The sequence below is a fragment of the Ruegeria sp. D7 genome, from assembly GCF_056534355.1.
In genome coordinates, this window is record NZ_JBQFPG010000010.1 from 113,049 (window position 1) to 160,809 (window position 47,761).

Annotated in this window: 54 protein-coding genes, 1 tRNA gene and 1 riboswitch (1 of these 56 running past the window's edge); of the genes, 20 read left to right on the forward strand and 35 right to left on the reverse strand. The window is 53.9% G+C overall.

The genetic code is table 11. The features are described 5' to 3' along the window. The 7 genes from napF to ACRZ9U_RS14835 all read right to left on the reverse strand — a co-directional run. Window positions 1–178, reverse strand: partial view of a ferredoxin-type protein NapF gene (gene napF / locus ACRZ9U_RS14805; protein ID WP_170408124.1) — the 5' end (the start) only. The gene continues 332 nt to the left of window position 1, outside the view; only the first 178 of its 510 coding nucleotides appear in the window; it begins with the start codon at window positions 176–178; its stop codon lies off the left edge, out of view. 140 nt (window positions 179–318) lie between these two features. Continuing rightward, window positions 319–2,247 carry a 1-deoxy-D-xylulose-5-phosphate synthase gene (gene dxs / locus ACRZ9U_RS14810; protein WP_170408126.1) on the reverse strand — a complete coding sequence of 643 codons (1,929 nt, stop codon included), beginning with the start codon at window positions 2,245–2,247 and terminating at the stop codon, window positions 319–321. 14 nt (window positions 2,248–2,261) lie between these two features. Next, complete coding sequence (locus ACRZ9U_RS14815; protein ID WP_170408128.1) at window positions 2,262–3,128, reverse strand: polyprenyl synthetase family protein; 867 nt, start codon at window positions 3,126–3,128, stop codon at window positions 2,262–2,264. Beyond that, the gene (locus tag ACRZ9U_RS14820) at window positions 3,129–3,371 is read right to left on the reverse strand and encodes an exodeoxyribonuclease VII small subunit (RefSeq protein WP_010443127.1); all 243 of its coding nucleotides are present in this window, start codon (window positions 3,369–3,371) and stop codon (window positions 3,129–3,131) included. Then, entirely contained in the window at window positions 3,368–4,294 is a 927-nt protein-coding gene (locus ACRZ9U_RS14825; RefSeq protein WP_170408130.1) for a histone deacetylase family protein, read from the reverse strand. Before ACRZ9U_RS14825 ends, ACRZ9U_RS14820 begins: the two co-directional genes overlap by 4 nt. Before the next feature lie 69 nt (window positions 4,295–4,363). Beyond that, window positions 4,364–5,065: a response regulator gene (locus ACRZ9U_RS14830; RefSeq protein ID WP_170398206.1), complete on the reverse strand. Its 702-nt coding sequence runs from the start codon at window positions 5,063–5,065 to the stop codon at window positions 4,364–4,366. After that, a complete protein-coding gene (locus tag ACRZ9U_RS14835) occupies window positions 5,062–5,574 on the reverse strand; it encodes a MarR family winged helix-turn-helix transcriptional regulator (RefSeq protein ID WP_170398209.1) in 513 nt (170 codons plus the stop codon). Before ACRZ9U_RS14835 ends, ACRZ9U_RS14830 begins: the two co-directional genes overlap by 4 nt. 158 nt (window positions 5,575–5,732) lie before the next feature. Between ACRZ9U_RS14835 and ACRZ9U_RS14840 the strand changes: the two genes are divergently transcribed. The 4 genes from ACRZ9U_RS14840 (at window position 5,733) to ACRZ9U_RS14855 (ending at window position 8,621) form a co-directional block, all read left to right on the forward strand. Further along, window positions 5,733–6,599, forward strand: coding sequence for a branched-chain amino acid aminotransferase (locus ACRZ9U_RS14840; RefSeq protein WP_170398212.1), 867 nt, complete (start codon window positions 5,733–5,735; stop codon window positions 6,597–6,599). A 116-nt stretch (window positions 6,600–6,715) separates the two neighbouring features. Further along, window positions 6,716–7,666: an AraC family transcriptional regulator gene (locus tag ACRZ9U_RS14845; RefSeq protein ID WP_170408132.1), complete on the forward strand. Its 951-nt coding sequence runs from the start codon at window positions 6,716–6,718 to the stop codon at window positions 7,664–7,666. A 111-nt stretch (window positions 7,667–7,777) separates the two neighbouring features. After that, entirely contained in the window at window positions 7,778–8,143 is a 366-nt protein-coding gene (locus tag ACRZ9U_RS14850; protein ID WP_170408134.1) for an SPW repeat domain-containing protein, read from the forward strand. A 268-nt stretch (window positions 8,144–8,411) separates the two neighbouring features. After that, entirely contained in the window at window positions 8,412–8,621 is a 210-nt protein-coding gene (locus ACRZ9U_RS14855; protein ID WP_170408136.1) for a hypothetical protein, read from the forward strand. On the opposite strand, the gene cobO is transcribed toward ACRZ9U_RS14855, so the two are convergent. From cobO to ACRZ9U_RS14880, 5 genes are all read right to left on the reverse strand, one after another. Next, on the reverse strand, window positions 8,618–9,217 hold the full coding sequence (gene cobO, locus ACRZ9U_RS14860) for a cob(I)yrinic acid a,c-diamide adenosyltransferase (protein ID WP_170398223.1): 600 nt from the start codon (window positions 9,215–9,217) through the stop codon (window positions 8,618–8,620). The two genes, ACRZ9U_RS14855 and cobO, sit on opposite strands and share 4 nt — an antisense overlap. A gap of 58 nt (window positions 9,218–9,275) precedes the next feature. Continuing rightward, on the reverse strand, window positions 9,276–10,211 hold the full coding sequence (locus ACRZ9U_RS14865; protein WP_170398226.1) for a DMT family transporter: 936 nt from the start codon (window positions 10,209–10,211) through the stop codon (window positions 9,276–9,278). A gap of 54 nt (window positions 10,212–10,265) precedes the next feature. After that, complete coding sequence (locus ACRZ9U_RS14870) at window positions 10,266–10,928, reverse strand: HD domain-containing protein (RefSeq protein ID WP_170408138.1); 663 nt, start codon at window positions 10,926–10,928, stop codon at window positions 10,266–10,268. Further along, window positions 10,912–12,012, reverse strand: coding sequence for a chorismate synthase (gene aroC, locus ACRZ9U_RS14875; protein WP_170408140.1), 1,101 nt, complete (start codon window positions 12,010–12,012; stop codon window positions 10,912–10,914). Before aroC ends, ACRZ9U_RS14870 begins: the two co-directional genes overlap by 17 nt. A 111-nt stretch (window positions 12,013–12,123) precedes the next feature. Next, on the reverse strand, window positions 12,124–12,564 hold the full coding sequence (locus ACRZ9U_RS14880; protein WP_170408142.1) for a 6,7-dimethyl-8-ribityllumazine synthase: 441 nt from the start codon (window positions 12,562–12,564) through the stop codon (window positions 12,124–12,126). Between the two features lie 72 nt (window positions 12,565–12,636). Next, window positions 12,637–12,783: riboswitch (FMN riboswitch) on the reverse strand. A 55-nt stretch (window positions 12,784–12,838) separates the two neighbouring features. Between ACRZ9U_RS14880 and ACRZ9U_RS14885 the strand changes: the two genes are divergently transcribed. Beyond that, the gene (locus tag ACRZ9U_RS14885; protein WP_480902188.1) at window positions 12,839–13,453 is read left to right on the forward strand and encodes an FMN-binding negative transcriptional regulator; all 615 of its coding nucleotides are present in this window, start codon (window positions 12,839–12,841) and stop codon (window positions 13,451–13,453) included. A 22-nt stretch (window positions 13,454–13,475) separates the two neighbouring features. On the opposite strand, the gene ACRZ9U_RS14890 is transcribed toward ACRZ9U_RS14885, so the two are convergent. Next, on the reverse strand, window positions 13,476–13,922 hold the full coding sequence (locus ACRZ9U_RS14890) for a cytochrome c family protein (protein WP_170408146.1): 447 nt from the start codon (window positions 13,920–13,922) through the stop codon (window positions 13,476–13,478). A 485-nt stretch (window positions 13,923–14,407) separates the two neighbouring features. Between ACRZ9U_RS14890 and petA the strand changes: the two genes are divergently transcribed. The 3 genes from petA to ACRZ9U_RS14905 are packed head-to-tail and all read left to right on the forward strand — an operon-like array spanning window position 14,408 to window position 17,141. Beyond that, window positions 14,408–14,992, forward strand: coding sequence for a ubiquinol-cytochrome c reductase iron-sulfur subunit (gene petA / locus ACRZ9U_RS14895; protein WP_170398293.1), 585 nt, complete (start codon window positions 14,408–14,410; stop codon window positions 14,990–14,992). Window positions 14,993–15,006: 14 nt separating this feature from the next. After that, entirely contained in the window at window positions 15,007–16,338 is a 1,332-nt protein-coding gene (gene petB / locus ACRZ9U_RS14900; RefSeq protein ID WP_170408148.1) for a cytochrome b, read from the forward strand. Window positions 16,339–16,355: 17 nt separating this feature from the next. Next, window positions 16,356–17,141: a cytochrome c1 gene (locus tag ACRZ9U_RS14905; protein ID WP_170398299.1), complete on the forward strand. Its 786-nt coding sequence runs from the start codon at window positions 16,356–16,358 to the stop codon at window positions 17,139–17,141. A gap of 143 nt (window positions 17,142–17,284) precedes the next feature. Here ACRZ9U_RS14905 and mtaB read toward each other — a convergent pair whose 3' ends face one another. Together mtaB and dapF are read right to left on the reverse strand one after the other, a co-directional pair. Continuing rightward, window positions 17,285–18,541: a tRNA (N(6)-L-threonylcarbamoyladenosine(37)-C(2))-methylthiotransferase MtaB gene (mtaB, locus tag ACRZ9U_RS14910; protein ID WP_170398302.1), complete on the reverse strand. Its 1,257-nt coding sequence runs from the start codon at window positions 18,539–18,541 to the stop codon at window positions 17,285–17,287. Next, window positions 18,538–19,380: a diaminopimelate epimerase gene (gene dapF / locus ACRZ9U_RS14915; RefSeq protein WP_170408150.1), complete on the reverse strand. Its 843-nt coding sequence runs from the start codon at window positions 19,378–19,380 to the stop codon at window positions 18,538–18,540. Before dapF ends, mtaB begins: the two co-directional genes overlap by 4 nt. 209 nt (window positions 19,381–19,589) lie before the next feature. On the opposite strand from dapF, the gene ACRZ9U_RS14920 reads away from it, so the two are divergent. Both ACRZ9U_RS14920 and ACRZ9U_RS14925 read left to right on the forward strand, forming a co-directional pair. Beyond that, window positions 19,590–19,665 (forward strand) — tRNA-Lys (locus ACRZ9U_RS14920). Between the two features lie 332 nt (window positions 19,666–19,997). Continuing rightward, a complete protein-coding gene (locus ACRZ9U_RS14925; protein ID WP_480902194.1) occupies window positions 19,998–20,636 on the forward strand; it encodes an NYN domain-containing protein in 639 nt (212 codons plus the stop codon). Between the two features lie 48 nt (window positions 20,637–20,684). On the opposite strand, the gene ACRZ9U_RS14930 is transcribed toward ACRZ9U_RS14925, so the two are convergent. The 3 genes from ACRZ9U_RS14930 to ACRZ9U_RS14940 are packed head-to-tail and all read right to left on the reverse strand — an operon-like array spanning window position 20,685 to window position 21,946. Next, entirely contained in the window at window positions 20,685–21,197 is a 513-nt protein-coding gene (locus ACRZ9U_RS14930; protein WP_480902197.1) for a hypothetical protein, read from the reverse strand. A gap of 57 nt (window positions 21,198–21,254) precedes the next feature. Beyond that, window positions 21,255–21,686, reverse strand: a complete 432-nt coding sequence (locus tag ACRZ9U_RS14935) for a hypothetical protein (RefSeq protein ID WP_480902200.1) — start codon at window positions 21,684–21,686, stop codon at window positions 21,255–21,257. After that, window positions 21,683–21,946 (reverse strand): hypothetical protein, encoded by a 264-nt coding sequence (locus ACRZ9U_RS14940; protein WP_480902202.1) that lies wholly within the window; start codon window positions 21,944–21,946, stop codon window positions 21,683–21,685. The genes ACRZ9U_RS14935 and ACRZ9U_RS14940 overlap by 4 nt, the downstream gene beginning before the upstream one ends. 524 nt (window positions 21,947–22,470) lie before the next feature. Here ACRZ9U_RS14940 and ACRZ9U_RS14945 point away from each other — a divergent pair. Then, window positions 22,471–23,292 (forward strand): hypothetical protein, encoded by an 822-nt coding sequence (locus tag ACRZ9U_RS14945; RefSeq protein WP_480902205.1) that lies wholly within the window; start codon window positions 22,471–22,473, stop codon window positions 23,290–23,292. A 144-nt stretch (window positions 23,293–23,436) separates the two neighbouring features. Here the strand turns inward: ACRZ9U_RS14945 and ACRZ9U_RS14950 are convergent, their stop codons facing one another. After that, a complete protein-coding gene (locus ACRZ9U_RS14950) occupies window positions 23,437–24,459 on the reverse strand; it encodes a Hint domain-containing protein (RefSeq protein WP_480902207.1) in 1,023 nt (340 codons plus the stop codon). 379 nt (window positions 24,460–24,838) lie between these two features. Here ACRZ9U_RS14950 and ACRZ9U_RS14955 point away from each other — a divergent pair, with 379 nt between their 5' ends. Both ACRZ9U_RS14955 and ACRZ9U_RS14960 read left to right on the forward strand, forming a co-directional pair. Further along, window positions 24,839–26,641, forward strand: coding sequence for a hypothetical protein (locus ACRZ9U_RS14955; protein WP_480902210.1), 1,803 nt, complete (start codon window positions 24,839–24,841; stop codon window positions 26,639–26,641). Window positions 26,642–27,418: 777 nt separating this feature from the next. Beyond that, a complete protein-coding gene (locus ACRZ9U_RS14960) occupies window positions 27,419–27,637 on the forward strand; it encodes a hypothetical protein (protein ID WP_480902213.1) in 219 nt (72 codons plus the stop codon). Here ACRZ9U_RS14960 and ACRZ9U_RS14965 read toward each other — a convergent pair. From ACRZ9U_RS14965 to ACRZ9U_RS14980, 4 genes are all read right to left on the reverse strand, one after another. Next, window positions 27,619–29,562: a hypothetical protein gene (locus tag ACRZ9U_RS14965; protein ID WP_480902215.1), complete on the reverse strand. Its 1,944-nt coding sequence runs from the start codon at window positions 29,560–29,562 to the stop codon at window positions 27,619–27,621. The genes ACRZ9U_RS14960 and ACRZ9U_RS14965 overlap by 19 nt on opposite strands. Further along, a complete protein-coding gene (locus ACRZ9U_RS14970) occupies window positions 29,562–30,824 on the reverse strand; it encodes a hypothetical protein (RefSeq protein ID WP_480902218.1) in 1,263 nt (420 codons plus the stop codon). The genes ACRZ9U_RS14965 and ACRZ9U_RS14970 overlap by 1 nt, the downstream gene beginning before the upstream one ends. A gap of 65 nt (window positions 30,825–30,889) precedes the next feature. After that, window positions 30,890–31,123 (reverse strand): hypothetical protein, encoded by a 234-nt coding sequence (locus tag ACRZ9U_RS14975; RefSeq protein ID WP_480902221.1) that lies wholly within the window; start codon window positions 31,121–31,123, stop codon window positions 30,890–30,892. After that, on the reverse strand, window positions 31,120–31,383 hold the full coding sequence (locus tag ACRZ9U_RS14980) for an HGGxSTG domain-containing protein (protein WP_480902224.1): 264 nt from the start codon (window positions 31,381–31,383) through the stop codon (window positions 31,120–31,122). The genes ACRZ9U_RS14975 and ACRZ9U_RS14980 overlap by 4 nt, the downstream gene beginning before the upstream one ends. Before the next feature lie 261 nt (window positions 31,384–31,644). On the opposite strand from ACRZ9U_RS14980, the gene ACRZ9U_RS14985 reads away from it, so the two are divergent. From ACRZ9U_RS14985 to ACRZ9U_RS15000, 4 genes are all read left to right on the forward strand, one after another. After that, the gene (locus ACRZ9U_RS14985; protein ID WP_480902227.1) at window positions 31,645–32,172 is read left to right on the forward strand and encodes a hypothetical protein; all 528 of its coding nucleotides are present in this window, start codon (window positions 31,645–31,647) and stop codon (window positions 32,170–32,172) included. Between the two features lie 672 nt (window positions 32,173–32,844). Then, the gene (radC, locus tag ACRZ9U_RS14990) at window positions 32,845–33,786 is read left to right on the forward strand and encodes a RadC family protein (RefSeq protein ID WP_480902230.1); all 942 of its coding nucleotides are present in this window, start codon (window positions 32,845–32,847) and stop codon (window positions 33,784–33,786) included. 182 nt (window positions 33,787–33,968) lie between these two features. Then, window positions 33,969–34,379 carry a thermonuclease family protein gene (locus ACRZ9U_RS14995; protein ID WP_223117741.1) on the forward strand — a complete coding sequence of 137 codons (411 nt, stop codon included), beginning with the start codon at window positions 33,969–33,971 and terminating at the stop codon, window positions 34,377–34,379. Window positions 34,380–34,399: 20 nt separating this feature from the next. Then, window positions 34,400–34,630 (forward strand): hypothetical protein, encoded by a 231-nt coding sequence (locus ACRZ9U_RS15000; RefSeq protein ID WP_170398051.1) that lies wholly within the window; start codon window positions 34,400–34,402, stop codon window positions 34,628–34,630. A 12-nt stretch (window positions 34,631–34,642) separates the two neighbouring features. Here the strand turns inward: ACRZ9U_RS15000 and ACRZ9U_RS15005 are convergent, their stop codons facing one another. Then, on the reverse strand, window positions 34,643–34,981 hold the full coding sequence (locus ACRZ9U_RS15005) for a hypothetical protein (RefSeq protein WP_170398054.1): 339 nt from the start codon (window positions 34,979–34,981) through the stop codon (window positions 34,643–34,645). Further along, complete coding sequence (locus ACRZ9U_RS15010; RefSeq protein ID WP_480902233.1) at window positions 34,981–35,673, reverse strand: SOS response-associated peptidase; 693 nt, start codon at window positions 35,671–35,673, stop codon at window positions 34,981–34,983. Before ACRZ9U_RS15010 ends, ACRZ9U_RS15005 begins: the two co-directional genes overlap by 1 nt. A 158-nt stretch (window positions 35,674–35,831) precedes the next feature. On the opposite strand from ACRZ9U_RS15010, the gene ACRZ9U_RS15015 reads away from it, so the two are divergent. From ACRZ9U_RS15015 to ACRZ9U_RS15025, 3 genes are all read left to right on the forward strand, one after another. After that, entirely contained in the window at window positions 35,832–36,098 is a 267-nt protein-coding gene (locus tag ACRZ9U_RS15015; RefSeq protein WP_170398061.1) for a hypothetical protein, read from the forward strand. A gap of 123 nt (window positions 36,099–36,221) precedes the next feature. After that, window positions 36,222–37,148, forward strand: coding sequence for a DMT family transporter (locus ACRZ9U_RS15020; protein WP_480902236.1), 927 nt, complete (start codon window positions 36,222–36,224; stop codon window positions 37,146–37,148). 581 nt (window positions 37,149–37,729) lie between these two features. After that, complete coding sequence (locus ACRZ9U_RS15025) at window positions 37,730–38,155, forward strand: CAP domain-containing protein (protein WP_480790590.1); 426 nt, start codon at window positions 37,730–37,732, stop codon at window positions 38,153–38,155. Window positions 38,156–38,286: 131 nt separating this feature from the next. Here ACRZ9U_RS15025 and ACRZ9U_RS15030 read toward each other — a convergent pair whose 3' ends face one another. The 10 genes from ACRZ9U_RS15030 to ACRZ9U_RS15075 all read right to left on the reverse strand — a co-directional run bounded on the left by ACRZ9U_RS15030 (window position 38,287) and on the right by ACRZ9U_RS15075 (window position 47,443). Next, a complete protein-coding gene (locus tag ACRZ9U_RS15030; protein WP_480902238.1) occupies window positions 38,287–38,628 on the reverse strand; it encodes a hypothetical protein in 342 nt (113 codons plus the stop codon). Window positions 38,629–38,641: 13 nt separating this feature from the next. Beyond that, entirely contained in the window at window positions 38,642–38,956 is a 315-nt protein-coding gene (locus ACRZ9U_RS15035; protein ID WP_480902241.1) for a hypothetical protein, read from the reverse strand. Continuing rightward, window positions 38,953–39,399: a DUF5681 domain-containing protein gene (locus ACRZ9U_RS15040; protein ID WP_480902244.1), complete on the reverse strand. Its 447-nt coding sequence runs from the start codon at window positions 39,397–39,399 to the stop codon at window positions 38,953–38,955. The genes ACRZ9U_RS15035 and ACRZ9U_RS15040 overlap by 4 nt, the downstream gene beginning before the upstream one ends. A gap of 10 nt (window positions 39,400–39,409) precedes the next feature. After that, window positions 39,410–40,243 carry a hypothetical protein gene (locus ACRZ9U_RS15045; RefSeq protein WP_480902247.1) on the reverse strand — a complete coding sequence of 278 codons (834 nt, stop codon included), beginning with the start codon at window positions 40,241–40,243 and terminating at the stop codon, window positions 39,410–39,412. Beyond that, complete coding sequence (locus ACRZ9U_RS15050; RefSeq protein ID WP_480902250.1) at window positions 40,244–40,450, reverse strand: transcriptional coactivator p15/PC4 family protein; 207 nt, start codon at window positions 40,448–40,450, stop codon at window positions 40,244–40,246. A gap of 100 nt (window positions 40,451–40,550) precedes the next feature. Beyond that, entirely contained in the window at window positions 40,551–40,925 is a 375-nt protein-coding gene (locus tag ACRZ9U_RS15055) for a hypothetical protein (RefSeq protein ID WP_480902253.1), read from the reverse strand. A gap of 109 nt (window positions 40,926–41,034) precedes the next feature. Beyond that, a complete protein-coding gene (locus ACRZ9U_RS15060; protein ID WP_480902256.1) occupies window positions 41,035–41,235 on the reverse strand; it encodes a helix-turn-helix transcriptional regulator in 201 nt (66 codons plus the stop codon). 73 nt (window positions 41,236–41,308) lie between these two features. Then, on the reverse strand, window positions 41,309–41,992 hold the full coding sequence (locus ACRZ9U_RS15065; RefSeq protein ID WP_480902259.1) for a hypothetical protein: 684 nt from the start codon (window positions 41,990–41,992) through the stop codon (window positions 41,309–41,311). Then, window positions 41,989–43,257, reverse strand: a complete 1,269-nt coding sequence (locus ACRZ9U_RS15070) for a tyrosine-type recombinase/integrase (protein WP_480902262.1) — start codon at window positions 43,255–43,257, stop codon at window positions 41,989–41,991. The genes ACRZ9U_RS15065 and ACRZ9U_RS15070 overlap by 4 nt, the downstream gene beginning before the upstream one ends. 2,686 nt (window positions 43,258–45,943) lie before the next feature. Beyond that, window positions 45,944–47,443: a ShlB/FhaC/HecB family hemolysin secretion/activation protein gene (locus ACRZ9U_RS15075; protein WP_480902265.1), complete on the reverse strand. Its 1,500-nt coding sequence runs from the start codon at window positions 47,441–47,443 to the stop codon at window positions 45,944–45,946. Between the last annotated feature and the right edge of the window lie 318 nt (window positions 47,444–47,761).

Genomic DNA, 47,761 nt, shown 5'->3' on the forward strand with positions numbered 1-47,761 from the left:
CAGGCCAGCCTTGCGCGTCGAAACGGATGATATCTTCAGGGCAGGCCTCGCGGCATTCGTCGCATTGAGTGCAAAGCTCAAGAAACTCGGTCACCGCACCCGGTGGGTGGATGGCTGATGTATCCTCGCGCAGCACTTTCCCTTTCAGGAATGCGCGTCGGCTGGCTAGCTTGTTCATTCGCTCGCGACCTTTGAGTGATCGACAGGGGTTGGCCTGCCTGACTCGGGTGTTAGCGTAGCACAGCGTGTAAGGAATTGACCTAGATCATTTTTGAACTGCTTATTTTTTCAGCATCCAGGGGCGGCAACACCCGAATATCAGGCGCGTTTCTCACCGATTGTAGCAACGCCAAGAACCGAAAGCACCTTTGCCTCGATCTGTTCTGCGTTCATTCCTGCGACGGCGTACATATCCGCCGGGCTCGCCTGATCGATGAAGATATCCGGCAGCACCATCGAGCGATACTTCAACCCTTCGTCAAACACGCCCTCATCCGCAAGCAATTGCGCAACATGGCTGCCAAAGCCGCCGATGGCCCCTTCCTCGATGGTGATCAGTGCCTCGTGATTGGCAGCCAGATCAAGGATCAGGTCCCGATCCAGCGGTTTGGCAAAGCGTGCATCGGCGATGGTGGGCTTGATCCCGCGCGCCGACAGCGCCTCTGCTGCTTTCTGCACTTCGGCCAGCCGCGTACCGAAAGACAGCAGCGCCACCCGGGCACCTTTCTGGATCAATCGGCCCTTGCCGATCTCCAATATTTCTCCGCGCTCGGGCAGATCAACGCCCGCTCCTTCGCCGCGAGGATACCGGAAAGCGATCGGGCCATCGTCATGTGCCACCGCAGTGGCGACCATGTGCATCAATTCGGCCTCATCTGCAGCCGCCATGACAACCATACCCGGAAGGTTGGCCATGTAAGCAATATCAAACGACCCCGCATGGGTCGCACCGTCTGCCCCAACCAGACCCGCTCGGTCGATGGCAAATCGCACCGGCAGGCGTTGGATCGCCACATCATGCACAACCTGATCATAGCCACGCTGCAGGAAGGTTGAATACATCGCACAGAAAGGCTTCATTCCCCCGGCGGCCAACGCAGCCGAGAAGGTCACGCCATGCTGTTCGGCAATCGCTACGTCGAAACAGCGCGACGGATAGCGCTCGGCAAACAGGTTCAGCCCGGTCCCGTCCGGCATCGCGGCTGTAACCGCGACGATCTTGTCATCCCGCGCTGCTTCATCGACCAGTGTCGTGCCAAAGACCGAGGTATAGGAAGGCGCGTTCGAAGGCGCCTTTTTCTGCTCGCCCGTCACCACATCGAACTTGGCGGTCGCGTGACCCTTGTCGCGGGCCTGTTCGGCGGGGGCATACCCCTTGCCTTTCTTGGTCAGCACATGGATCAGGATCGGTCCGCTTGCCTTCGCCTTGACCGCACGCAGAACCGGCAGCAACTGGTCCAGATCATGCCCGTCGATGGGGCCGAGATAGGAAAAGCCGAGCTCTTCAAATAGCGTCCCGCCCATGGCCATGCCCTTCAGCATATCCTTGGCGCGCTTTGCCCCTTCGCGGAAGGGTTCCGGCAGCAACGACACCGCACCTTTGGCAGCAGCTTTCAGATCGTGAAACGGTTCTTCGGCATAGATGCGCGATAGATAGTTCGATAGGGCACCCACCGGCGGTGCAATGCTCATCTCATTGTCATTGAGAATTACGATCAAGCGTTTCTTCAGGTGGCCTGCGTTGTTCATCGCCTCAAAGGCCATGCCGGCGGACATAGAGCCATCGCCGATCACAGCGATCGCATCGCCCAGCCCTTCAGGCGTAACGCCGCCCAGATCACGCGCGACAGCAAAGCCTAGCGCGGCACTGATCGAAGTACTGGAATGTGCAGCGCCGAATGGATCATAGGCGCTTTCACTGCGCTTGGTGAATCCGCTTAGGCCGTCTTTTGTGCGCAGGGTGCGAATTCGGTCCCGGCGTTCTGTCAGAATCTTGTGCGGATAACACTGGTGACCTACGTCCCAGATGATCTTGTCTCGTGGCGTGTCGAATACCGCGTGCAGCGCCGTGGTCAGCTCGACGACACCCAGACCCGCGCCCAGATGCCCTCCGGTCACCGAAACTGCTGAAATCGTCTCGGCCCGCAACTCATGTGCGACCTGATGCAACTGCGCATCTGAAAACTGCTTCAGATCCGCTGGGCGGCTCACAAGGTCCAACAAGGGCGTATTCGGGCGGTCAGACATTTGGCGTTCCTGGCTTAGCTGTCCCGGGCAATAACGAAGCGGGCAGCCTGCTTCAAGGTTTCTGCAGCGGGGCCATGTTCGTCCAGCGCAGCACAAGCCTGATCCACAAGCTCAATTGCACGGGATCTGGCGGCGTCCAGACCAAGTAGCGAGACAAAGGTCGCTTTGCCCGCCTCGGCGTCTTTCTGCAGCCGCTTTCCGGCCTTTTCGGCATCTCCTTCGACATCCAAAATGTCATCCGCGATCTGAAAGGCAAGCCCAAGCGCCTGGGCATATTGGCGCAAGGGGGTGGGATCGGCCTGCGCCAATCGCGCACCCGCGCAGGCGGACCATTCGATCAACGCACCGGTCTTGCCCGCTTGCAGATGTGTAATCTCATCCAGTGTCAGCGGCTCCGCCGCCGTCTCAGCGGCGATATCCAGCGCCTGACCCAGAACCATACCCTGTGCGCCGCTCGCTTTTGCCAGCGTTAGAGCCAGTTCAGCGCGTATTTCAGCGTTTCCAACCTCTGGTCGAGCGCAAAGCTCAAACGCAAGTGTCTGCAGCGCATCCCCGGCCAGAACGGCGGTGCCCTCATCCCATTTCACGTGCACCGTCGAGCGTCCACGCCTCAGGTCGTCATCATCCATGCAAGGCAGGTCGTCATGGACCAGAGAGTATGCATGCAGCGCTTCAATACCTGTCGCTGGCCAGATTGCCCGAGCTGTATCGACGCCAAGCAACCGCGCGCTTTCCAATACCAGAAACCCTCGCAGACGCTTGCCGCCCTCGGTGGCATAGGCCATGGCCCGTGTCACATCCAGATCATCCAGCGCGCTCAGAACCAGATCGAAATGGCTCTGAATCAGCGCGGCATCCTGTGCCAGCTTTTCACGAAACATTTACTGACCTTCGACAGGCGTCGTCCCGGTTGGCTGGCCATCTGCGTCCAGAGTGATCGCGGCCACTTTTTCCTCAGCACGCTTCAACTCATCCTCGCAGCGCTTCTTCAATGCGGCGCCACGTTCGTACAGCGCAATCGATTGATCCAGCGCCACATCACCACGTTCCAACTGGCCAACCACGGCCTCAAGCTCTTTCATCGCTTGTTCGAACGTCATCTGTTCAACTGGGGTATCGGTCATCGTGCTGCCTTTATCAGTTCTTCCACATGGGCGCGTGTCGCCTCGGCCAGTGCGTTCAGATCATACCCGCCTTCCAGAGTCGAGACGATACGGCCATCACACACCTCATCAGCAATCTTGCACAGCTCCGCCGTGATCCAGGCGAAATCGCCGGTGGACCAGTTGAGATTGGCCAACGGATCATCCTGATGCGCGTCGAACCCGGCAGAGATAATGATCAGTTCTGGTTTGAATTCCCGCAGTCGTGGAAAAGCTTGCGTTTCATAAACGGCCCGCATCTCCGCTCCGCCTGTGCCTGGGGCTAAAGGAATATTCAAAACCGTCTCATAGGCCCCGGTCTCATCCGGGCGGCCCGAGCCGGGCCACAAGGGCATCTGCTGGCTGGTGATCACCAAGGCGCGTTTCTCGTCCCACAGCAGGTCTTGCGTGCCATTGCCGTGATGCACGTCGAAGTCGACAACCGCTACCCGGCTCAGCCCATGATGATCAAGTGCGTGCTTTGCAGCCAACGCGGCATTGCCAAACAGACAGAATCCCATGGCCGTTTCGGTCTCGGCATGATGTCCCGGTGGACGAATGGCGCAAAACGCGTTCGGTGCTTCACCGCCCAGAACCAAATCAACGGCCCGCACCGCCGCACCCGCCGCACGATAGGCCGCATCGACCGAGCCTGGCGACATGAACGTGTCTCCGTCAATCTGTTTGAACCCATCCAAGGGTCTATGGCCAAGAATATCGCTAATGTGACTCTGCGGGTGCACCCTCAACAGATCGTCATCAGCTGCTAAAGGAGCCGTCACGCGCTGCAGATCAAGATCTTCCAGTGCATGTAGGATATGCTCCAGCCGGGCTACGCGTTCCGGGTGACCCTGCGGAGTTACGTGATCAAGACAGTCTGCATGGGTCAACAAAGCGGTTTTCATCAGGATTCCATCTTCATCTGGCCAGTAATTTCTGTGCCAGAGGTAAATAAACGCCGCACAGCGGTTAAATCAATCCGGCGCCAGCATGTAGCCTGCACCGCGCACGGTCTGAAGATAGCGCGGCTGCTTCGGATCTTGCTCAAGCTTCCGGCGCAATCGTGTGATCTGTACATCCACTGCGCGCTCCTGCGCCTGACCCTTGTCACGACCCAAATCCTCGACAAGTTTGGCGCGGCTGATCGGCTCACCCGGCTGGGCCGAGAATATCTTCATCAGCTGGCTCTCTGTCGCGGTCAGGCGGACGGGATCTTCGCCCTGCCACATCTCACCGCGTTCGATATCATAGCGAATTGGACCAAGATGCAGAATCTTCGCCGCCGTATCCTGCGCAGGCGTTTCCGGCATCCGACGCAGAATGGCATTGATTCTCAGCAGCAACTCTTTGGGTTCGAATGGTTTCGCCAGATAGTCATCGGCGCCTGCCTCCAGCCCGGCAATCCGATGCTCGGTTTCGCCCTTGGCCGTCAACAGCAGGATCGGGGTGGAATGGGTGTCGCGCAGAGATCGGGTCAGGCTCACACCGTCCTCACCGGGCATCATCACATCCAGCACGATCAGATCGAAATCCAGTCCCGACAAAACCCGCCGCGCATGGGCTGCATCCCGCGCTGAGGTCACCAGAAACCCGCTGCGCATCAGGAATTTCTTGAGCAAATCGCGAATGCGCTCGTCATCGTCGACGATCAGAAGATGGGCGTCCATTTCGCTCATGAAGTCGTATCCCGCAGTTTCGTATATGCACGACGCATATCAGCATCCATCATCGCTTCAAGCACTTTGCGAAACCCGGCCACCGCTTCGGGGCCCGCATCTTTGTAGGCCGCACGCATCCGGGCGCGCTGGGCGTCAGATAGTTTGGCCTCGAGTGCCTTTCCTTTATCCGTCAGAAATAGGTGGCGTTCGCGTTTGTCCACTGTTCCGACCCGGCTTTCGACCAACCCATCTTCAATCAGGCTGCGCAAGACGCGATTCAGCGATTGCTTCGTGACACCCAATATGGCCAGTAAATTGTTGACGGTTGTACCCGGCGCACGGTTGATGAAGTGGATGGCCCGATGATGAGCACGGCCATAGGCCAATTCAGTCAGGATACGGTCCGGATCAGCGGTAAAGCCGCGATAGGCAAAAAACATGGCCTCGATGCCCTGCCTCAGTTGTTCATCTGTCAGAAACAACAGGCTTTCTCCGCCAAAGACCGGGGCGGGACGGATGTCGGTCATGTTGGGCCTCATTCGCAATATAACCTGACTTTATGTCAGCCTTATTGACATTCCAAGAGCGCACAGGTATCGAATCGCAGTTTTTGCGCAACATTGTGTCCGATACGGACCTAAACGGCGCAACATTCGGAAATATCGACCGGTTCAGGAGGTTTCGCATGGCTGGATATGACGATCGCGACGGTGTCATCTGGATGGATGGCGAATTGGTGCCCTGGCGTGAGGCCAATGTGCACATCCTGTCCCACGCGATGCATTATGCGTCTTCGGTGTTCGAGGGTGAGCGCGCTTACAACGGCAAGATCTTCAAAAGCCGCGAACATTCCGAACGCCTGATCGCGTCGGCAGAGGCGCTGGATATGCCGATGCCATACTCGGTCGATGAGATCGAGGCCGCCAAGGAAGAAGCGCTCAAAGCCAGTGGTCTTCAAGATGCGTATGTACGTGCGCTGGTCTGGCGCGGTTCGGGCGAGGATATGGGTGTGGCGTCCGCCAAGAACCCGGTTCGGATGGCCATCGCTGTTTGGCCTTGGGGTGCCTATTACGGTGACGCTAAGATGCAAGGCGCCAAGTTGGACATCGCCGAGTGGAAACGACCAAGCCCGGAAACCATTCCAGTCCATGCCAAGGCAGCAGGTCTTTACATGATCTGCACCATTTCCAAACACAAAGCTGAGGCCAAAGGCTGCTCGGACGCTTTGTTCATGGATTATAATGGCAACGTCGCCGAGGCGACGGGGGCAAATGTCTTCTTCGTTAAGGATGGCGAAGTGCACACCCCGCTGGCCGATTGCTTCCTCAACGGCATCACTCGTCAGACGGTGATCCAGATGCTGAAAGACAAGGGCATCACTGTTCATGAACGTCGGATCCGTCCCGAGGAGATGGCCGATTTCGAGCAATGCTGGCTGACTGGCACTGCAGCCGAGGTTACACCTGTCGGGCAGATCGGCGATTATACCTTCGAGGTTGGCGATCTGACCCGCGAAATCGCCGAAGATTATGAGAAATTGGTCCGCGCGTAAGTTAACACCGTATTGAACCCCCGCTCAGGCGGGGGTTTTGATTGCAGATCATGCAAATATGCATGCAGATTGTTCGAAGGTATGGACGCTGCCGGGCCAAGCCGTATCGTTGGCTCATGTTAGATCTTCTCAGCGATATCCTTACACGCCTTTCTCTGCGTGGCACATTTTATTTCCGCACATCCTTTACTCCGCCGTTTGGGATACAGGTGCCGGGCTTCGAGAACGTGGCCCGGTTTCACTTTGTGCAACGCGGTGAATTGAAGGTGCACCTGCCAACAACCGGCGAGACCTTGCGGTTGCGGCAGGGTGATCTGATTCTCATTCCCCACGGTGCGCCGCATGCGCTGCTGTGTAATGAAGTCAAACCCTATGATGCCTTGCCCCTTGAGCGGGTGTTAGAGCTGTCAGGCTACAAAGGCGATGGTGTCCTGGTCTATGGCGGTGAGGAAGACGAGCGCGATACGCAACTGATTTGCGGACATTTCTCATTCACCGGGCCAGCCGGGCGAAACGGAACCGGTCATATGCTGATCGACCGGTTGCCACCTTTTATACTGATCGAGAATTACGGTGAAGAAGCGGGTGCCTGGATCGAGGCGACATTGCGTATGATCGGATCTGAAGTGTCCGGTGCTCGTATCGGCGGTGACCTGATCGCGCTGAAACTGTCCGAAGTGCTGTTTGCGCAAGCGATCCGGGCATACCTTGAACATCAAAGTCCTCATGATGCCGCACTTGCCGGATTTGCCGATCCGCGCATCTCGCGGGCGCTGACAGCATTTCACCAGTCTCCGGCGCAGGAGTGGAGCGTTGCGATGCTCGCGCGAGAAGCAGCAATGTCACGCACTGCATTTGCGCAGCTTTTCTCACAAAAGATGGGGACTACCCCGATGCAGTACCTGACGGACTGGCGGATGCAGATCGCGTGCCATGGGTTGACCGAAAATCGCTGGAACGTTGCGGATGCTGCAGCAGAAGTGGGATACGCGTCCGAGGCTGCGTTTTCACGCGTGTTCAAGAAGCAGGTCGGACTGTCGCCCGCCGCGTACCGTGCGATGCACTAATCGTACTGATCAATTGAACGATCTGCAATAAATGCAAAACGAACTGGGATGTTGCGTTCAATCGCGCGCCCCTAATCTTTGATCATCACTGATTGAAGAAAGGAAGTTCACATGTCCCTGCGTTTTGTCACCCGCTCTGTCCATGCCTATCTTGACTACCCGGTTGCGATTGCGCTGATGGTTTTGCCTTTTGTACTGGGGTTGGGCCAGTCCAACCCGCTGGCACTCTGGCTGTCCGTTGTGACCGGCATTGCCGCATTCGTACTGACCGTTCTGACAGACCATCACCTTGGGATTTGGCGGGTTCTGCCATACAAGTTTCACTTGGCTGTTGATCTGCTTGTCGGCGTCACGTTCCTTTTGGCACCCAGCCTGTTTGGGTTTTCTGGGCTTGATGCGTTGTTCTACTGGGTGAACGGGGCCGCAGTCGTTGTGGTGATCTCGCTCAGCGCGCCCGAACAGAGCGCTATTGCTTGAAGTGAGTCAGAACCGTAGCGATCAGCTGGGCCATGCGGGCATCCGGATGGCCCTTTTTTGTTTTAGACACTAATAAGGCCAAATTTGCCCAATAGGTCGCCCCTTTTGCATCAGATTTTCAGGCTTGAATTTTCCGACAAAAACCATCAGATATAACGCAACGCCAGATGACACCATCAAGCAACTGGTTCCGGGGCGATCTGTGGGCTCAGCAAAAGCAGATGTGAAAGCCCGCCATCGCCCCGGGAACGACCAAAGGAGCCCGCGATTGCGTGATCGATTTGAAGAACTGATGGCCGACCCCTGCTGTGCATCGTGTGATTGCGACGCGCTAACCTCAGAAGTCGCGGCCTATCTCGATCACAAGACCTGCAACGCCGAGCGCTGCCGGGCGCTCGAAGAACGCTCAGCCGCAAAGATGTACGCAGTCAGGCGCGATTCGATGCGCGCGCTGAATGAGGGTGGTGCGCGGGCCTAGAAATCCACACCACGTTGGGCTTTGATGCCGGCTTGGAACGGGTGTTTTTCTTCGGTCATCTCGGTTACCAGATCCGCATAGTCCCTTAGGGCTTGCGGGGCATCCCGGCCAGTCAGGAACACGCTGGTTTTGTCTGATCGGGTCTGAAGCCCCTCAATAACAGTGTCTACTGAAAGGTATTCGTAGCGCAGGGCGATATTGATCTCGTCGAGGACAACCAGATCGTAGTCGCCGCTTTTCATCAGATCACAGGCCTTGTTGAAGGCCGAAGTCGCAGCCGCGATGTCGCGCTCGCGGTCCTGCGTATCCCAGGTAAACCCTTCGCCCATCGTGTGCCAGGTGACCAGATCGCGTTCCTCAAAGAACCTGCGCTCACCCGTTTTCCATTTGCCCTTGATGAACTGAACCACAGCCACTTTCTGGCCCCAGCCCAATGCCCGGATCACCACGCCAAACGCAGCCGAGGATTTTCCCTTGCCCTTACCTGTATTGATCAGCACCAGTCCCCGGCCGGGATCGACCGCTTCCGAGACTTTCTTGCGGTGCTTGGCTTGCACCTCTTGCATCTTTTCTTTGTGGTTCTGTGCGTCGCTCATCGGGAAACCTCATAGGTGTATCGCGACCCAAACTAGGGAAAGATTGCGAAAGGTAAAGTCAGGCTTTGGGATCCGTTGCTGATCGCGCTTTGGTCCGATCAAGGCCAAGTTGTCGTTCACGCAGGATCACCACGACGTTGCCTGCAATCACCAACGCCGCGCCGCCCAGCATCACCAGGGTTGGCAACTCATCGAACCAGAAATAACCAATGACAATGGCGAACAGCATTGTGGTGTAGTCATAAGGTGCCAGCATTGACGCTTGTCCAAACTTGTAGGACGAGGTCACCAGAATCTGCGCCACTCCGCCGATCAGGCCGATTGTCACCAGCAATGCGGCTTGCTCCCATGTCGGGATAACCCAGCCCCAAAACACTGTGAGACCCGAAAGCAAGGTCGCTGTGAGAGAGAAATAGAACACGATTGCGGCGGGATGATCCACCTGTACCAGTTGTCGAATATGTATCTGCACAAAGGCACGGGCAACGGTTGCAGCCAGCACGCAAAGCGCACCTATTGTTGCGGCGGTTTCGGCAGTGCCTGAACCCAGCCGGGGCCAGATCATGATCAGAACGCCGACGAGGCCAAGCGCGACGGCCCCGATACGAATCATTCGTATCCGCTCGCCCAACATGATTGCAGCCAGAATCAGCGTGAAGATCGGGGTTGCATATCCGATGGCGGTTACCTCGGGCAGCGGCAACAGGCTAAGACCAGTAAAGGTCAGTCCCATGGCCGAGGTTCCCAGAACCCCGCGCCAGAAATGGCCCATCGGCTTCTTGACGACAAAGCCGTGCACCAGCTCTCCTCGCCAGACCAGCCAGGCGATGATAACCGGAATCGCGAAAAGCGAGCGGAAAAACACCATCTCTCCCGGCGGGAAATCATCTGACAAAGCCTTGACCAATGCAGACATCGTCGTGAACAGCACGAGCGCACTAAGCTTAAGCGCCACGGCCAATGCCGGACGATGCGATGTTAAGGATTTCGCCATGGTCGCGAACCTGCGCCTTTGAGGCGGAAAGATCAACTGGCCAAAGTTGACGTATCAGAGATTGGACCAGTCTAGTGGAAGCTGAGCTCCGATTTCCTCTGACAGGTCCTTTAGAAACCTCATCATCCGCGCGGCTCGGTCCTGCGCGATGGCCCTGCCTTTTTCGGTCAGCATTTCATTGGGTAAGCGCAGCAGTTTTATTTGCCAGTGATCGATTGAAAAAATCAGGTCATTCGGCAAACGGTTTTCGGCAAACGGATCTGACGGGTCATAAAGGGTGCGTCCCAGGGCGCCCGATACTGAAAAGTTGCGGGCGATACCGATAGCACCCAACGCATCCAGACGATCGGCATCCCGTAATATTCGCGCTTCGAGTGTTTCGGGCGGGATGTTAGCCGAAAAGCTATGGGCGGCAATCGCGTGCTGTACGGCCCCAATTTCAGTGGTGGAATAGCCGAATTCTTCAAGAATAGGCTCTGATTCAGTGGCGGATCGCATCGAGGCCAGATGCCGATCCGGGTCATCTTTTGACAGGTTGATCAGATCATGCAGATAACACGCCGCCAGCAAGACACGCGGGTTGGCTTCATCATCCGCAATCGCCTGCGCATTAACCCAAACCCGATCCAGGTGCGCCAGATCATGCGCCGGATCCGTCTGCATCCGTTGCCTGACGACCGCGCGCAGCGAAGCGCGCAGATCAGCCAATCTGTCCACGGTTCTCGCCGATTTGACCACGGTGCAGGAGCAGGTGATCAAGGATCACGCAAGCCATCATTGCCTCACCTACCGGAACGGCACGGATGCCGACGCAGGGGTCGTGGCGGCCTTTGGTAATGATCTCGGTCTCTTCGCCGGATTTGGTGATGGTCTTGCGGGCGGTCAGAATGGACGAGGTCGGCTTGACCGCAAAGCGCACCACAACATCCTGGCCGGTCGAAATGCCGCCCAGAATACCGCCTGCGTGGTTCGAGCTGTATTGAGGGCCGTCCTGTCCCATGAATATCTCGTCGGCGTTGGCCTCGCCAGTCAGTTCGGCGGCGTCCATGCCTTCACCGATTTCAACCCCTTTAACGGCGTTTATCGACATCATGGCTGCAGCCAGATCAGTGTCTAACTTGGCATAAACCGGCGCGCCGAGCCCCGCCGGAACGCCGCGCGCGACCACTTCGACCACTGCGCCGACCGAGTTGCCGGATTTGCGCAGGTCGTCCAGATAAGCGGCCCAATCTTCGGCTGCTTTGGCGTCGGGCGTCCAGAATGGATTCTGTTCGATCTGCGACCAGTCGAAATTGGCACGGTCGATCTTGTGCGGACCGATCTGGGTCATATAACCGGTGATTTGAACATTCGGAGCGATCTGTTTGATAGCCTCACGCGCGAGTCCTCCGGCCGCCACACGTGATGCCGTTTCCCTCGCCGAACTGCGCCCGCCGCCGCGATAGTCACGGATCCCGTACTTCTGCCAATATGTGATGTCGGCGTGTCCCGGACGAAACTTGTCCATGATGTCGCCGTAGTCTTTCGAGCGCTGATCGGTGTTCTCGATCATCAACTGCACCGGTGTGCCCGTGGTCTGGCCTTCGAACACACCGGACAGGATTTTAACCTGATCGGGTTCGCGCCGCTGTGTGGTGAATTTGTTCTGACCTGGTTTGCGCTTGTCCAGCCAATGCTGAATCATGCCCTCATCGATTGTGACACCCGGAGGGCAGCCATCGATGGTCGCCCCCAAGGCGGGCCCGTGGCTTTCACCCCAGGTGGTAACGCGGAAGAGGTGGCCAAAACTGTTCATCGACATGGGGCATGCTCCTTTGAGCGACGTGATTAGCGGGGAGTGCCTTGGTCCTCAAGCGGATTTGCATTTGCAGAGAAGCAAGCGCCGCCCTGTGGGCGGCGCGATTGGAATAAATCAGGCGGCTTGAGCCACCATGGCGCGGGTTGCGTTGATCTTGAGCGCTGCATGAGCTGCCTCGCGCCCTTTTTCGATGAAATGCGCGCGATAGATGGCGTTGTGGTGATCCGTTTCCTGATACTGATGCGGTGTCAGCGAGACCGACAGGACCGGAACACCTGAATCGAGCCCGGCCCGCATCAAGCCATCGACAACCGCTTGTGCGACGAAGTCATGCCGGTAGATGCCGCCATCCACTACAAAGGCAGCGCAGGCTACGGCGGCGTAGCGCCCCGTTTGCGCCAGGTCACGGGCCAGCAGGGGCATCTCGAAAGCGCCCGGAACGTCGAAGACATCAACCTGATCGGCTGAAATCAGTTCGAGAAACCCATCCAGCGCGCGATCCACGATATCTGAATGCCAGTTGGCTTTGACAAAAGCATAGCGGGTGTGTGTCATCATGATCTCCTTTCGTAACAGACACGTCACCCAAGGCGATCACGAGCAGGCACACCGCATTACCGGCGTGCTGCACGTTCTCTTTCATCCGGACTGTAACCGTCGGCTCTGGCTTCTCACCAGATCTGCTGACACCCCGGAGACCGGGGCCGCTCGCGGGCTTACGGGTCATGCCCGCATACCGCCGGTGGGGAATTTCGCCCCGCCCTGAGAACGAGTGGGACCTTGCCAAGGAGATATCGCTTCTGCAAGAGAAATTGGCAGGAGGACGAATATGCATCCCAATCCCACCTTTCGCGCCGAGACGCGCGAGCGTCACATCGAGTTTGCGCGTGACCGCGCCTTTGGTGTTCTGGCGGTGTCGACATCGGATGCACCGTTGTTAGGCCACGTTCCCTTTCTTCTGAACGAGGATGCTTCATTGGCTGACCTGCATCTGGTCCGGTCAAATCCGATTGTTAGGGTGCTGAAAAAGCCGCAACCTGCGAAGATCGCTGTGTTAGGGCCGGATGGGTATATCTCGCCTGACTGGTACGAAGTCGATGATCAGGTGCCGACCTGGAACTATGTAGCGGTGCATCTGACTGGAGTGCTTGAGATGCGGCCAGCGGACGACCTGCGAAATCTGCTCGACCGGCAGGCGGCAGACTTTGAAAATCGCCTGCTGCCAAAGCCGCCATGGTTGGCGTCTAAGATGACACCAGACGCGCTGGATAGAATGATGCGCATGATCGTTCCCTGCCGACTCATGATCTCGGATATCGACGGCACTTGGAAGCTGAATCAGAACAAACCCGATGAGGCGCGACATCGCGCGGCTGATCACGTGCACTCAGCAGGACTTGGCAGCGAGGTGGCGCGCTTGGCCTCGTTGATGCGCAAGGCCTGAGGCACGCGTTCTCGCCTTCCATTCATTGAGCGCTGAATGTGGCGAGATAAGCAGCGATGTCATCTGCGCCTTTTTTCAGCTTGACGCTCATGTTCGGGCGGGCGGTGTCATCATCCAGATATTCCTTGATGAACCCAATCGGATCCCGAGAATAGGCGGCGATGTTTTCTTCAGTCCACACAAGCCCTTCTTGCCCGGCGCGGATCATGTCGTCGGTGAACATCCCGATGGGCAAACGTTTACTTCCATAAAGATAATCGTTCTCAGTTCCGGCGGTGCGGCCAACTACGCCAAAGAGATTCGGCCCGGTGATGCCGCCTTTGACCAGAACCTCGCCATTTTTGATGATCGCATGGCACGAAGAGCATCTGTTATAGAGCTGTTCGCCTTTCGCCGGATCGCCGGCTGCGATCGCCTGTACTGAAGTCAGAAACGAAACAAAAACTACGGTTGCTGCTATCTTGAGCATTGAACATCTCCGGCTGGGAATATTGCGCCTATGGCCTTTCACGCATTCCCGTTTAGAGTGCAATCGAATTCTGGTAGATAATCACGTGTTTGAAATATCTATTTTATATTAATAATTTAAGAGGAATCGTATCGCGCTAAAATAGAAGGAATACAGTGTTCCTAAGGTAGAGATGCACGTGAAATCGGCGGCGTTCGCATAGGGTGAGGAGATTTCAATTTGGGGATCTACCAGCGCGGGTCGATGCCGAATCACGTCCCGCCTGCCTGGCGCCAATTCGCCGCTCTGAGGGTTAAAATCTGCATTTGAGATTGAAATTTTGCCCTTTCACCGTGACATGAATGCTTAGATGCGGCGTATTGCGCGTTTAAGAGCGCTGGACGAACTCTATTCTCCCCGATAGATACCCCGTTTAAGACGCCGCACTTGTGCGGTGCGCGAGCTTTATGCCCGTTCGCGGGCGCCAGATAATCGGAGATAACCTCGTGTCCCAAGCTGAAGACCACGAAGGCACCCGCAGAGATTTCCTCTACTACGTCGCTGGCGGCGCAGGTGTCGTTGCCACCGGGGCTGCCGTTTGGCCCCTGGTAAATCAAATGAACCCATCGGCAGACGTCCAGGCGCTGTCCTCGATCCGTGTGGATGTAAGCGGGGTAGAGCCGGGTACGCAGCTGACCGCAAAGTGGTTGGGTAAGCCTGTTTTCATCCGTCACCGCACAGGTGCCGAGATTCAGGAAGCTCAGGAGCAGGACGCTGAAGGTGTCGACGCGCTGCCTGACCCGCTGGCTCGCAACTTCAATTTGAACGCCGACGCACCAGCGACCGACGCCAATCGCGTCATGCCTTCGCCCGAAGGCGAAGGAGAAGGGGCGTGGATCGTTCAGATGGGTGTTTGTACACACCTGGGTTGTGTGCCGCTTGGCGATGCTGGCGACTTTGGCGGTTGGTTCTGCCCCTGCCACGGCTCGCACTACGATCTTGCCGGTCGTATCCGCAAAGGCCCCGCGCCTGAAAACCTGCCCATTCCGCCCGTTGAATGGGTAGACGCCACCACCATCAAGCTCGGCTAAGGGAGACCTAACTTATGTCCGGAATTCCCCACGATCATTACGAGCCGAAGACAAATGGCGAGAAGTGGCTGAACAGCCGTCTGCCCATCGTCGGCCTGCTTTATGACACCCTGATGATCCCAACCCCCAAGAACCTGAACTGGTGGTGGATCTGGGGCATCGTCCTGGCATTCTGCCTGGCGTTGCAGATCGTCACCGGTATCGTTCTGGTGATGCACTACACCCCGCATGTTGATCTGGCCTTTGCTAGCATCGAACACATCATGCGCAACGTGAACGGCGGCTATATGCTGCGCTATCTGCACATGAACGGCGCATCGCTGTTCTTTGTAGCAGTCTACATCCACATCTTCCGCGGCCTGTTCTACGGCTCGTACAAAGCCCCGCGTGAGATTACGTGGATCATCGGGATGCTCATTTACCTGATGATGATGGGCACTGCGTTCATGGGCTACGTTCTGCCCTGGGGTCAGATGTCCTTCTGGGGTGCGACCGTGATCACCGGCCTGTTTGGCGCGATCCCGTTTGTGGGCGAGGCGATCCAGACCTGGCTGCTGGGCGGACCTGCGGTGGATAATGCCACGCTGAACCGCTTCTTCTCGCTGCACTATCTGCTGCCGTTTGTGATAGCGGCACTGGTGATCGTGCATATCTGGGCCTTCCACACCACTGGCAACAACAACCCCACAGGTGTTGAAGTGCGCCGTGGCTCGAAAGCCGAGGCCGAGAAAGACACGCTGCCGTTCTGGCCCTATTTCGTGATCAAGGACCTGTTCGCGCTGGCGGTCATTCTGGTCGTGTTCTGGGCCATCGTGGGCTACATGCCGAACTACTTGGGTCACCCGGATAACTACATCGAAGCCAACCCGCTGGTTACTCCTGCGCACATCGTCCCTGAATGGTACTTCCTGCCATTCTATGCGATCCTGCGTGCGTTCACTGGCGAAGTCTGGGTCGTTCAGTTCGCCAGCTTCATCACCGGCGGCATCATCGACGCCAAGTTCTTTGGTGTGATTGCGATGTTTGGTGCGATCCTGGCCATGGCCCTAGCCCCTTGGCTGGACACCTCGACCGTGCGTTCGGGCAAGTATCGTCCGATGTTCAAATGGTGGTTCTACCTTTTGATCATCGACTTCTTTGCTTTGATGTGGCTGGGTGCGATGCCCGCGGAAGAGCCCTATGCGACCTTCTCGCTGATCGCTTCGGCTTACTGGTTCGCCTATTTCTTCGTGATCCTACCGATTCTGGGTGTCATCGAAAAACCCGAGGCGCAGCCGGAAACCATCGAAGAAGACTTCAACGCGCATTATGGCAAGGCAAACGCCGACGCCACGCCGGCCGAGTAAGAAGAGGGACCGGAAACATGTTCAAGAAACTTGCAATCGGTGCCGCGTTCGCTTTGGCCCTTGCGCCCGCCTCGACTTTTGCGGCAGGTGGCGGTGAGCAGCACATCGAAGATTTCGACTTCTCGTTCGAGGGACCGTTTGGAACCTGGGATCAGAACCAGCTTCAGCGCGGCCTACAGATCTATACCGAGGTCTGCGCAGCCTGCCATGGTCTGCAATATGTACCTCTTCGGACCCTTGAAGATTTGGGGTATTCGGAAGAGCAAGTCATCACCTACGCGGCCGACAACTTCGAGGTGTTCGATCCCGAGCTGGATGATTTCCGCCCGGCAATCCCGACCGACCACTTCCCGGCCAACAACGGTGTCGGCGCGCCTGACCTGAGCCTGATGGCGAAGGCCCGTGCCGGTTTCCATGGTCCTTACGGTCTGGGCATCAACCAGCTGGTCAAAGGCATGGGGGGCGCGGAATATATTGCCTCGCTTCTGGATGGTTATACCGGTGAAGAAAAGGAAGAAGCCGGTACTGTTCTCTATGAGAACAAGGCCTTCCCCGGTGGTTGGATTTCCATGGCTCCGCCGCTGGCAGAAGATCAGGTTGAATTTGCCGACGGACATCCTGCAACCGTTGAGGCAATGTCCGAAGACATAGCAGCCTTCTTGATGTGGAGCGCCGAGCCGAAAATGATGGAGCGCAAAAATGCCGGTTTCGTCGGTGTTCTGTTCCTGACAGTTCTGTCTGTTCTGCTGTACCTTGTGAACAAGCGCCTGTGGGCACCGATAAAGGGCAAACGTCTGGACTAAGGTCGACGTATAGCTAAAAACTAAACCCCCGCGCCATCACGGTGACGGGGGTTTTTTTGTTGCGATGGTGTGGAAGGGGCCAGCCCCTTCTTGGCCTGCGGCCAATTCATCCCCGAGGTATTTTTGGCCAGATGAAGAACGGATCACACTTGTAATTGAGCTTTGCTGTGCCCCCGTATCGTCGCGATTACGATCTCGCCTTCGGGTTGGGCGTTGCCGAAGGTTACTTCGGTAAATTGTTCGGTGCGGCCCATTGTGGGATTTTCCATCAGGATATTGTGGGTTTTGCCGATCTGTGCCGTCAGATGCTTGATGACCTGTGCATCGCCGGCTGCACGCAGGCGCGCGGCGCGTTCTTTGATGACATTGCCGTTGATCTGTTGCGGTATGCGGGCTGCCGGAGTGCCTTTGCGTTTGGAATAGGGGAATACATGCAGCCAGGTCAGGTTGCACTCGGTGACGAGCTTGAGGGAATTCTCGAAATGAGTCTCGGACTCGGTCGGGAAGCCAGCGATGATGTCCGCGCCAAAAGTCATGTCGGGTCGTAGTTTGATGGCGTCTTCAGTGAAACGAATCGCATCTTCGCGCAGGTGGCGGCGTTTCATGCGCTTCAGGATCAGATCGTCGCCATGCTGCAAGGACAGATGTAAATGGGGCATCAGGCGCGGCTCGGTCGCGATGGCATGCATCAGGTTCTCGTCGACTTCGATCGAGTCGATTGAGCTGATGCGCAGACGAGACAGATCGGGCACCAGTTTAAGGATACGCATCACGAGATCGCCTAGTTTCGGCTGAGCGGGCAGATCCGCACCCCATGAGGTCAGATCGACCCCGGTCAGAACCACTTCGTTGTAACCCTTATCGACCAATCGTTTGATCTGATCCACCACAACGCCCGCAGGGACGCTGCGAGAATTGCCCCGGCCGTAAGGGATAATACAGAAGGTGCAGCGATGATCGCAGCCATTCTGAACCTGTACATAGGCGCGTGAGCGGGTTCCGAAGCCATCAATCAGATGCCCGGCGGTTTCCGTGACAGACATGATGTCGTCAACCTGAACCGCCTCGGTCTGACCGATGAAATCGGCGGCCATGCCTTTCCAGGTATCCGGTTGCATCTTTTCGGTGTTGCCGATGACCGCGTCTACTTCGTCCATAGCAGCAAAGGTCTGCGGCTCGGTTTGCGCCGCGCACCCGGTGACGATCAGACGTGCCGAGGGGTTTTCGCGGCGCAGCTTGCGAATCTCCTGCCGCGCCTTGCGGACGGCCTCGGCGGTCACCGCGCAGGTGTTGACGATCACAGCATCCGTTAGGCCAGCCTGCTGCGACAGTTCTTTCATCGCTTCGGTCTCATAGGCGTTCAGGCGGCAGCCCAGAGTGCTGAACTTAGGCGGGTTCATTCCAGTGACCTCAGGTATTCAGGCGTCAGCGTGCCCGAAAACACATGGGCTGTGGGCCCCGTCATCCAGACCCCATCCTCGCGCCAGTCGACCCAGATCGTGCCGCCGTCCAGATCCACTTGCACCTTACGCCCAGTGAGGCCTCGACGTGAGGCAGCAACAGCCGTGGCGCAAGATGATGACCCCGAGGCCAGAGTGATCCCCACTCCTCGCTCCCATACCCGCATGCGGATGCGGTCGGGGGCGACTATTTGTGCGACCTGAACATTGGTGCGTTCGGGATAGAGTGGATGGTATTCGTAACGCGCGCCGAACTCTTCCATCGGAATGGCCTCGGCGTTGTCGACAAAGAAAGTGCAGTGCGGGTTGCCCATGCCAGTCGCTGTTGGACCACCTTCTATCGGCAGTTCCAGCGTGTCCATCTCTTCCGCCAGGGGAATCTCGTTCCAAAGAAGTTGGGGGTGCCCCATATTCACCGACGTCAGCCCATCGCCAGCGTCGCGGGCCTGCAGTGTGCCGCGTTCAGTTGTGAGCGTGAGTTCGGATTTGCCTGTTTCGTTCATCAAAAACCGGGCGATACAGCGCGTGGCGTTGCCACATGCAGCCGAAGTCGACCCGTCGGCATTGTAGAACACCAGATGCGCATCCGCTTCGCCGCGTTCGATAACCGCCAACTGATCGAACCCCACGCCGAACTGCCGGTGCCCGATTCCCCTGGCAAGGGCCGGGGTGACCGGCACGGCATGCGCGCGCGCATCGACAACGACAAAGTCGTTGCCCAACCCGTGCATCTTCATGAAAGCCAAACCGGTGTCGAGTATCTGTTGCATGGCGGGCATATAACGCCGGTCCAGACATGAATCCACCCTGTCGCGTAGATTCCTGAAAAAAGGGGTTGACCCCCCAGTTCCACCTGCCTAATTAGGCCGCCTATCGGGGCGCCGAACTCATACGAATGACGGCGAACTGAAGTACGAAATAAGGTCTTGAACCCGGTCGGGTATTTACCTTAAAGAGTGCTGCGGATCGAAGAGATCCTTAAAAGAGTGGGCCGTTAGCTCAGTTGGTAGAGCAACTGACTTTTAATCAGTGGGTCGCAGGTTCGAATCCTGCACGGCTCACCACTTTTTATAAATATATATCAAGATTTTATGCAATTCCTCATGTCACTTAGTTGGGTGGCGGAGGCGTATACTTGTTGTTCTGGGGGACATATAGGGGACAATAACTGCGAATTTCGTCTTTCGTGTGCTTCCGTTGAATAGGGGGCCGGCCGCATTGTTAGTCGATCCCTAATGGTTGCCAACGCAGTATAAAAAACAGAAACTGCGACACTAGTTTCCTTGACAGCGAGTCTCTCCTGACTCATATAGGGATTATTGCATCCCGGCAGATTTATCTGTCGCAAGCCGTGGGCGTGAAAATGCTCACGGCATTCGCATTTCTGGAGGTCTAGTTGACGAAGGTCATTGCCTATATTGACGGGTTCAATGTTTACCATGCAATCGAGGATGCAAATCGTGCAGTACGAGGTGCGCGCTCACACTTAAAGTGGCTAAATCTCTGGTCATTGATGGAAGAGTTCATCGATCCATCGGTTCACAAAGTGGACGCAGTTAAGTTCTTTACCGCATACCCGACATGGAATCCTCAGAAGCATAAAAGGCACAAGAACTATGCCGATGCTTTGGAATACGTCGGGGTTACCATAATTGAGGGGCAATTTAAGCCTAAGACAAGTTTCTGTAAAAACTGCAAAACGGAATACAAAGGACGCGAAGAGAAAGAATCTGATGTTAACATCGCGATGCATCTGATTAATGACGCGCACCTGAACTTGTTTGATCAAGCTTTCTTGGTAACAAATGATTCTGACTTACTTGGGCCAGTGAGGCTTTTGCGGAATACTTTCGACAATAAAAAGATCAAAGTAATCGCGCCGCCATTCAGACCACATAGCAAAGAGTTGTGGGCTGCGGCTGACAAAAGAGGCAAGATTCAAGAAGAGCACATGCTCCGAAATCTCTTGCCTGAGACCGCGACAGACGAGCATGGTAACGAGATTTTTCGACGCCCAGTTGAGTACGATCCGTGACGATCCTGCGGTACGTTTGTTTTTCGTATTGTATCAGGAGTTGCTGTCTCACAGAGATGCCATGCCCAGTTCTGAGCTCGCGACCACCAAAGGCGGCTCTTTCGGAAACGACCGGATATCGAACCACTTGAAGCACGTCCCGTCCGCGTTGCGCTTGTCACCCATATGCAGGAATGAACCTGCCGTTCGGTGCCGTATCAGCGCTGCCCTGAATGCCCGCAAGTCAATTAGCCACCAATTTAGGATTGTCCGCCCGTCTGGCCCTGCATGACCGTAGAACATCCAATCTCCGTGGCCGTTCACAATCTTGGATAGTTCGGTTTCAGCCCCGGTCGGCAACTTGGCCCTGATGGTGAACTGATGCGGGTATCTGGCGGCGTAACCGTATCGCCTCACCCTAGCAGCGATCCGCATGTCCTTGGCGTCCAGCATCAACAGGTCGGTGGCTTGGAAGTGGTCCAATGGATCTGGCGCGGCCTGTAGGATATGGCTGCCGATAATGCTCTTTATCTCAGGCAGGAACTGATCCGACCAATGTCGGTTGACGCTGTAATAACTCATTTCAATTCTCACAAAGAAAACGGGCGCAGAGAATACCGCGCCCGATGGAGATGCCGGTCACGCGGCTTCCTCTTTGACCTCCTTCAGGGCCCTTTTTGCAGCCTTGATTGTCTGTTCCATCGGAGCCAGACCCCTGATGTAGGCCTTCATACTAATCTCGATTGCTCGAATTTCTTGGTCGTTGAGCTTCTTCAGATTCTCTGCGAACTTATGCTCATTCTTTAAAGACTTGCGGAACTCTGCAGCCATGCCTTTCGGATCGCCGCACGCCAGCCAGTCGATAGAAATGCCTTCTTCTTTGCACCACTGCAGAAAGACATCATCCACGAGAATATCGCCATCCTCATCGAAACTCAGTCCAGGGTCCGGCAGGTCGAACCATCGGCAGAAGGCGGTTACGCGCTGCTGGCAGGTAATCAAGTCAGAAAAGTCTGTGACAAAGATGTCTGGGTTTGCGTCCAACTCTGTAATTTTGGTCTCAGCGTTCATTGCACTTGTCCTTTCTCAGTGGGTTCAAAGCCCGGTTGCATGTCGAGGATGTCGGAGGCGAGTTGCCCAATCACTTCGAGCAATTCGCCGTACCCCCTCACTGTCAGGTCGATGTTCATCGCGCTGTCGGAGGCCGCGACGCCAGTACGAGCCAGTGCCAGTATCTTGAGAGCCTTGTCGTAGGTGTCGGGCGAAGAAGTAACGTCAAAGATAGGCCCAGACACACTTTCCCCGTTCGCGCGAACGCGTTGTTCAGTCATTGCTGTTTCCTCAAGTTGCCGTTTGGTATCTTACATGGTACTAAAAGTATATGGGCGGTATTGCTTCCATTGCAATACCAAAAGTACCACGAGGGAACAAAAAGTATCATGCACTATGCAGACATCACGCCTCGGCACACTAAGGCTGCGCGTATGCTATTGGGTTGGTCGCAAGGAGATTTAGCTGACAAAGCGGGGCTTGGTGGCTCTACTGTGAAGAGGCTTGAGGCCAAACCCGAGGCGATGGTTAAGGCTGACCTTTCAACCAAGGCTGCACTATTCAATGCTCTAAGTAGCGCGGGAATAGAGTTCTCAAACGGAGGCGAGCCCGGTGCCAGATTGCGCTCCAAGCCACAGCCCCTTGCCACTATTCAGCCTGGCACAGCCAATGACTGAAACGCATTCTGGCGATGACGCAATACATGAGTAATACGAGCAGTTTCTAGGTTTCATGGCACACGCTCCGAGCAGTTAAGCGTAACTGAGATTATTGAATATCTTTGCAAGAAAGACGAAAGGCCAAAATGACTTTGGAAACCATGCTTCCGGTCTATGACCAGCAAATCGAAATTGAGCTTATTAAGATAGATGAGGATTTAACTAAGAGATTGACCGGGGCAACTTCAGAGCTTTCAAGTCGCGGTATGGTGGCTAGTGGCGCTGCTCTAGTTCAGATGGGAAATTGCACCGCTGAATCACTTGAGGCGCGCGCATTGATGGCAATTAAGCTATCGCACCAATGCGCAGAAGCTGCCCGCGTTGAATTGAGCGCTGTCAATGTAGAGGTTTTAACTACTCGCATTAAGGAATGGTTGTTGATGCAAACGCATCTAATAGGTGAGAAGTTGGATGAAACACCATCCCTAAAGAGAACGGAGCAGCAAAAGCATATAGCACATGACATCCTACAAGAGCGCTTGGACTTGATGCACAAAAAGGTTGATGCTGATTTTGCGTTTTTGATGATGCAGGCAACAGCGACAAGCAATGCTGTTGACAGCAACTCAACTCTTGCGCCTGTTATCAGCATTACAGGCCCGGTTGGGGTTATTCAGACAGGCAATCAAAACATCGCCAACGTCTCTCAACGTCTAGACGAGGGAATGGTCGAGGCGCTTAGGGAGGCGCTGGCTTCAATCTCCAAACAATTGGTGCATGACAGCGAACATCCGGATTTTAAGGAAGCCGTCGAAGCGGCAGTTTCGGAGTTGAGCAAGCCCAAACCAAACAAGACAATCCTATCGGGTCTGATGACTAGTATTAAACAGACGATTGAGTTTACCCCTAAACTACAAAAGTTCGCAGACACTCTAGCCCCGTACATGCCTATGCTTGGGCTATATTAGGAAAAATCAGTTTGATGCTTTTGCGGATAGGCCGACATAAGTGGAAGGAGATGATGCAATGACTGAAGCGGACAGAGTATTTGGCGGCTTCAAGAGCGGCGACCGAATCCATGGCTCAAGCGGGGATAGCCTGATTGCTGGTATTCATAGATCAAACTGGTGACCCCTGTTCTCAGGTCTGACAGATTTGGCCATCTCACTGGGCGAATAGAGACCTTCGCGCAGTAAGACTGCCTCATAGGGTTTCAGTGTGGGCAGGACGGTTTCGGCAAATCGTTCTCTTCTCTGACGCAGCTCGGGAAATAGTTCGAAAACCTCGCGCAGCGTTGCGCGATCCATCGCGTCTAGAGAAGTATCGCCGGGGAAAAAGGACTCGGACCATACGCCTTCAACACAAATTAGCTCATGTTGGTCAAAGAGAACGTGGATATAATGAACTTCTTGCTCGGGTGGGAGTTGGAAAACCATTTCACCATCCAGTAAGCCTTTGGCTGGCGCTAGCATCAAGCTTTCACCGAAACACAGCTGCATGTCTGGCGAGGTAACAGCAATTCGGTGTTGTGGCGAAACCGTCAGATCCCGTATCGGGCATCTTCTTGAGAAACTACCTGCACGAAAGCGAATCGGACAGAGATGCGGACTTTGCTGTAAGTCGCCAACGGTGAGGCGTCGTTTGCCGATCCAGCGAACAGGCTTTGCCGTTCCATCGAAAACTGTCACTAGGTCGCCGGGTTGCAAGGTCTCAATGGGTTTTGAGCCCAGCGGTGTCAAAACCTTCGACCCCAGTGTGAAGCATACAAAGGATGGCAAAGTGTCGTAATCTGAAGGAGGTGCAGTAACGATGCTGTTGTTTGTGTTTTCTATCGTGTCTCCGACATCCACATCGCCAGATGTAACAATGATGTACTGGGGGTTGGAAAACTGAACCAGTGTGAATGTTACAGGCTGCCCGCCTATGTCACCGCTATAGGTTTCAAACGTTTGAAAGTTGGTAGAGTCACCTAAGAAATTAGGTACCCCCGAGACGTCGAGCTGCTGGCTTCCATCTGCATCAGGATCTTCAAGCGCATCATCATCAATAATCTCTACCTGATAAGAGTTAAGCACGGTGACGTCTGTGAAGCTTAACGGATCATTGTCAATTTCAAGAATCGTAATGAAAGCCAAAGCGCTATCCCTCGATATACAACCCAATCAATAGCTCAATTTGAAGAATGCAACCTTATGGAGAAAAGATAAAGCTCTGTTACGGTATTGAGGCTGCTTTGGAACGTGCCGTAGGTAAAAGCCAACTAAAAACTCAGATTTGGACTTGACTTCTACTATAACCGCTAAACCTGCTAAACGGCGACGATTGCATGGGGCCTTGAAACAGGGCTTCCACAACTCTGGGGCACTTCCGCTACTCACCGCTAGGACGCGGGCATTCGTTCAAATCAGTTCAGAAAACCCAGCAAAAATACTACGCAAGTTGGGCAAATTGGACTAAATCGGTTTATTTATGGTATGTTGGCGACGATTGCCTGTTTGATTTGATTGGTTTCCAATGGCTACCTTTAGACCCAAAATCCGTTTCCTTCTCTGTCTTTCGTTGTTTTTCATAGCTGCCTCTCCCGAACCGCTTTTCGCCTTTAAGTTTAAGCCTCCAAAAGTCTCTCTCCCCAATTTGGGAGACATCCTTCCAGACCTCTCAATTCCAGACCCAGGTGACATCTTTCGAGAAGGTGAAAGACTATTCAATAAGGGCAGGGAGGAACTGAGAAACGCTATCAGAGACAGCGCCAATGAAGCGGCGAAGTTAGTAAAGAAGACATTTGAGGAGGTGGAAAACGCGAAGGATGACCTGGAAATACTTGTTCGCGAGGGGCGCTGTGGAGGAGATATTTGTGACGCTGTCGATGCCATTGTTAGGTTTACTGAAGCTACCGTGGTGACAACCGGTCATTCCGTTGAAAACGCTGCAAAACGTTTCGAAGAGGGTAAGCCAATAGACGCGCTCTGGCACTTTAGCACTGAGCCGCTCGACAATTGGCAAAAGAACGCTGCAGAAGCCACTGCTCGCAGCTCTGTAATTAGAGCTGTCGGTCAAGTAGCAGCAGGTGCCTATGGAGGGCCTCAGGGTGCCGCCGCCTATGCAGCTTGGCTGACTTATAACGCCACCGATGGTGATCTAGAACTTGCTCTACGCGCGGGTGCAATTGCCGGGGCAACTGCGTGGGCTACCTCGGCAGTTTCCAGCCAAGTAGAAGGCGTGGACATCATCGAAACAATGACAATAGATGAAATAGCCCAAAAAGCGGTCATGCTTGGAGCGATATCAGGCACCGCCGTCGCACTCTCTGGTGGGAGCCAATCTGACATCGAACAAGCGGTTACGGCTGGTGTAGTGATGTCGGTCATTAGGGATGGATACAAAGAGCTGACGCTTGAAGACCTCGACGAAGATACTCTAAAGGCGAGTAATGGTGAACCTTATTGCAAAAATGTCTCACCGAGCTCACTTGATCCCTGCGCACCTGAACCAGAAGCCTATCTACCAAACGATGACGGGGGGGAAGTTCAATTTGATAACAATGGCAGGCCTATTCGCGGAACCTATAAGTTAGACAATGATGGTAATCCAGTTCTTGATATGACCAAGATGGAATCTCGCCGCCCGCATGTCGGAAAGTTTGGAGACAGCCTTGGTGAGGACTGGACGACTTTTCGGGAAACGACAGGCCCGATGCAGTTCCTGTCAAAGATACCTGGTTTCAATGCTATGGCATTCGGTCATGATATTTTTGATATGGAAACTAACAATATAGAAAACGTTGTGCTTCAGAACATTGTCCGCATTGGGACTATAGCACCTTCAATTGTACTTACTTACGAAGGAGCAGGGTACAAAGTGCATGAATTAATACGGCAGGAAGTTGCGGAACGGAGGCAAAGACCAAATTTGGAAAGGATGGAGGGTGGCGAAGAAGTGATTGACATCGAGGTTGAGCCTATTCAACCGAATGACAATGCGATTGTTGAAAAGGGCCTAAATGCGTCGACAGGACGCCCTGCCGGTTCAGCAGCGGAAATACGAAATCTAATATGTAGAGACGGCGATGAATTCAGCAACACTCTCATGGAAATTCAACTCGACGTTGACCGAAATACAATTAATGCCGGGCGGATCTGCTCAATAGACCAAATAGTAGGCCGTGAATGGGTTAATATATGGCATGCGCATTATCAAAGGCATTATTGCATCGAACGATTTAACGAGCTTGCAGCTCGGTATGTAAAGCAGGGTCAAACTTGTTATTTTAGTCTGGGATTGCGAAATGGAGATGATTTGGACGCTTTGAAAAACTAGTGAAACCACAAAGTTCATCGACTTTTTGTCAGGCTTACGTGCGTGGATTTCTTTGTGTTTCATCCCTTCGACTGCTAAAGTGACATTTCCTTGCAATACTTGGCGTCGACACGTTCCTAAAGACGGTTCAAGTTGCGTTAAGAGAGCAGCTTCATAGAAACTTTAAAGCGCTTTTCGGCCTCTATTGCCACCTCTCGAATGGAGCGACGAGGCTGGTTTGAATTCGCCTTTTCAGAAACTTCCGAAGCGCCTTTGTTCGCCACGAAACGGCCCGTTTTTTGCATCACGGGCTGGTTTCGTCATAAGTGCGCGCTGTTTGTATGCTGGCATAACAATATCCTCGGGAAAAGGATTATGAAGCAGGGCCGGTGGATCAATTGAATGAATCAGCTTGCTCTAAGCTCCCGCCGTCCCCGTGCGGCCCGCTTTCTACACCCCTCACAGCAATACTGCGCATCCGTTCTGCGATATTCGGGAAGCTCATCACCGCACCACCGGCAGACCCATGAGCCTTGCTTGACCCGGCTCAGCATGGCGGCGGCCCGTTTCATTCGGTTCCCTGTATTCCCGGTCCAGAAATAGCGTTCAAACATAGCACTGAATGCGCCGTCGCATTCTTCTATCCAAACCGCTCCGGGCTCTGGTCCTGGCATTGTTTCAGCCTCCTGTTATTTGGGCACCCATAGACGGGTTAAGCAGTTGAATTCACTGCTTGCATTAATACTAACTGCCCCTCTGGGCTTTACAGGCCGTTTGCCGGTGTCCATGTTATGGGGCATGACTGTTGCTGAACTGTCTATTTTCCAACTCTATTGCGTGGTTGTGGCGTCTGCCTCGATATTTGCGGCCTTTTGTTGGGCGCTGCGCGGCGTAGTGATGAATACAGATACTCAGCTTTCTTGGCTTGGATACGCCTTTGTTGGTCTCGGCGCGCTCGGGGGAATAATAGGCCCCGCGCTGTACGGTGCCTGGATACTTTATTCAGCACTCAATTGAGGGCCTGTGGCATTCAATACCAATGCTCTCGCCAGTATCCCTTTGAATGGTTCTGACGCTACTTCAACAGCAGCCCGGATTTGAGCAGATAAAGCTCCGTTAGTTAGTAGCTCTGCAATGACCGGAGCAACACGTGCCTCACGGCCAGCAGTGGCTTTCCTGAGAGCAGCGCCGCCGCCATGTCGCGCCGCCAGAAGCCCCGCCGCACCCATGCCAGCACCTTGCAGGTCGCCCGTTGTTGCATACCCTGCACCACCACCAACACCTGACAGAATGCCGTGTTCGATGAGTTGACGGGCAGTGGTGGAGTTCCCTGTGAGCGCTCTGTGCGTCCCTGCAAAAGTGCGCTCGTTCGCAATCTGGTTACGGACAATCTCAGCACCATCCGGCCCCAGAGCGGCTTGCATGGCGTCCTGCTGGCGGCGTGGACCGAACAGGGTATCAACAGCGCCCGGTGTATCTCTGCGGTTCTGCAGGGCGTCAATCTTGCCGCTGGCATAGCCCTGCGCAACTTCGTCAGGGTGCGCAACTGCTGCATTCTCTGCACGGCGGGCATAATCTGCTGAGACACGGGGCTTTGCACCTTCTGCACCGATGTTTACGGCGTTCTCTCGGGTTCGGGCGCTGGTTGCCAATTCCCGAGCACCGCCATACTCCGGCATCATCTCATCAATGCGCTGACGAATCTTCTTTGACAGTTTGCCCGCAATCGCCTGTTCATTGGTTTGACGCTGACCCAGGGCGGGCCGCGCCATGTCGTCTAACGCTTTCTTGGCTTCGTCCAGCACCGCAAGTGTGGAGGGCTCAGTCTTAACGCCTTCTGCAGCCATACGGTCTCGTGCAAGCCTCTGGCCCTGTTTCAATGCCTTGCGCCCCATGTCCGTCTGAAACAGGTCATCAAATGCCTTGAGGTCGATGTCATGACCCAGAGAGCGCGCCTGATTGTAAGCTGCATCGATACTTGGTTTGGTCTTGGTGCGAACACCTTGCACCAAGTCATCAACGGATTGCGGGGCGTCCATCCGAGATGCAGTCAGCAGACTGTCGGTCAAGCGGTCGCTCTGGCCCGCCATACGGGTCTTAGAGGCGGTTTCAAGCGCTTCGCGGGCTTCTGGGCTGGAATTGGCCGCAGCACGCCCTAGAGCGCGCCCACGTTCGCCCATAACGTCAATCAACATGCCATCGGGGCCGAGGTCTTCCAGCTTAGCCGCCATTTCGGGCGTGATTGCCTGCTTTACGCGTGCTGTGGCCTGAGAAACTGGTGTACCGAACCTGCGGGCCAAATAGCCATGCATTGCCGGAGCGCCCATCAGGATGCCAGATGCAGCACCGCCAGTGACCCCGCCTACCGCCGCACCTTCAGCAAAACCTGTGGCTCGATCCTCTAAATCCCCATTAGTATGACCCGCCCCAGCTAAGCCACCGTAACCGAGGCCATCAAAGATGGAACCCTTCACCACCTTTCCCGGTGTTGTCGCCTTTGCTGCGAGACTGAGGCCTAGTTTACCAATACCGGCAGCGCCGGTTGCAATACCTGCCAAATCGCCAACAGTTGCGGCTGTGGGATGATGAACATCAGCCGCCATCGACCGCGCCCGCTGACGTTCAAGATTTCCTGAGAAATCACCAAATTCACCGCCTATACCAGTGGCCGTGTTGCTTGCCGCCAAGAGTTCGTCACCGAACCCAAACAGCGCCGTATCTGTAGCGCTTCGAACACCCGCGCCGATGCTTTCGAAATCCCGAATGTTGGCACGGGGCACAATCCCGCTTTGACGCAAGCCAGTCATGGCGCGCTCAAACAAAGACGGCTCGTAGGGTTCGACGGTCGATCCATCTCCCAAAGGGTGGCCACCTTTTTTCGCGGCGTGTTTTTCCCAAGGCTTCGCCCTAGGTTTCTTGTACTTTTCCCAAGGTCCCGCCATCAGTTTACCTGCTCCCAATTGCTTTCGTCCGCCGGATCGCCTCCAAGAAAGCGATAACCATCCTCAACCACTCCGGCCTGCAACGTCTCGGGCGCTCCACCTGCTGAGCTTGAGCCATCGCTTACGAGGTCGCCAAGTTCGATTTCCCGGTACATCTTGCGGGCCTCGTCGTCAGGAATGCCCTGGTGGATGATGCGGCTATAAATTGCTTCAAGCCGGTCAAGATTGTACATGATATCTTCGGCACTCTGGGCTTGTTCCAGGCTTCCGAAAACGGCTTGCAGCAGGCGGTTCTCGAACTCGGATACCTGACCCAGAGCCCCGCCAGTCGGTGAAGCGTCACGCATGGACTGCAACTTATCAAAGCCAATGTTGGCCTTGATGGTTGTAAGTCGGTTTTTCACAGCCCCGGCGCGTGTGCTATCGATATTGGACAGCAGCCCCCCGGTTACGCCGGTTGCGGGTGAAAGCATGGATTCATCAGAAATCAGTTCTTTCACCATGCCTATTTCATCTAGGACGATGTGGGCGGACGTGGATTTTGCCTGTTCCGCCTTGACGTCGGCGGCTTCGGCTGCTTGTGCCTCCACAGCAGCAGGACCACCGGGGATAACGCTGGCGGTTTGCGTATCAATATCCAGTCGCCACCCTTGCGGTAAACCAGCGTCGGACCCGTAAAGATATCTGCCGGAGCCATCTACGCCTGTATGAACGGTGACAATAGTGCCATCCCCGCCGACTTCTGCAATTTTACCCTTGTTCGCGCCAGAGACGCCAACCTGATAAGACTTGCTCGGGTCCAGATTTGGCAGGGCTTGCCTTTCTTCGGGCGTCAGAGCGCGCCAGCCTTCCTGCTGAGCCTCAACATCCGGCAGAACCCGCGAACCATCCTCATAGTATTGGAAACCGTCAGCGCCAGTGATGATGCGGCGGGGCTTTTCGCTTGAGTAATCCGCCATCACATCGCCGGTGATAGGGTTAACCAACCTATTCCCGATTACGACGCCTTTCTGCGGCGCTTTCGGCTTCATAAGCTTCATGATGTACGGTGCTGCCAGTGCAGGCGGCATGGAAGCCAAGACTTGCCGATATGCAGGATTCATGCGTTCTAACGCTGGACCAGTTGCCTGTTGCATCTGCTTTTGGCGGTCCTGTTCCTCTAGTCGCGCGTACATAGGCGAAAGGTTTGGCATACGGCCAGCGTCAAGCTGCGACAGCCCAAGACCGATACCTTGAAGAACTGTAGCAGTACGGGGCGACATGTTTCCGAAAACCCCCTTCCTGTTCATCGCTTTTGCCTCTGTAAATTCCATTTACCTAGTCCTCTTCAGTGTGGGCCGTAGACGGAACAATGCGTCTCAAGCTGCCAGTGAAGTTTGGCGTAGACCCTAATTGCGGCAATTGTGATTTGCGGGTCCAAATTGGACTCGATGAACGTATCCAGCCAAGGTATCCAAGCGATGATGTCTGGCGGGTAGCGGTCACAGGCCATGGCTACCAACTGTGTGGCAGCAGCCCGCGTTTTCATCTCATCGGTAAGTTCAAATTTGGTAGCCGTCATCGTGCGCCCTCCGTCGCTTCGTAAGCGTTCAGAGCGGCGCGAAGGATGCCCCAACGAACAATTTGTGCTTCAGACTGACGCTTGCGACCTTCTGGCGTTTTTGAGCCAGTCGATAGCCCACCATGCAGGCGGCAACGGCCTGTGCCATTGATTGGCAATTGCTCACAGATGCCGTTAGTGGTTCGCGCGCCGCAGCGGGTGACTGTGAGTGTCTTTTCACCTTCCATCTGCTCGCCTTTTTCTGTCCGTTTCGCCTGCATATCATTCAATATAAGGTACTATATTACCCCAAGGAAGGCAAGAACAGGGCAGGAACATCCACGCAAACGTGAGGTAAAATAGCACTTAACGACTATTAGAAATTTACCTTTGTTTTCAACGAGAAGTTTAATTAGGTTTCGGGGAAATAGGATGTGGCCGGTACGAACCAAATTTGAGGCAGGATCCCGTTGAGCCTGTTGTTGAATAAATCCAAGTTGGGGCATCGGCAAACTTTAAGAAGCTGACTAGGTGCGAACACTATGGATTCACTTAAGCTAAATGAAATTCTGAGGTACTTGGCCACGGGCGCTATTCCTCCAATCTATTTGGTGATTGGATTCAAAGAACCTCTAAATTACTTGCTACTAGAGAATGCCCCAAGCATAGCTCTGGCAGGTATGTTTTTGATTTCCTTCTTAATCGGCTCTGCTTCATATTCCATGTATCGCGCATTACTTTACCCCGGCTTATTTTATTGTGCCGTGCGCATTGTGGGGAGCGACTCGACGCCACACGATATGGATATTACTCGATGGGAAAACCTCGCCAAAAATGGAAACTTGCAGAAATACTTATCTGAATGGGCATCGCAAATTCACTTCATGTATGTTTCATCCGTCCTAGGTCTCTTAACAATTGGGGTAGCCAAATTGGAGAACCTTTCCGCAACAGAATCAAACAGCTACCTGGTTGCGTTTTCACTGCTCTTATTCGTAGCGGCCTTCATAAGCCATTGCCGCTATCTCAAAAGAGAAGCCGCGACTTTTGAGAGAGACGCTCACATCTGATTGCATTGGCCTGGTGAGGAGCCCATGAACGGGACTGCTTCGGGTAAGTTGACGGAGTGGCCAGGTTGTCGTCATCCGTGCTGATTACTTTGTTTAGCGCCCCTCGCTGTGAGAAACGACCTAACCTTCGCTGTCGGACCCACGAAACGCAACGACAACCTGTGGAAGGTCAAACTTGTTTCCTGCATTGTGGAAAGGAAGGGCGGCGCAAACCTTAGGGTAATCTTAGGGTGGTATTCCCAATAGCGACAAAATTAGCGCATTGGTTTTACCGACTAAGGGCTTGGTATTGCTTTTTTCTTTAGGAGTTGCGTAGCATTCCCACGCGATACTGCGCATGAAATGGTGCAGGATCGAAGCAACGGGGGCTACTGTGGCGGCGTACTCTGAAGCAAGGTCAACGCTCAAAGGGATCGAGGTTCCATTCGACCTCGTTGGTAAGCCTGCCGGTGTCTTCTTTCTGTTAAACGAGATTGAGCGCCGGAAATCGCATGCAAAAAAGGCGACAGATAGCGGGCCGTTCGAACTGAAGCCATTCATGCTAGTGGATGAGTTTATCTTTAATCAGCGTGCTTGAGACATGGGTTCCATTTCAGACTACATCTGACGTTTTTACCACTCGTTAACCAACTTTTGGGCATGGTCCTAGGATTGGTGCATGGAGCGGTAGCCATGAAAAAGTCGGCGATACTGGACAATCTCAAAGAGGTCATAGGCCGCGATAAGCAGAGGTTCGGCAAGCTAGTTAAGCACGATGGGCAAGGTGGCTTTTCAGAGGATGAATTGAAGGGACTAGAAGAGCTGTATGCGCGCTCCGCTCCGCCCGAGGCTATCACTGAACCAGCACACTCTCCATCGTATGTGTATCGAGACCGACTTTCACGAAAGAATGCTGCTGGTGGTGGCATGATTAAAGACGAGGATGGGGTTAACCGGCCTCACTATTGGGGGCATCGTGAGCGACTGCGGCAACGCTTTCTCAAAGGCGGTCACGATCCAATGCCGGAATATGAGCTTTTAGAGCTGCTGCTGTTCAACGCAATCCCGAGGATTGATGTAAAGCCGTTGGCAAAACGTCTACTGGCTGAGTTCGGCGACCTAAACGGTGTTATCGCGGCATCAAAGCATCGTATTCTGAAGGTAGATGGGGCTAACGAATGGGTTTTCTATCACCTGCGCGTTGTCGAAGCCTTCGGGCACAGAATGGCGCAGGCACAGATAATGAAGCGGGATGTTGTGTCGTCGTGGGAAGACTTGGTGACCTACTGCCGAACCGCAATGGCGCATCGCGAGGTTGAACAATTCCGGGTTCTCTACATGGATCGCAAGAATGTTCTGATTGCTGATGAAGAACAGGCCAAGGGTACAGTTGACCACGTTCCGGTCTATCCGCGTGAGGTTGTGAAACGTGCCTTGGAACTGAACGCCAGTTCGCTCATCCTCGTCCACAACCATCCATCTGGCGACCCGACGCCCAGTAACTCCGATATTGTCATGACCGAACGAATTAAGGATGCCTGTGACACAATGGGCATTGTCATTCATGACCATGTTATCATTGGGAAGAAGGAAGAATATTCCTTTAGTGCTAATGGCTTGCTCATGCGCGATTAGCGGCGTAGCTGTATATCGCCGATTGCCATTGAAAGAATGCCAATGATTGAACTCATCTTAGTTTTGGCGCTTTGTGTTTTCATCGGAAGCTCGATTGGGAAAGTGCTTACCTGGTGGGTAAACAAGAAGTTGGATCAGCGAGCAGAACGTCGGTCTAATACTGCAAAGCAAGGAAAACCGTCTTGATACGCTTTATCTGCCTGATTGCCTTGCTAACCGGCTGCGCTTCAGACGGCATTGTGTCTTCCGATATCTATGTCCGAGATGCGGATACGATTGTTCTATTTGGAAAGAAAGGGACGCCTGTTCGCTTTGAAGGTGTCGATGCTCCCGAACTGGAAACCCAAGAGGGACAGGTCAGCAAGCAGTGGATGATAGACTACCTCCGGGGTCAAACCGTGCGATGCGACCTGACCGGCGAGATGAACGGAGACCGCCATATCGGCACATGCTTTGTCGACGGTGAAAACCTGAGTGCAACAGTTATCGCCGCGGGTCATGCATTGGATTGCCCAAAATACAGTGGTGGCCGCTACAAACACCTTGAAACCATAGAGGCCAAGTCACGGATCAAGAGGGCCAGTTATTGTTGAAAATCATGAGGAGTAGTTGAATGGGTGGCCTCTTAGTCGCCGTTGTGGCTGGATGCTTCGCCAAGAGTTGGCGGCAGGCCTTGGTCTATGGTGGATTGGCCGGGGCTTTGATAATCGGCGCAGTTCTATTTTCAGGCGCTGGTGATACTTTCACCGCCGGTTCAGTGGTGGCGAGGATCGGGATATCAATGATCCTTTCTTTGCTAACTTATGCGATGGGAAAATACGCTAAGACACCGACAAAACAGTAGAGAACAGCGAAGCTACGAACACCATTCCGAGTTTGTTTTAGCCATGAGTTTGAATGAGCCGCTGCCGCACAGGTCCGCTTCACCTTGTGCAAGCTCCAGTTCGAATGCCTCAATGAGCGGCGCAATCAATTGCTCGTCCAGCATATAGAATGACACCGCATCCCGAGCACCGCGAGAAAGCACGTTGTCAGCATTCCAACCCCAGCGTCCCCGTCCGGCATGAGTATTTAGCCAGCAATGTATCTCACTAAGCTTGTAACCGAACCCTTCTTCGGGAACTTGAACCCGCACTCTGATTGGGAAGTACTTCTCATCCGCTGCTTTCTTCGGTGATCTGCTGCGCGTGACCATTACGCCTCGATAACGTCGATTAACTCCGGCCCGTCATCATCGCGGCCAATCGGTGCGACCTTGTGATAACGCATACGCCCATCCCATTCCGTGCCCAAGTTCTGCGCTTCGTCGTGGTCAATCTCGCCTGACATCCACGGCACAAGGTTCTCGTTCGTTAGAATTACCGGTGACCGTGCATGTATGTGTTCGATTTGATGCAACGCAGGGCGAGTGAGAATTGTGCAGGTGTTCAGACCAGACGAGAGGCGCGAGTAGAGGCCTGCGAAATACATGCAGGGGTCATTGGTATCTGTCTTGATAAACCAAGGCTGTTTGGCCCCCTTAGGGCCTGTCCATTCATAGTAGAAACTGGCCGGGATAATGCATCTGCTGCTCTTCCAGGCAACCCGGAACGAACCCAGTTTATGCGCCGTTTCTATCTTTGCGTTGAAAGTGGTGGGTTTCCACTGTTTCACGTCTTCCTTGAACCAGTGCGGTACAAGCCACCAGCGTGCCGTAGAGCTAATAAGTCGGTCGTCATGGATGAACGCCATATCCAACATCTGAGTTGGCTTGACGTTCCAGCTCATGGACAGGTCTTTGGCGTTTGGATCGCGCTCAGTTGGGATAGGAACGCCGTTCACGATCCAGTTCTGCAGAGCATAAAGCTCCGCCCACGTCATTTCGGGTCTGCCGAGTCGTCCGCACATTCGGTGAGCTTAGCAAAACAGGGGGAACGTTTGGTGAACTTTTTGATGGTTGGCGACGAGACTGGCGGCAATTGTGCGGACTAAACGGACAACCGACGAATAAACCAAACGAGCCGCTTTGCCTTGAATAAATGTCGCAGGGATATCACAGTCATATGATGAAGCTTTTGTTGCACCGATATCTTCAAGTTCGTCTCAGCATCGAAAATTCACGGATTTGGGAATTTGCCACAAAGACCACCTTAAGACTTGTAATCAGTTCATTGATTGTCTTCACGGCTGCAATGCTCACGATGCTTGTCTCAGTCTTTCTCTTCACTTGGAGCAAGGTTCTTGGTTTATTGGCCTGCGCCGCATTTGTAGCGCTATTGTTAGTCGTCAACATTTTGGCAGATGAAGGTCGTCGGCGGGAAAAGGGGCGTTAGGGGCTCGTAGCAGACATTCGAAGTCAGCAAGACGGGAGCGGAGCTTAGGCTGCAAAGAAGGACAAAGCTGTGGCTCGTCGAATATCTAAAGACGAATTATCAAATGCGTGATAGCTCCAGATTATGGCAACGACATCTGCGCGAATTCGACCGTCGATCCCTAACGCACTTGCGGTTATTGGTGTCCTTTTTGCTTCAATCTGTTTCGGACTGGTTCCCTATTTTAGCCGTAACCTGACTGAACAGGGCGTCGCGCCTTATGCTGTCGCATTTTATCGCTATATTGTTGCGGCATTCCTTCTGCTTCCTGTTCTCATCCTGCACCGAAAAGCATGGCGAGAGATAACTTGGGGCCTGTCAGCCGGAGCCATAATGGGACTTGGTTGGATCGGATATGTGACGGCGCTGGAGAAGTTGCCCGCATCGACAGTGGGTGTGCTATACATGACCTATCCGGTGTTCACCCTAGTCATTGCCTGGGCTGTGTTTGGCGATGCACCCACGCGACGCGCCATGTTGGCCGCTGCTCTGATTGTGGTCGCGGCTGTCATTGCTGGTTCGCCCGCGTCAGTCCCTACAGAGCATGTACCAACGCTGCTTATATCACTTGCCGCTCCATTCGGGTTTGGCTTCGGAATTTGCGTCCTGGTGCACAGGTTGTCACGGATTGCGCCATTAGCGCGCATAGCGTCAGTTTCTCTAGGGTCTGTTCTTGGCCTCGCTCCGCTCATTCTCGGTGCTGACGTTGGAGAGCTTCTCCCGCGTGAGCAATCTGATTGGCTTCTCATAGCTGGTATTGGACTAGTCACCGCGTTCGTGCCCCAGCTAATTTACACGATTTGCTCACCTGTCATCGGAGCTTCCCAAACTGCAGTAGTCGGGAGCATCGAGTTACCTACGATGTTTGCCGTGGGATTTCTTGCCTTTGGAGAAGCCATCTCTTTGCTTCAAGCTTTGGCATGTGCCTTAGTGTTGGGCGCAATCGTGATTACAAGAAGTAGAAAGACGCGCACCGTATCTACCGTGCTCGCAAATTCACCGAGACGTTAGTAGTGGGCTAATAGCCGACATCCGACCAAGTCGATGTGTTAGTGCAGAACTCGAAATTTGCTGACAATAGGCCTGCCGAACACCCCCCATTTATGGCGGGCTGAATATGACGGGTTTTTTGTGCTATACTGTGCGGGCCTCCCGGTTCGGGAGAAGGGGAAGAACCCACCGTCTCACAAATGATTGAGAGTGAAGGTGGTGAGGGGCTGGATGAGGGGGTCTTAGCCAGCCCCTCTCTCTTGAGGGGGTATCCGGAGTGGTAGTGTTGTTCCGTTGAACCCAATCTACTCCGTTAGCGCCTTGTCCGAAATTGGGGGATTCCCGTAGACCCCTTATTTTCTTATCTCAGACACAATTCAAACACGCTGCACCGATACCAAGCAGGTGCGGCGCGTCGTGATGGGATTAGCGATTTCGATGAGGGGGTACGAGTTTGGCGCGTCGTACCTCCAACCAGCGAAGCTATTATCTATGCAAATAGAATCCTTGGTGCGATATTGTTGTTTCATCAAGACCGGTGGGAATTCAACATGCTATCTATGGATCCGTGTGAATCATTCTAGGCAAAACCTGGTGGAAAAATGCTGACGCGTTTGTTGTTAATTCTGGCGTTTCTTTTGCCCGCGCCACTCGCTGCAAACCCCACGGCGACTGACGAACTGAACACGTTTCGAAAAAGCCAAGGTCTTCAAGGGTTAGTCTACAGTCGGAAGTTGGAGAAAGCCGCCAAGTCTCATGCTGAAGACATGGTGAAGAAGGGCTTCTTTTCGCATACCGGCTCTAACGGCTCTGACGTGGGTAAGCGGGTGCGCAAGGAAGGCTACGAATGGTGTTTTGTGGCGGAAAACATTGCCAAAGGTCAAAATGGTCTGGACGCTGTGATGTCGGCTTGGGCGGAGTCACGGGGGCATCGTGCCAATATGCTGTCACGCAGGGCCCAGGAGTTTGCGCTGTACGAGGCTGCGGATCGTACCTGGGTGATGGTTCTAGCCGCACCCTGCCGGTAGCGTTTTGATGAGGATTGGCGAACAACGTAATAAGCGATTCACTAACTTTCGTTTTCAAAAACCGTTCCATTGAACGCATCATTCGAACGTGCTCATTGGTGGCTTTCCACATTTCCTAGACCCCACAGTGTTCAGTGCCAAGCAAATTGCCAACCAACAGCGGGCAAAAACCGACTTTTGTTTTCAGTGCTGAGCACCGTCTGGCACGCATCATCAATCCGATGGCTGAAGTCTCTAAACTCTTCGTCATCAAGTCGCTCGACCTTGATGTCTTCCAACCCATCGATTTTGGCTGTGGAAAAGAAAATGTCAGGTTCCAGCCTTACCGAGAAATCATCAGGTGCACGACAAAAACCCGAGACGCTATGCACCAGTCGCCCATCTCGGGAGTAAAACTCTATATCAGGCAAAACCAAGATTGGGCCTTTTGCAGATACTTGCTCAAGCTTTTCTAGTCTTTTGCGAACGCTCATTTTGTGCTTCCCATCAAATCCAATTGACATCCCAGCGCAGAGTTACGGTGGCCCCAGCGCCTTTGCCTAGAAGGTTGCCAGCCTGATCGAAACGGCGCATGAACTCGGCACCAGTCTCACTTTCCTCACGCTCTAATGTGACGGTTTCTTCTGAATCCGAAACGCCAACGATTGCACTGTGGACCCGCTCCGCAAGATTTCGAGGATACTCGCCATCTGTTGAAATTGGTTCGCCACACTTGTCAAAGAATTCGCCTTTCACGATGGCGACCTTGAACTTGTTGTCTGATTTTTTTTCCAGTTTGTTCACGCGGTTTTTGATACTCATTTCTTTGCCTCCAGTGCCGCAATCCTTTGCTCAAGGTCGGTCATTTCCAGAACCCGTCTGTACTGCTCAACGAGCCCCATGACCGTTGCTCCCTCCAGTGGTGTAATCTCGCCGCCTGAAACCGCCTTCAGCACCGCCTGCGAGGCTTTCGAGGCCTCGCTAGCAGTGCTGATAGGTGGAAGCTCAAAGTTGACTGGTGCGTCCTTTCTGGTGGGCGCTATCCGTTCCAGGCAAAGACGAAGGGCCGTGCTGTCGCCCTCAAGTGCCATTTCAACAGCCTTCTGGGTGATTTGCTCAGACTGGCCCTCTAGCAGCTCCTCAACCGCCCGTGTGACCCTGTGACGGGTTCCTCTGGGCTTGCCGGGATTGCCGGTTGAAAAGGTGCCATCCGGGTTCCGCTCATCCGTATTCGCTCCGCTTTTTCGGTTCTGTACACTGCTCAATCGTACCTCCTTAATTCGATGCCCTTGCCGATTGTGCTAGGGCGCTATCCAGCGCTGCCCTTGACACCTTTTCCCCTGTTCTTTGCCAATCCGACCCTCTCTCCTGGCCTGAACCTTGAGATTGGGAAAAATCTGAAATTTGCGGCGTCTTCGTTTTCGTCTTTGTTTCGTTTTCGTCTAGTCTTCGTATCGTCTCGTCTACGTCTCGTGTGTCGACAGGGTGTGCAGAGGGTGACGACACGGTGTCCTTCCCGAAGGCTACGATAGGGGCGAACAAAGAGCCAATTTCAGCTCGGGTTGCTACAGAAGCCGATTCCAGTTCGCTGTTCAGGTGTTCGCACAGGGCGTCTTCGTATTGCTGCCAAGTGGTGTTCAGCAGGGAGCGGATTGTGTCTCTCAGTTTCGGCCAGTCGCTGCTGTTTGGATTCCAGTTCTGAGCCCGTTGAATCGCTCCAACCGCCAATTCTGCGACCCCGCCGATAAGAATGTCAGCGCGTGTGTCTTCCAGCGGTGTCGTGTAGCTAAGGTCCATGGCCAAAGAGAGGGCACGTGAGGCGTTCTCAGGCGGCCTCTGGCGGAGAAAACCGGTTATCCTGACAAACTCTTCGTTATTGTCGAATTGGATCAGGCCGACTTCACTTAGACGCTCAATGACGGGCTCGATGTCCGCGACCTGGGCATCACGTTGCCACATGACCAGGGGATACTCGAACTGCCCTGTGTAGCTGCCGAGCGGGGAAAGATGGGCGCACAAGTACGCCCACTTTTCTTCGTGACTGCATTGCCTGAGCTTCTTGGAATTCAGGATACTGGAATTGATCTGAGTAAAGGCCTTCTGTCCCATCTATGCAGCCTCCGCCTTGCTGAGCGCGTCTATGAACTCCTGCAGCAATGAGGCCCAGAATGACACGCCCTGTTTGCCGGGGCGCATGTCTCCGTCTTCTGAGATGAAGTAGACGCGAATATTGATGAGGTCGTGCCCACGGAATTCATCCCGGCTGACACGGTATTTCTCGCGACTGTTCTTGGGGATCTGTGTAATGAGGGCCATTAGCGGCCCTCCCCAAAATACAATGCTGCGACAATGCGAGCAGCAGCCTCAGTAAGGCCATGCTTGCGGCGAAGAGTAGATACTTGCAGGTCAACAGTTCTCATGCCGCCACCTCGCCGGTTTCAATCAACTCGACCTGCGATACCAGAACATAGATGCCGAACTTTTGGCGTCCGGTGTCTGCATCGCCACGATACATCTTGCATTCGATGTTCACACCGTCGTCGCGGCGCAGAGGTAGCACTTGATCCGAGAGGCGGCAGTAGGAAGCCGCGTAGAGTGGCGACCGCATTAGCCCTTCTAGGACTTGGCGCTTGTGCTTGGATGCATAGATTTCGCGCGGTTCCTGACCCGGATCAGTGACCCGATAAAGAGCCGGGGCCGTCAGATTTGGTAGGTCTGTCCAGCGATACACACGAAGCGCGTTTGCCGGAGGTCGTTCGATACTCGTTGTTTGGTTATTACCGATAATCATTCGATATTACCTTTCTTTTGTTGAAAGGCATCGGACGTTCGGCTATTCTCTCAGTACCACCTAAAAGAATTCGCCTCTGCCCGTGCCTATTGCGGGTAGGGGTTTTCTTTTAGGCGGCGACACGTTGCGATTTTGCTTGCTCGATTAAGCCTTGGATTTCGGCTTCCGACCAACGGGTCGTGCCCTCCAGTTTGACCGGCTCGGGAATTTTCCCCGCAGCGGTCCGACGCCAAACGGTAGCGACACTACAGCCAAGAATGACTGCGGTATCCCTTACCGAAAGAAGGCGGTCTCCTGTGGTTGCGTTCATTTTCAACACCTCGCGGTTGATTACGATGTGTTGATGTATAGGGCTGCCGATTTGTACGGTCGAAAGGAGCTTTCTAACTAATTTTGCGAGAAAATTTCTTAACTTCGTACTTTGCCCAAACGACGGGACTGGCGTCGATTTGGCAAGCTTTGAATGCATCAGAAATAAACGCTAAAAACGGACCGTAAGGAACGCCATCAGAAGACGGCAGTGTTGGACGTTTGCCGGTGACTTCGTCGTATAGTTTGCTGCATTCTCGCGCAAACATCTCAGCAGCTATCTTTTGCTTCTTGCTGTTGTGCCGCTCGTTAGACTCAAATTCTTCACCGAAGGCGGCCATAACGGAAGGAGCATCCATGTTTATCTTCGAGCTAGCTGCTTTGATTTCATCTGCCAACACCTGGATTAATGAAGCTAAGACCTGTTGGGCCTTTAGGTTTTCTTCTGGATAAGAAAGTCCGACTTCTACAGGGTTTGGCAAAGATTGACGCAAAACCTCGGGCAGAGTTTTACTGCCTTGCACGCCTAACTCATCAATATATTTCGCGGCCCTGGTCAATGCATTCGCAGCCTTTAGAAGGCTCTCAACATCTAGTTCTGGAGCGCGGTCCTTATGGATGTACGACTGCAAGGTCAAAGCAGTTTTCAAGTTGTCGCTGAGTTCCTTAGCTCGCCTCTTTGCCTCTTCATCGCCTAGGCTGTCGAAATGCCCGAGCAAGACCCCCTTCAAGGCTATAGACCAAGTGTCACGGTTCACGAACGCGCTCCAATTCTCACAACTTTAGCATCGTCTAGAGCCACCAGTTTGGCCCATTTTTCCAATGCTATGGCGCGCTCAGCCAACAATTCGGCCTGATTGTAGACGCGAGCAACAGCACTGGCTTTTGAGGCCGTAGCGGCGTGGTTCAGTACTCGGTCCACCACGGATTCAGATACCCCACGCTCCGCCATATGTGTGGCGAAGGCCGTACGAATATCGTGAAAGCGCCAGTGTTCGAATTCGTCACCCAGCAACTTATCCAATCGGGATTTCGCCTTGCTCCAACCTGACACTGGTGTTCGTCCAGTAGTGCTGAATAAGTAGTCCTCTTTTGCATCCTCCATCTGATCCAGCCGTTTCAATGCAGTTTCGACTTCAATCATTGCTGGCGGTGACAGATGCGTTGTGTGCGCTCGCTCATTCTTTTCGTCGGAAATGGCTTTCTTGAACCGGGCATTTGTCAGGTCTATTTCGCTCTTACGCAGCCCTGTGACCGAACTACGGCGCTGTACCGTAAGCAGGAGCAGACGAAGCAATGGCCCCCAAAGCTCGCCCAGCTCAAATGACTTAGCCCAGATTTCACGTATCTCAGCAAGCGAGAGAACTCTCTCACGAATTCGCTCCTTCGTAGCTTGTTCCAATCGGTCGCCCACATCCTCTTCCAAGTACTCCCGACGCCATGCCCAGCGTGTGAAGTGTTTCAGCGCTGCCCTGATCCGGTTGGCCATAAACAGCTTGCCGTCTTTGGCTTTGTCATCGACGGGCTTTTGGAGGCTGGCACGAGTCAGCGTGCCAACCGGTTGATCCAAGTGCGTGGTAAGTGCGTCCGTGAGCTGGCGCTTTCGTTCATCACCTGATTTCAGGTTGGAAAGATGCAACTCGGCGTAAGTGTCCAGCACATTCTGGACCGTTTGGATGCTTGCGGCGGCTTTCTGCTCTTCGCGCCGAGCGTTTTCGGCGACCAAAACTCTGTCAAACCCCCGAGCTGCTTCCGCCTCGATGTCCAGCGCGACCCTCCGGGCTTCAGCCAATCCAATCGGACCCGTCTCACGCTTTCCTGCGGCACTCCAAGTGCAGTAGACGCCAAGCGTGTGTTTGCGTTTAGCACCGCTCTTGACCCGTTTCTCGTACATCCAGACTGCACGACCTGACGAGTACACCCTCAGACGCAGACCAGCGCGCTTCGTGTCCGATATCTCAAGCCGACCAACCTCCGGCGGCTCTAGTCTTTTCAGATAAGTCTCGTTTAGCTCAAGCTTCACTGAAATCACCTCTGGGGGACACGTGGGGGACAAAGTCCGCTAGATTGCATGACACGTCATGAGACTAGTTTAGACACTCTATGATCGGGGGACAATAGTGCTAAGCTATACTTTACAGCTATTAAAACCTAAAGTTGCGACTACGTGAGACTTCATGGCACAAGGTGCGATTCAGTGTTCAATTTATGGTGTTTCTGACTTTTAATCAGTGGGTCGCAGGTTCGAATCCTGCACGGCTCACCACTTTTCAAATTAAATCAAATACCTATACGAAGTACCGTATGCCATTTTTGGGAGTCAACTGCTTCCCGGAAGCATGTCGCTCCGGCTTGCCCGTCTCGATAGTAAGGCAATCACGCAACATTATAGATGCCAAAAGTCCCAACTACAGAACCGAGCGTATCGAAGCCGACGATCGTATTTAGTGAAGAGTTCGAGTATTTTTCTAGATACGAGTATTAAAAGCCCATCACTCTTTCAAGCTTCTTTGCGAATGTCTTCATGCGCAGGTTCATCTAAAACTGCGAACCTTCGAAGTAATCTCTACGCCGATAGAGACTTCTTGCTCTAAGTGGCCACTAGAGGTGATCCGTATTCCCTTTTTTCTGTTCTAGAGCGAAACCATTGCAATGCTGCGAAAAAGGCGGAAGAAGCTATTTCGTTGACACGATACGGTCCGCTTCAGAATAAAGACTGCTTGCCACCTGAACCGACTCTGCGATGAGGTGACTTATAAGCTGTTTTAAGGAATACACTTATCAACGCATAAGGTAGTAGTAGTATTGGCTCCTGCATTCGGAAAGCTCGTTCTGGCTTCGATGTTTAACCCCACAGAGGGCGCTGTCGCCAGACACAAAATAAGCCTCTAGCGATCCTCAACTGTGATTTGGATGGCAGAAAGCTAAGCTTCTCTTGCCTACAGAATTGTGCCCAAGCCTTTTAGGCAGTCGCAACATCGGCTCAACGTCAACCAATTTTGCCCTTCGAGCTGCTTTGTACGTCAACGGCGTCAATCTCTACCGCGATTGATGATGCTAGTCCTAGCTACCCGATTTACTGCGTTCATAAAAACAGACCCTGGCGCACATGCAGCGAAAGGTCACTTTGTCTCGCGGAGCGGGCGTTGGTGAGAGTTGCAACGAATGGCTACTTTGAACCAAATTGACCGATGCTGCTCGAAGCTCCCATAAAAGCAAGGCGCCGAAATCTGACTTTGCAAAGGTGCCGTTCAAAGTTTCGCTTGCCCAACCTGAACTGCCCAGATGGTCGGAGGCTCTTGGTGGAAGTGCGGCACTTTAGAGTGTTGGCCTATGTGAAGTAAATTTAGGTACGGAGCATTGTTGGGCTACGTCAGTCAACGTAAACGCCAGGGAATAAGGGTAATGCGAAATCCGATTAACCAGATGACAATTGACAAACTAGTGGTCGATTAATCTCATTGTCCGCGCAAAACCTACCAAGCGAGCTTCAGCGCTGCTTTCGTTTAACCGATATAATGCACCCAGAGTGTTTTGGATGCCGAGCAGGTACATCCCGGGCCATTGCGTCCACGTTTCCGAGGTGCCGCAACGCTCCGTTGTTCAGCAACACGCCTCGCCCGGCATCATACCGGCGCTGTCCAAATCCGCTGGCAACGCATTCCCAGTCTTCCTTGGCCGCCGCGTTGCGGAATCTCGGTAGGTCGTGCGGGTCATGTCGTCCAGGTGTTGCTGCGACGTGATCGTGTTTCTTCGCATTACTTTGGTGGGTTAAATGGTGGGTCACTTGTGTTGTGCTAGGTTGCTGGACACTACCGGTTGTCGGCCTCGGCTTGGGGCGCATGATTGTCACGACGCCTTGAGGTTTCGGATGTCCTGGGACGGCCACGTGAGTTGCCGTCGGTTTCGGCGTCAACTGTGGAACCTGGCTAGGAACCGCCGTGGGAACCTGATTGGGGGTTGCGGTTGGGGCAAGCGGTGGTGTCGCCGTAGTACCGCTGGGTTGCGGAACACGGCCGGGCACTGCGACCGGAATCTGGTTTGGTGTTGCAGTCGGGACGAGCGGTGGCACAGCAGTTTGTCCAGTGGGCTGAGGTGGGACCTGACCAGGAACTGCGACTGGTATTTGGTTTGGCGTTGCGGTTGGCACAAGTGGCGGTACCGCTGTTGGGTCGGTAGGTTGAGGCGGAACCTGGCCAGGGATAGCTATCGGAACTTGATTAGGAGTTGCAGTCGGAACTTGCGGCGGCACCGCGGTAGGACCGGTAGCCAATGGTGGAACCTGATTGGGAACGGCTGTCGGAACCCGGTTTGGTGTCGCGTTTGGTGCCAAAGGCGGAGTTAGCGTCGGCGCTACTATCGGTGTGGGAACCTGACCAGGAACCGCTATTGGCGTCGCAATAGGAACCTGACCGGGAATTGCGTTCGGTACCGCGCCCGGCGCAAGGACTGGAACAGTAACGGAAGTGGGTGTTTGCTGCGTTCCCTTAGGCGGCAACTGATTTGCCACCGGCTGAGTAGGGCCAGTAACTTGATTACCTGCCCCTTGCCCACCAGACTGCCCGCATCCTTGGCTCGACTGGTGCGGGTTCCCTACGCCTCGGCACCACCCGTAGTGATTTCCGCGGGCAACGACCTGGGTAGCGGCCAGTTCTGCGATCAAACAAGCTGCAGTAAGTAAAACAATGCGGTTCCGTTTCATAACATCCTCACCAACTTGTTGTCAGAGCAAGATACGCGCCAGGATCGCCAGATTCGGTTAAAGGGCCGTCTCTCAAAGGGACACCGACGTATCCGGACAGAAATAGGTTTCGCTTGAACTCGATGTCCAAACCCAGACCTGTGGATGCCAGTGTAGCATTATCAACTTCAAAACTCGCAGGGTCATTGTTCGAGATGTAACCCACGTCGAAAAAGGCAAAGGGCGTTAGCCGATGAATGCTCTGAGAGCTGGGGAAGTAGGAGTGAGATATTTCGAATATCGCAGAAATCCCGGAATCACCGTCTACTTCGTCAAATCGATATCCGCGCAAAGCATAACGATCACCAAGGAAGTACTCTTCAACAGAGGGCAACCGGTCTGTTGTGTACTGCCCCCAAATCTCGGTGCGCCAAGCTGTGTTGGGCGACAAGCCCGTAAGTGGGCTTTCGTATCCGACGCCGCCTCGTAGGTGCCAGAACGAAGAGTCCCCGTCGTCAAAGTTTGCGTCTGTGGTGTCGTTGTCATTGTCGCCAACAGACAGTGTTAACCCGGCTTCAAAGGCTTGCCCTTTGGAATAGTTTTGCCCGTACAGATAGGTAAGGCCAACAACACTTGCGTCACTGGACAATGGAACGCCACCGCTAACAGAATCCGATTCTGAAAGGCGATAATCCAAAAGCAGGTATCCATAACGAGCAACATCGCGGATCACAGGATAACCCAACGCAAGGGTGAAGTTCTCGCCGTCAATATCTGTTCTGGCAAAGTCCCCTGAAATGTCGCGTTTTGCGTTGACGTTCCCATAAAAAATCTCACCGTATAGACCATTGCTGTTCAGCGGCGTGCGATAGGTAAGCGCGCCCCACAATGAGTGTTCATCGTCTTTGTCCCAATTGTAATTGCCTGATCCCTCAAATCGCAGCAAATCTCCGACGGTCAGCGTCGAATAAAACTCTTGTACGACATAAAAACTAAGCGCTTCTCCAAGCTCACGCGGAGGGTTGTCGAGTGTCGCACTACCGGCTTGTTTTCGCAGTGGCTCTCCCAATACTCTCAGCCGAGCACCAGTCTGATCCGGGTAATCAAGTTCGGTCGACAATTCCAAGTCAGGTATGTCCTCGGCCAGCATCACTGCCCGCTCAAATCGTTTCAGCGTTATGGGATAGGAGGTGGTGAGGGGCTGAAAAATCTTCTCTAGTGTTTGGAACGTACGCGTATCTACACCTTCAATTTCGATGGTTTGAATGCGCCCTTCATTAACAATTATGCTCTGCCCATCAGGACCGGGCCAGGCTTCAGCCAAAAAATAACCGTCTTCTCGGTAGATCTGAGTGATCGTTGATGCGACCTCCACCGCTGTGATGCGCCCTGACCGATTGAAGGCCAATTGACCGGCAAAAGTTAACAGCTCATCCGTATCATACACCGTTACGCCGTTGACTGAGTGCTGTGATGCTATGTCCCAGGTTTGTGCAATGATGTATTTTGGAACCGAAACAATGGCCACAAAAGTGCAAATGATCGCAATTACAACCGAGTTGGTCACGGGCATTTTCTACAACCTTTGCATGATTGAGAATGTTAGAGCCTAATCCTATTACGAGGTTTGAATGTCTGAGCTTGCCGTTATTCAAATTTGATCACGACTGGTGCTTTCGAGATACACAGCAAACAGACTACAATGCGCCTTCGTCGCCCAGGAACTCGATACCAGCGGTCGCGCCATCACTGTAGGCAATGCAATTCCAAGGAGCACGATCCTCGCCAACACCGACAGTGACTTGTGTTCCAGCCTCGCTGAACGCGGATGAGAGCACAACGACTT

What these genes read in the sequence shown, in the direction of transcription:
- ACRZ9U_RS15055 (WP_480902253.1), bottom strand. Translation starts at nt 40,925, where the DNA reads ATGATTATCGGTAATAACCAAACAACGAGTATCGAACGACCTCCGGCA.
- ACRZ9U_RS15060 (WP_480902256.1), bottom strand. Translation starts at nt 41,235, where the DNA reads ATGAACGCAACCACAGGAGACCGCCTTCTTTCGGTAAGGGATACCGCA.
- ACRZ9U_RS14960 (WP_480902213.1), top strand. Translation starts at nt 27,419, where the DNA reads ATGACTGTTGCTGAACTGTCTATTTTCCAACTCTATTGCGTGGTTGTG.
- ACRZ9U_RS14815 (WP_170408128.1), bottom strand. Translation starts at nt 3,128, where the DNA reads ATGTTTCGTGAAAAGCTGGCACAGGATGCCGCGCTGATTCAGAGCCAT.
- ACRZ9U_RS14845 (WP_170408132.1), top strand. Translation starts at nt 6,716, where the DNA reads ATGTTAGATCTTCTCAGCGATATCCTTACACGCCTTTCTCTGCGTGGC.
- petB (WP_170408148.1), top strand. Translation starts at nt 15,007, where the DNA reads ATGTCCGGAATTCCCCACGATCATTACGAGCCGAAGACAAATGGCGAG.
- ACRZ9U_RS14905 (WP_170398299.1), top strand. Translation starts at nt 16,356, where the DNA reads ATGTTCAAGAAACTTGCAATCGGTGCCGCGTTCGCTTTGGCCCTTGCG.
- ACRZ9U_RS14930 (WP_480902197.1), bottom strand. Translation starts at nt 21,197, where the DNA reads ATGAGTTATTACAGCGTCAACCGACATTGGTCGGATCAGTTCCTGCCT.
- ACRZ9U_RS15035 (WP_480902241.1), bottom strand. Translation starts at nt 38,956, where the DNA reads ATGAGTATCAAAAACCGCGTGAACAAACTGGAAAAAAAATCAGACAAC.
- ACRZ9U_RS15025 (WP_480790590.1), top strand. Translation starts at nt 37,730, where the DNA reads ATGCTGACGCGTTTGTTGTTAATTCTGGCGTTTCTTTTGCCCGCGCCA.
- ACRZ9U_RS15005 (WP_170398054.1), bottom strand. Translation starts at nt 34,981, where the DNA reads ATGGTCACGCGCAGCAGATCACCGAAGAAAGCAGCGGATGAGAAGTAC.
- aroC (WP_170408140.1), bottom strand. Translation starts at nt 12,012, where the DNA reads ATGTCGATGAACAGTTTTGGCCACCTCTTCCGCGTTACCACCTGGGGT.
- mtaB (WP_170398302.1), bottom strand. Translation starts at nt 18,541, where the DNA reads ATGAACCCGCCTAAGTTCAGCACTCTGGGCTGCCGCCTGAACGCCTAT.
- ACRZ9U_RS14830 (WP_170398206.1), bottom strand. Translation starts at nt 5,065, where the DNA reads ATGAGCGAAATGGACGCCCATCTTCTGATCGTCGACGATGACGAGCGC.
- ACRZ9U_RS14825 (WP_170408130.1), bottom strand. Translation starts at nt 4,294, where the DNA reads ATGAAAACCGCTTTGTTGACCCATGCAGACTGTCTTGATCACGTAACT.
- ACRZ9U_RS14880 (WP_170408142.1), bottom strand. Translation starts at nt 12,564, where the DNA reads ATGACACACACCCGCTATGCTTTTGTCAAAGCCAACTGGCATTCAGAT.
- ACRZ9U_RS14850 (WP_170408134.1), top strand. Translation starts at nt 7,778, where the DNA reads ATGTCCCTGCGTTTTGTCACCCGCTCTGTCCATGCCTATCTTGACTAC.
- dxs (WP_170408126.1), bottom strand. Translation starts at nt 2,247, where the DNA reads ATGTCTGACCGCCCGAATACGCCCTTGTTGGACCTTGTGAGCCGCCCA.
- ACRZ9U_RS14970 (WP_480902218.1), bottom strand. Translation starts at nt 30,824, where the DNA reads ATGTCGCCCCGTACTGCTACAGTTCTTCAAGGTATCGGTCTTGGGCTG.
- ACRZ9U_RS15050 (WP_480902250.1), bottom strand. Translation starts at nt 40,450, where the DNA reads ATGGCCCTCATTACACAGATCCCCAAGAACAGTCGCGAGAAATACCGT.
- dapF (WP_170408150.1), bottom strand. Translation starts at nt 19,380, where the DNA reads ATGCCCGCCATGCAACAGATACTCGACACCGGTTTGGCTTTCATGAAG.
- ACRZ9U_RS14935 (WP_480902200.1), bottom strand. Translation starts at nt 21,686, where the DNA reads ATGAACGCTGAGACCAAAATTACAGAGTTGGACGCAAACCCAGACATC.
- ACRZ9U_RS15030 (WP_480902238.1), bottom strand. Translation starts at nt 38,628, where the DNA reads ATGAGCGTTCGCAAAAGACTAGAAAAGCTTGAGCAAGTATCTGCAAAA.
- radC (WP_480902230.1), top strand. Translation starts at nt 32,845, where the DNA reads ATGAAAAAGTCGGCGATACTGGACAATCTCAAAGAGGTCATAGGCCGC.
- ACRZ9U_RS15015 (WP_170398061.1), top strand. Translation starts at nt 35,832, where the DNA reads ATGAAGCTTTTGTTGCACCGATATCTTCAAGTTCGTCTCAGCATCGAA.
- ACRZ9U_RS14940 (WP_480902202.1), bottom strand. Translation starts at nt 21,946, where the DNA reads ATGACTGAACAACGCGTTCGCGCGAACGGGGAAAGTGTGTCTGGGCCT.
- cobO (WP_170398223.1), bottom strand. Translation starts at nt 9,217, where the DNA reads ATGAGCGACGCACAGAACCACAAAGAAAAGATGCAAGAGGTGCAAGCC.
- ACRZ9U_RS14890 (WP_170408146.1), bottom strand. Translation starts at nt 13,922, where the DNA reads ATGCTCAAGATAGCAGCAACCGTAGTTTTTGTTTCGTTTCTGACTTCA.
- ACRZ9U_RS14975 (WP_480902221.1), bottom strand. Translation starts at nt 31,123, where the DNA reads ATGACGGCTACCAAATTTGAACTTACCGATGAGATGAAAACGCGGGCT.
- ACRZ9U_RS14840 (WP_170398212.1), top strand. Translation starts at nt 5,733, where the DNA reads ATGGCTGGATATGACGATCGCGACGGTGTCATCTGGATGGATGGCGAA.
- ACRZ9U_RS14945 (WP_480902205.1), top strand. Translation starts at nt 22,471, where the DNA reads ATGACTTTGGAAACCATGCTTCCGGTCTATGACCAGCAAATCGAAATT.
- ACRZ9U_RS14820 (WP_010443127.1), bottom strand. Translation starts at nt 3,371, where the DNA reads ATGACCGATACCCCAGTTGAACAGATGACGTTCGAACAAGCGATGAAA.
- ACRZ9U_RS15045 (WP_480902247.1), bottom strand. Translation starts at nt 40,243, where the DNA reads ATGGGACAGAAGGCCTTTACTCAGATCAATTCCAGTATCCTGAATTCC.
- ACRZ9U_RS14980 (WP_480902224.1), bottom strand. Translation starts at nt 31,383, where the DNA reads ATGCAGGCGAAACGGACAGAAAAAGGCGAGCAGATGGAAGGTGAAAAG.
- ACRZ9U_RS14965 (WP_480902215.1), bottom strand. Translation starts at nt 29,562, where the DNA reads ATGGCGGGACCTTGGGAAAAGTACAAGAAACCTAGGGCGAAGCCTTGG.
- ACRZ9U_RS14865 (WP_170398226.1), bottom strand. Translation starts at nt 10,211, where the DNA reads ATGGCGAAATCCTTAACATCGCATCGTCCGGCATTGGCCGTGGCGCTT.
- ACRZ9U_RS15000 (WP_170398051.1), top strand. Translation starts at nt 34,400, where the DNA reads ATGGGTGGCCTCTTAGTCGCCGTTGTGGCTGGATGCTTCGCCAAGAGT.
- ACRZ9U_RS15010 (WP_480902233.1), bottom strand. Translation starts at nt 35,673, where the DNA reads ATGTGCGGACGACTCGGCAGACCCGAAATGACGTGGGCGGAGCTTTAT.
- ACRZ9U_RS15020 (WP_480902236.1), top strand. Translation starts at nt 36,222, where the DNA reads ATGGCAACGACATCTGCGCGAATTCGACCGTCGATCCCTAACGCACTT.
- ACRZ9U_RS14835 (WP_170398209.1), bottom strand. Translation starts at nt 5,574, where the DNA reads ATGACCGACATCCGTCCCGCCCCGGTCTTTGGCGGAGAAAGCCTGTTG.
- ACRZ9U_RS14955 (WP_480902210.1), top strand. Translation starts at nt 24,839, where the DNA reads ATGGCTACCTTTAGACCCAAAATCCGTTTCCTTCTCTGTCTTTCGTTG.
- ACRZ9U_RS14985 (WP_480902227.1), top strand. Translation starts at nt 31,645, where the DNA reads ATGGATTCACTTAAGCTAAATGAAATTCTGAGGTACTTGGCCACGGGC.
- ACRZ9U_RS14885 (WP_480902188.1), top strand. Translation starts at nt 12,839, where the DNA reads ATGCATCCCAATCCCACCTTTCGCGCCGAGACGCGCGAGCGTCACATC.